Genomic DNA, 56262 nt, shown 5'->3' with positions numbered 1-56262 from the left:
CATGATGTCGGTGCAGTCGAGCCTGGTGATGTATCCGATCTATGCCTATGGCTCGGAGGAGCAGCGCCGGAAATACCTGCCGAAGCTCGCCTCAGGCGAATGGATCGGCTGTTTCGGGCTGACCGAACCCGATGCGGGCTCCGATCCGGCCGGGATGAAGACCGTCGCGAAGAAAACCGCCGATGGCTATGTGCTGAGCGGCTCGAAGATGTGGATCTCCAACGCGCCGATCGCCGATGTCTTCGTGGTCTGGGCGAAATCCGAGGCCCATGGCGGCAAGATCCGCGGCTTCGTGCTGGAAAAGGGCATGAAGGGGCTCAGCGCGCCGAAGATCGGCGGCAAGCTTTCGCTGCGCGCCTCCATCACCGGCGAGATCGTGATGCAGGACGTGGCCGTGGGCGAAGACGCGCTGCTACCGAATGTGGAGGGGCTGAAGGGGCCGTTCGGCTGCCTCAACCGGGCGCGCTACGGCATTGCCTGGGGGGTGATGGGCGCGGCCGAATTCTGCCTGCATGCCGCGCGGCAATACGGGCTCGACCGCAAGCAGTTCAACAAGCCGCTGGCGCAGACGCAGCTCTATCAGCTGAAGCTCGCGAACATGCTGACGGAGATCAGCCTCGGCACCCAGGCCTGCCTGCGCGTGGGCCGGCTGATGGACGAGGCCAATGCCGCGCCGGAGATGATCTCCATCATCAAGCGCAACAACTGCGGCAAGGCGCTGGATGCGGCGCGGCTCGCGCGCGACATGCATGGCGGCAACGGCATCTCCGAGGAATTCCAGGTGATCCGCCACATGGTGAACCTGGAGACGGTGAACACCTATGAAGGCACCCATGACGTGCACGCCCTGATCCTCGGGCGGGCAATCACCGGGCTTCAGGCGTTCTCCTGAGCCTTGCGGGTCGCGTTGAGCTCGGCGTTCAGCGCGGCCCCCAGCAGCACGGACACCGCGCTGACATAGAGCCACATCATCAGCGCGATCACCGCGCCGATGGAGCCGTAGACCTTGTTGTAATTGCCGAAATTCGCCAGGTAGAAGGTCAGCCCGAGCGAGGCCGCGCCCCAGACCGCCGCCGCCAGCACCGAGCCCCAGCTGAACAGCGGGTCGCGCTCGTCGGGCGTATTGGGCCCGTAGCGGTACAGGATGCCGAGCGCGGTCAGCATCATCAGCAGCATGCCGATCCAGGGCAGCCCCGTGGCCAGCCAGCCGGTGAGGCGGTGAAACGGCAGGAAATTCATCGCGACCGGCACGATCACCACCGTCGCCAGCGCGACCAGCATCACCCCCACCAGTGCCACCGTCACCACATAGCCGAACAGGTAGCCAAAGAGCGTGCTGCGGTGCTCGGTGCCATGGATCAGGTTCAGCCCGTCGATCAGGGCGCCCACGCCCGCGCGCGCGGACCACAGCGTGATCAGGATCGACAGGATCGCGGGCCAGCCGATGCTGTCGCGCGGGCCCTGCAGCAGCGCGCTGATCTGGCCGCTGAGCAGCTCGAAGGCCGCGGGCGGGATGAAGGCATCGGCCACCTGCATGTAGGACTGGATCACCATCGGATCGGCGAATGTGCTCCAGATCGCGATGGTCGCCGACAGGCCCGGGAACACCGCCAGCATCGCATAGAAGGCGACACCCGCGCCGATCAGCATGATCTGGGTCTCGATCAGCCGCGTGATCAGCCGCCCTAGGAAGGATCCGATGGCCTGCACGTCCACTCCTCTTTTGGGGGAGCATGTTTCACCCGGCGCCGAAGCGCAACCGCCCTTCGTCCCTCTTTTCGCCGCTGGCGGAAAGGATTAGCGATAGGGGCAGGAATTCTCGCCAAGGGGTCGCCATGAACAAGATCATCGCCTTCGTCGACGGCTCGCTCTATTCGGCCAGTGTCTGCGGGCTCGCGGCCTGGGCCGCGCAGCGGCTGGAGGCGGGCGTGGACATCATCCACGTCATCGGCCGGCGCGAGGCGCAGCCGGGCGGGCCGCTGGGCGCGCGCTCCGGCCTGCAGGCAGAGCTGGCGGCGCTCGATACGCAGCGTGCACGGCTGGTGGAGATGCGCGGCACGGCGATCCTGGAGGATGCCGGGCAGCTGGTGCGCGATGGCGGCATCAGCGCCGTCACGACCGAGGTCGTGCATGGCGATCTGCTGGCGACGCTCGCGCAGCGGGAGCAGGAGGCGGCGCTGGTGCTGATCGGCAAGCGCGGCGAGGCCGCGGATTACGCCATCGGCCATCTCGGCTCGAACCTCGAGCGTATCGTGCGCACCGCGACGAAGCCGGTGCTGGTGGCGGCGCGGGCGTACCGGCCGGTGCAGAAGCTGCTGATCGCGCATGACGGCGGCGCGGCCTCGCTGCGGGTGATCGACCATATCGCGCAATCGCCGCTGTTTGCGGGGCTGACGGCGCTGGTGGTGCATGTGGGCCCTTCCATGCCCGAAATCACCCGGCGCCTGGCCGAAGCGGAGAAGCAGCTGCGCGCGGCCGGGCTGAAGGCCAGCACCCGCATCGTGCAGGGCCAGGCGGATGCGGCGCTCGGGCGGCTCGTCGACGAGGAGGGCTTCGACCTGCTCGCGATGGGCGCCTTCAACCATTCGCGGATCCGCTCGCTGCTGATCGGCTCGACCACGGCCGCGGTGATCCATTCGTGCCGGGTGCCGGTCCTGATGCTGCGCTAGCGCTCGAAGGGCTCGCCCAGCGAGGCGATGGCGTTCAGCTTCATCCGGCGCCGGTTCGACGAGATCGCACCCAGGATCAGCACCGTGGCCAGGTAGGGCAGGCTCGCCAGGAGCTGCGAGGGAAGCTGCACGCCCGCCGCCTGCGCCGTCAGCTCCGCGAGCGACAGCGCCCCGAACAGACAGGCGCCGAGGAACACCCGCCCGGTCATCCAGGTGCCGAAGACTACCAGCGCGAGCGCGATCCAGCCGCGCCCAGCGATCATGCCATCGGCCCAGAGCGGCGTATAGACGGTGCTGGCATAGGCGCCGGCGAAGCCGCTCATGGCGCCGCCGAAGACAATGGCCGCCGCCCGGCAGCGGATCACCGGGGTGCCGATCGCATGGGCTGCATGCGGATTTTCCCCCACCGCGCGGATCCGCAGGCCAAGCCGCGTCGCGCGGAACATCCACCAGATCGCACCCGTGGCCAGCAGGCCGAGCCACACCACGATATCCTGCTCGAAGAGCCCGCCCACCACCGGCAGCGCCGAGAGGCCCGGGAGCGCGAGCTTCGGCAGGCCCTGCACGGTGAGGCTCTCATAGGGCTTGCCCAGCAGGGCCGAGAGGCCGAGACCGAGGATGCCGATCGCGAGCCCCGCCGCCACCTGATTGGCGCGGAAGCCGAGGACGAGCGCCGCGAACACCCCCGCCAGCGCCGCCCCCACCAGCCCCGCGGCCGCGAAGGCCAGAGGATGGCCGCCGCCCAGATAGACGGTGATGAACGCCACCGCCGCCGACAGCGCCATCATCCCCTCGAGCCCGAGGTTCAGCACGCCCGAACGCTCCACCACCAGCTCGCCGAGCGCCGCAAGAAGGAACGGCGTGGCCGCCGCCAGCATGCCCGAGAGGATGAATTCCACCGCGCTCATCGCACCCCCCGCACCAGCCGGTAGCGGATGAAGGTCAACCCGCCGAGATAGAACACCAGAAGCAGCCCCTGCACCGTGCGCACCGCCGCCGCCGGCAGGCCCGCGCTGACCATCGCGCTGTCGCCGCCGATATAGAGAACCGCCATCAGGAAGGAGGAGGCGAGGATGCCGAGCGGATGCAGCCCGCCGAGATAGGCCACGATGATCGCCGCATAGCCATAGCCGGTGGAGACCGAGCGCTGCAGCTGCCCGAGCGGGCCTGCGACCTCTGCCGCCCCCGCAAGCCCCGCCGCGGCGCCTCCGATCAGCAGCGCGATCCAGACCGCGCGGCTCTCGGCGAAGCCCGCATAGGCGGCCGCACGCGGCGCGAGCCCGCCCACCAGCAGCCGGTAGCCCGCGAAGCTGCGCTGCATCACCAGCCAGGCCAGCGCCGTAGCCGCCAGCGCAAACAGCAGCGCCACGCTTACCCGCGTGCCCTCGAACAGCACCGGCAGCATCGCATCCCAGGGAAACATCACCGATTGCGGGAAGTTGAACCCGGCCGGGTCCTTCCAGGGGCCGAGGAGCAGATAGTTCAGCAACTGCGCCGCGACCAGGCTGAGCATCAGCGTCACCAGGATTTCATTGGCGTTCAGCCGCGCCCGCCAGAACGCCGCGATCCCCGCCCAGGCCATGCCGCCGAGCATCCCCAGAGCCATCATCGCGGGCCAGACCCACCAGCCCTCCGCCACCGGGTTCCAGACCGGGATCGCGGAGGCGAAGATCGCGCCGAGGATCAGCTGCCCCTCGGCACCGATGTTGAATACCTTGGCCCGGAAGCCGATGGCCAGCCCCTGCGCAATCAGGAGCAGCGGCGTCATCTTCAGCAGCACCTCGGACAGGCTCGCCCAGCTGGCGAAGGGCTCGAGCAGCAGCGCCCGCAGCGCGGCACCGGGCGGCGCGCCGAGCGCCCAGAACAGCGCCGCACTGGTGGCCAGCGCCAGAAGCAGCGCCACCACCGGCGCCAGCACCGCAGCCCGCAGCGAGGCGCGCTCGCGCCGGATCAGCCTAGGCCGCATGGCCCACCCCCCGCGCGCCGATCATCCATTCGCCCACAACTTCCGCCGATGTCTCCGGCAGCGGCAGCGCGGGCGAGAGGCGGCCCTGATGCAGCACATGCAGCCGGTCGCAGATCTCGAACAATTCCTCCAGCTCCTCGGAAATCACCAGAATCGCGCGCCCGGCATTGCGCATCGCCACCAGCCGGTGGCGGATGGCGGCGGCGGCGCCAATGTCCACGCCCCAGGTGGGCTGGGCCACGAACAGCACCTGCGGCTCCAGCAGCATCTCGCGGCCGATGATGAATTTCTGCAGATTGCCCCCCGAAAGCGCCCCGGCCTCCGCCTCCGGCCCCGGGGTGCGCACGTCAAAATCGGCGATGCAGCGGCGGGTGAGCGCGGCCTCCGCGCGCCGGTCGATGAGCCCATGGCGGACAAGGCCGCGGCCATGGGCGGTGAGCAGCGTATTGTCCGAAAGCGACATCTCCGGCACCGCACCGCGGCCGAGCCGCTCTTCGGGGACGAAGGCGAAGCCCATCGCGCGGCGCCGGGCCGCGCCCAGATGGCCGACGCCCTGACCGAGCATCCGCACCATGTCGCGCGCGGCTTCGGGCAGGCGGGTTTCGCCCGAAAGCGCCGCGGCCAGCTCCTGCTGGCCATTGCCGGAAATCCCCGCGATGCCCACAATTTCGCCCGCCCGCACGGACAGGCTTATGCCACGGAGCGACACCCCGAACGCAGCTTCGGACGGCAGATCGAGGCCCACCGCCTCCAGCAGCGCCGGGCCTGGGGCACGGGGCTCCGCGGGCAGCGGCGCAGGCATCGCCCGGCCGATCATCAGCGCGGCCAGATCCGCCGCCGCATGGGCGCGCGGATCGAGCTCGCCAGTGACGCGGCCCGCGCGCAGGATCGTCGCGCGGTCGCAGAGCGCGCGGATTTCCTCGAGCTTATGAGAAATGAACAGGATCGACACCCCGCCATCGCGCAGCCGCCGCAGGGTCTCGAACAGCAGCGCCACGCTTTGCGGCGCGAGCACCGAGGTCGGCTCATCCAGAATGAGAAGCTTCGGCTCGAGCATCAGGCAGCGCAGGATTTCTACCCGCTGCCGCTCGCCCACCGAAAGCGCATGCACCTGCGCTTCTGGGTCCACCTCGAGCCCATAGGCCCGGCCCAGCTCCCGGATCCGCGCGGCCAGCGCCGCCTTCGCCCCGGGCACGATCAGGGCGATGTTCTCGGTGACGGTCAGGGTCTCGAACAGCGAAAAATGCTGAAACACCATGCCGATGCCAATCGCGCGCGCCTCGGCCGGGGAACCGGGGCGCACCGCGCGCCCCTGCCATTCCATCGTGCCTTCATCCGGGGTCTCGACGCCATAGATCAGCTTCATCAGCGTCGATTTGCCCGCGCCGTTCTCGCCCAGGATCGCATGGATCGACTTCGGCGCCACGCTCAGGTCGATGGCCGTATTCGCGGCCACCGCCCCATAGCGCTTGGACACCCCCTGAAGGCGCAGGAGGCTCATTTCGGAAGCGGCGTCACGACACCCTCGACATGCCAGTCCATGCCCAGGATCTGGTCGTCGGGGAGCGCGGAGCCGGCCGCCACCACTTCGGTGCCATCGGCCTTGCGGATCGGCCCGGCGAAGGGATTGAAGCTGCCCACGGCGATCTCGGCCTCGGTCTTGTCGATCCGGGCCTTCATCTCGGCCGGAATATCGGGGTTCCAGTCCGTCACATAGACGACCTTGTCCGCCATCCCGAGCCAGTGCGAGGCGCCCTTGAAGGTGCCTGCCAGATGCGCCTCCACCTCGGCGATGAAATAGGGCGACCAGTCCGTGCCGACCACGCCCAGATATTTTTTCGGCGCGTAGCTCTTCATCGAGGAGTTCAGGTTGAACACATAGACTCCCGCTTCCTCGCAGGCCGAGACCACCGAGGGCGTATCCTGCGCATTGGAGAAGATCACATCCACACCCTGCGCGATCAGCGCCTTGGCGGCGGCCTGCTCCTTGGCCGGGTCGAACCAGCTGTTCACCCAAACGACCGAAACCTCGATCTCCGGATCTACGGCGCGCGCGCCGAGCGCGAAGGCATTGACCGAAGTGATCAGCTCCGGGATGGCGAAGGCCGAGACCGAGCCGATTCTCTTCGTCTTGCTTAGCGACGCCGCTGCCATGCCCATCAGATAGGTGCCCTGGAAGTAGCGCGCGGCGAAATTCGCGAAATTCGGCGCCACCTGGTAGCCCGAGGCATGGAGCACCGACACATCCTTGAACCGCCGCGCCAGCTGCAGCGCGCCGTTCATATAGCCGAAGGAGCCCGCGACGATGACCTTGTTGCCGTCGGTCACGGCCTTTTGCATGATCCGGTCGGCATCGGGGCCTTCGGGGATATTCTCGAGCCAGGTCAGCTTAACCTTGTCGCCGAGCTTGGCCTGCACGCCTTCGAGGCCGAGGCGCAGCGTATGCGACCAGCCCACATCGCCGAAGGGCGAGGGCGTGATCAGCGCGACGCCGAGCGGATCGGCGGCGCGCGCCACCCCGGGCAGGCCCAGAGCGGCAGTCGCGGCGGCGGAGGTGGCGAGGAACTGGCGGCGGGTTGTCATGGTCTCTCCTTCAGGTGAGCGTGGCATTCAGGACGGCTTCGGCCTCGGCGGCCATCTGCGCTTCGTCGAGGCCGGGGAATTCCCCCTTGGCCCAGACGACGCGGCCGTTGATCATGGTCAGGTCCACGGCCATGCCGACGCCGACCTTGGGGATCAGGCTTTGCGGATCGTGCCGGGTGCCGACGTAATCCATGCGGCGGGTATCTATGGCAAACAGGTCGGCCGCCATGCCGGGCGCGAGCCGCCCGATATCGGCCCGCCCGAGGCACGATGCCCCGCCCTCGGTCGCCATGCGCAGGAATTCGGCCGGCACCGGCACCGGATGGGCGCGGCTTTTCGCGGCGAGGCATTGCAGCATGTAGGCCGAATGGACGCAGTGCATCAGGCTGCCGTTGTCGTTGGAGGCGGTACCATCCACGCCAAGGCTCACCCGCACGCCCTCGGCCACCATCGCCGGAATATCGGTGATTTCCGCGCCCACGAGGTACACGGGCTCCGGGCAATGCGCGACGCCGGTGCCCGAGGCCGCCAGCGCGCGGATTTCGCCGGGCGTCAGCTCCCAGCAATGGGCATAGAAGGTATCAGGGCCGGCAAAGCCGATCTCTTCCAGGTAATCCACCGTGCGCAGGCCGTGGCGCGCCGCCATCACCGGGCTTTCGCCTTCGCCCACATGGGTGTGCAGGAACACGCCTTTGTCGCGCGCCAGCCGCACGGATTCGATGAAGGTCTCGCGGTAGCTGTTCACCGGCTGGCAGGGTGCCACCACCACCTGGCGCATGCTGAAGCGGGAGGTGTCGTGGTAGCTGTCGATCAGGCGCGCGCAATCGGCGATGAATTCATCCGTGCTTTCGCGCATCTCATCGGGAATGGTCGAGCCTTCGGATTTGGGCAGGGTATTGCCGCCGCGCCCGGCATGGAAGCGCAGGCCCAGCTTCGCAGCCGCCTCGAACTGCCGGTCCACGATCCGCGTTCCGGCATGACGCGGGAAATTGTACTGGTGATCGAAGGCGGTGGTGCAGCCGTGCTTGATCAGCTCCGCCATGGCGGTGAGCGATGAGTGGTAGAAGCACTCCTCCGTCAGCCGGGCGAAGATCGGATAGATCGTATCGAGCCACTGGATCACCGAAAGCCGGGTCCAGTCCAGATCCACGCGGTTGCGCACGAAGGTCTGGAAGAAGTGGTGATGCGTGTTCACGAGCCCTGGGTAGAGAAACCATCCCGTGGCATCGATCACCTCGGCGCCCGGCGTCTCCAGCCCGGGGCCGATGGCGCGGATTTCCGGCCCCTCGACCAGCAGGTCGGCATCGCGCAGCACCGCGCCGGTGGCGGAGGTGACGATGGCGGCAGCATTGCGGAACAGGATCATGCCGCATCTCCTCCGAATTCGGGGCCGGGTTCGGGTTTCAGGTCGTGCAGCCGGTGGATCCCGGGCATTTCGATGAAGCCGGGGAGCGCGCGGAGGGCGCGCATCCACAGCCGGATCCGCGGATAGGGATCGAGGCTCACGCCGCCATCGGGCGCGAGCGCCACATGCGGGAATACGGCGATATCGGCCACCGTCACCCGGTCTCCGGCGAGGAAGGGCGCCTCGAACAGCGCGGCCTCCAGAATCCGCAGCCAGAGCACGCCATCGCGGCGCAGCGCGTCGATGTCTCCCGGCTGGCACAGCATGTCATGGGCCCGCGCGGCGCCCAGGGTCGCGGCGAAATGGCGGCTGCGCGCGAGCCATTCGGCCTCCAGCGCATTGCCCCGCCACGCCCTGGCCAGATGCAGCAGGATCGCCACCGGTTCGGTGAGCGTCAGCCCCCCGTCCACCAGCACCGGGATCGTCCCGGCCGGGTTGATCTCGCGGAAGGCGAGGCCCTGCTCCTCATGGCCCGGATAGGCATCCACCGGCACGATGTCCAGCCGCTGCCCGGTCAGGGCCGCCATCAGCCGCACCGCATAGCAATCGGGCGACAATACATAGTCATAGAGGATCATGCCGCCACCAGCTGCGCGCCATAGGTGAAGCCGCGCCGCTTCAGCCAGCGGCGATAGGCGATGGAGGTCAGGTCGGCCCGGGTGGGCGTTTCCATCCCCGGGTCCAGAGGCAGGCGCCGCGGGATCTGGTTCTCCAGGATCGAGCGGTCCTGCAGGAAGATCATCTGCTGGAACTGGATCAGCCCGGCCATCGGCGTGTCGTCGTCAAACAGCGCCATCCAGGGCCACACATCGCACAGCTCCTCGGTCAGCGGCTGCACGAAGATGGCGATCACATCCCATTCGCCGGGCATCGGCGGGCTGGTCTTGTACAGCACCGAGCAGGTCGGATGCGGTACCCGGTACATGTATTCGGTCTCGATCCCGCCCTCGGCGGATTTCGCGGCCTGCGGCTGATAGAAGCGCACCTTGGTGGCCCAGACCTCATCGATCTCATCGCGGATCTGCACGTCGTATTTATAGACCTCGGTATGCGGCTCCGCGCCGAGGATATCGGTATGCACGAAGGGGAAATGCGCGATATCGAGGAAATTCTCCACCGCGCGCAGGGGCGAGCATTTCACCCGCACCACGCCCACGTCGACCAGCCTGCGCCCCGGCTGCGCGGCCTCCGGGATCGGGAACAGCGCGCCCGGCGCACCGAGCGAGACCCAGACATGGCCATAGGCGATCTGCACCGGCAGAGCGCGCCCCTCGGCTTCGGCGGCAATCTCGGTCCCGCGGCGGAACACCCGCAGCGGCTGGCCGAGCAGCATCGTCTCGCGCTCCGGCTGCGTGGCCATGGCCACCGGGAACCATTCGTTGCGTGGGTCGCTCATGCCTCCGCCTCCGCCGGGGTTTCGATCCGGCGCCGCAGCGCCTCCAATGCGCGCGAGGCGGCCGCGCGGGCGGTGCCGGGCTGCGTCAGCGCGAACAGCCGGGTGCTGCCAGTCATGCCCAGGAAAGCGAGCGTCACCGGCGCATCGAGGCCCGGCAGCCGGGTCTCCCCCAGAGCGCCCGCGATGCCGGTCGCGGCACGCAGGGCAGCCTCGGGCGCGGCCACATCAAGCGAGCGCAGCGGCTCCAGCCCTTCGGCCGCGGGCGGCGGGGCGGCAATGGCGGCCTCCGCAATCCAGACCAGCCCGTCGCGCTCCGCGCAGGGATAATCCGTAACGCGGATCGCCGCCGGCGGCTCCAGATCCGGGTGCGCCGGGATCTTGCGGCACTGGCCCGCGCCATCGAAGCGCCAGCCGTGATAGATGCACGACAGAAGCTCGCCGCGCACGAAGCCATGCGAGAGCCGCATGCCGCGGTGCGGGCAGCGGTCTGGCCAGCAGGCGAGGCGCCCAGAGGCCGCGCGCCACAGCACCAGATCGCCCCAGGGCGCGGCCACGGGGATTGCCACCCCGGGCGGCAGCTCGGGGGTCAGGGCAACGGGTATCCAGCTGGAAGGCATCGGTCTCTCAAGAGGTTCGGGGTGAGATTAGCGGGTGATGCGGCGGGGTCTGCACTGCCGCCGGGGCGCCTGCGGCGCGATCGGCCCCATGCGCTAGTTTGCTCATGGTTTCATCGGCTTCGGTGAAATTTGCGGCACTCAGGGAACATTTCGCGCGCCTTCCGGCCCGATTGATTCGCGGTCCACCGTCTCCACCCATACCCCGATCGGGCCCAGCGAACAGCCGAGCTCCATCGCATCGACCAGATCCGGCGGCCCGCCGACGGTCAGCTCCAGCCGGCCCGCGGAGCGCGGCCCCATCCGCGCCTGCAAGCCCAACCGGGCCGCATGGCGCGCGATCCAGGCCGGGAATTCCGGCGCGCCGACATCGCCCGACAGGACGAAACGTTCGTGGATGATGGCGGCCATGGTTCCCTCGCGGACAGCGCCCGGATCCTAGATCCGCCATCCGCGAGGGGCAATCTCAGATCACGTTATGGGCCGGGCCGTAGGGGTAGCCGGTGATGTCCTCGGCGCCATCGGCGGTGATGAACAAGATGTCGTGCTCGCGGTAGCCGCCCGCGCCGGGCTGACCCTCGGGGATGGTCAGCATCGGCTCCATGCTGATCACCATGCCGGGCTCCAGAACGGTGTCGATATCCTCGCGCAGCTCCAGCCCGGCCTCCCGGCCATAGTAGTGCGACAGCACGCCGAAGCTGTGGCCATAGCCGAAGGTGCGGTATTGCAGCAGGTCGCGCTCCGCCAGGAACCCGTTGATCTGGGCCGTAATTTCCGCGCAGGAGGCGCCCGGGCGCAAAAGGCTCATGCCGTATTCATGGGTTGCCACATTGGCCTCCCAGACCGCGCGCGCGGCATCGTCCACCTCGCCCACGAACAGCGTCCGCTCCAGCGCGGTATAATAGCCCGAGATCATCGGGAAGGTGTTCAGGCTGAGGATATCGCCCCGCTGCAGCACCCGCCCGGTGACGGGATTATGCGCGCCGTCGGTGTTGATGCCGGACTGGAACCAGACCCAGGTATCGCGGTATTCGGCATCCGGAAAGCGGCGCGCGATCTCCAACTCCATCGCGTCGCGCCCGGCCATGGCGATGTCGATCTCGCGCAGGCCCGGGCGGATGGTTTCGCGGATCGCGAAGCCGCCCACATCCGCCACCGCCGCCCCCGCGCGGATAAGATCCAGCTCTGCCTGCGATTTGCGCATCCGCTGCCGCATCGTCGCGGGTGCGATATCCACCAGCCCCGCCGGCTGCAGGAAGGCGCGCAGCTTTTCCGCCTGCAGCAGGCTCAGGTGATCGGCCTCATGGCCCAGCACGCAGCCCGGTCCGGTAACCGACAGGATCGCGCGCCAGTAATTGTCGCGCGCCCAGTCGGTATAGGTGATGTTGTCGCCATGGCAGCGCCGCCAGGGCTGCGCGGCGTCGATCCCGGCGCTGATCGTCACGCAGTCCTGCGCCGTCACCACCAGCGCATAGGGGCGCCCGAAAGCGCAATACAGGAAGCCGGAGTAATAGGCGATGTTGTGCATGGAGGTGAGCACGCAGGCCCCGACCCCGGCCTCAGCCATGCTGGCGCGCAGGCCCGCAAGCCGCGCCTCGTATTCGGCGGGCGCGAAGGGCAGCACCCGGTCGCCCTGGTGGAAGCGGTACATCTGTGGCCGTTCGGCCATGATCTTGGTGTGGTTCGTCATGTCAGACCCTCGGAAATGGGGCCCGGCTTTGCCTGCGAGACCCCGAAAGGTCCCGGCGTTCAGGACAACTGCAGCATCGCTGCGAGCGGCGGGGTTCCCCCCTGCGACGACGCCATCGTCACGGCTCATGGCCACAGTAGCCCAGCCCCTGCCCGCCGCGCAAGGATTTCGCGCGCCTCAGAACGGCAGCAGCCCGTCGCGCTTCACCTCGCGGATGACGAAGAAGGTGCGGATCTGACGTACACCCGGCAGGGCGATCAGCTGCTCCGCATGCAGGCGGTTGAAATCCTTCATGTCGCCCACGCGGACCTTCAGCAGATAGTCGAAATCCCCGGCCACCAGGCTGCATTCCAGCACCACCTTCATCCGCGTGACGGCCGCCTCGAAGGCCGCGAAGCTGTCCGGCGTGGAGCGGTCGAGCACCACGCCCACCATCACCAGTGCGCCGAGGCCCACATGCTCGGGCGTCACCAGCGCGCGCACGCCGCCGATCACCCCGGCCTCCTGCAGCCGCTGCGTGCGCCGGTGGCAGGTCGCAGCGCTCAGGTTTACCTTCTGCGCCAGATCGGCATTGGTGATCCGCCCATCCGCCTGCAAGGCGCGCAGGATGGCGAGATCGATTCGGTCCAGATCCGGAATGATGGCTTCTTCCATTTTTAATCCTGTATTCGGATCATTCATTCATTTTGTACCTCATCTAATTAACTTCATGAAATCCTGAGACTCAACTTCCGAAGCACCTTTCAGCGCAGCCCCGCTACTCTCCGGCCAAACGACCAACAGGAGAGCCCGATGTCGCTTCTTGATAAATTCGAACGCTACCCGCTGACCTTCGGACCGACGCCGATCGAGCATCTGCCGCGCCTGAGCGCGGAGCTCGGCGGCAAGGTGGAGATCTACGCCAAGCGCGACGACTGCAACTCCGGCCTGGCGATGGGCGGCAACAAGCTGCGCAAGCTCGAATACATCATCCCCGATGCCATCGCCGAGGGCGCGGATACGCTCGTCTCCATCGGCGGCGTGCAATCGAACCATACCCGCATGGTCGCGGCGGCCGCCGCCAAGATCGGCATGAAATGCGTGGTGGTGCAGGAGAAATGGGTGCCCCATTACGACGCGGTCTATGACCGGGTGGGCAACATCCTGATGACCCGGCTGATGGGCGCGGATTCGCGTCTGGTAGAGGACGGCTTCGATATCGGCATCCGCAAGAGCTGGGAAAACGCCATCGATTCCGTGCGCCAGCAGGGCGGCAAGCCCTATGCGATCCCGGCCGGCGCCTCGGTGCACAAATATGGCGCGCTCGGCTACATCGGCTTCGCCGAGGAAGTGGCGCAGCAGGAGGCGGAGCTGGGCTTCACCTTCGATTACATCGTCGTCTGCGTGGTGACGGGCTCGACCCAGGCCGGGATGATCGTGGGCTTCGCCGCCCAGGACCGGGCCGAGCGCGTGATCGGCATCGACGCCTCCGGCACCCCCGCGCAGACCCGCGCCCAGGTGCGGCAGATCGTCGACAATGCCGCGGATCTGTTGGAGCTCGGCCGCGCCGTGCGCGAGGACGAGATCGTCATCCTGAACGACTACGCCTACCCCGCCTATGGCGTCCCCTCCGAGGAGACCAACGACGCGATCCGCCTCGCCGCGCGCACCGAGGCAATGATCACCGACCCGGTCTATGAGGGCAAATCCATGCAGGGCCTGATCGACCTGACCCGGAAGGGCTACTTCCCCGAAGGCTCGAAGGTGCTCTATGCCCATCTCGGCGGCGCCCCGGCGATCAACGGCTACAGCTACTACTACCGCGAGGGCTGATCCCCGCGCGGCACTGGCATGGCGGGCCGAAATCCGCCATGACTGCCGCAGCATATCGGGGAGGGGCGCATGGCATCCGGATTGATCCTGTTATCGGTGATCGCCGCCGCGGGGGCGGTCGCCGGGGTGGTCTCGGGGCTTCTGGGCATCGGCGGCGGCATCATCCTGGTGCCGGCGCTGCTCTATGTGTTCGGCGCCATGGGGTATCATTTCGACCAGATCATGCAGGTCTGCGTCGCCACGTCCACCGGCACGATCATCTTCAATTCGCTGCGCGCGATCCATGGCCACAGCAAGCGCGGCGCGGTGGATTTCGGGCTGATGCGCAGCTGGGGCCCGTTCATCGCCATCGGCTCCGTGCTGGGCGTACTGGTGGCCACGGCGCTGCATTCGCGCGAATTGCAGCTGGTCTTCGGCTGCATCGGCTTTGCGCTCGGGTTCTACATGGCCTTCGGGCGGCGCGACTGGCGGATTTCGGATGTGCTGCCGGGGCCTTGGTTGCGCAGTGTCTATGCATCGCTGATCGGGTTCTTCTCGGCGATCATGGGCATCGGCGGCGGCTCCTTCACCGTGCCACTGCTCAGCGCCTACAACGTGCCGCCGCATCGCGCCGTGGCCACCTCTTCGGGCTTCGGCCTGCTGATTTCCATTCCGGCCTTCGTGGCCTTCCTCGCCTCGGGCTGGCGGCTGGAGGGGCGCCCGCCCTACACGCTCGGCTATGTGAACCTGCCTGCGGTGGCGCTGATCACGCTGGCCTCCACGCTCACCGTGCCGCTGGGCGTGAAGCTCGCGCACCGGCTCAGCCCCGCGCAGCTGCGTGTGGTGTTTGCCTGCACGATCCTGGTTCTGGCGGGCAATATGCTGCGCAAGGCGCTCATCGGCTGAGCGCCTTGGCGTTAGTCAGAGCAGGCCTGCGTGCAGGAGCGCCGCGTCGATCTTCGCCGCGGTCTCCGGCGTGACGTCGGTGAGCGGCAGCCGCACCTCGGCCGCGCAGAGCCCGAGCCGCGACATCGCATATTTCGCCCCCGCCACCCCCGGCTCCAGGAAGATCGCCACATGCAGCGGCATCAGCAGGTCCTGGTATTCGAGCGCACGGGCATAATCCCCGGCCAGCGTCGCCGCCTGCATTTCCGCGCAAAGCTTCGGCGCCACGTTCGCGGTGACGGAGATGCAGCCCACACCGCCCATGGCGTTGAAGCCGACCGCCGTCGCATCCTCGCCCGAGAGCTGCACGAATTCCGCGCCGCAGGTCATGCGCTGCTTCGCCACCCGCGCGAGGTCGCCCGTCGCATCCTTCACCCCGACGATGCGCGGCAGCTTCGCCAGCTCGCCCATGGTCTCCGGCGTCATGTCCACGACGGAGCGGCCCGGGATGTTGTAGATCACGATCGGCAGGCTGGAGGCATCATGCATCGCGGTGAAATGCGCCACCATGCCGCGCTGCGTCGGCTTGTTGTAATAGGGCGTCACCACCAGCGCCGCATCCGCGCCCGCCTTTTCCGCATGGCGGATCAGCTCGACGCCCTCGGCGGTGGCATTGGAGCCCGCGCCCGCGATCACCGGAATCCGGCCGGCGGCGGCCTTCACCACCTCTTCGATGACCAGCCCGTGCTCCTCGTGGCTGAGCGTCGGGCTCTCCCCGGTGGTGCCCACCGGCACGAGCCCGTTCGAGCCCTGCGCGATATGCCATTCGACCAGTTTTTTCAGCGTGTCCAGATCCAGCGCGCCGTTCTTGAACGGCGTGATGAGTGCGGGGAAAGACCCTTTGAACATGACACGCTCCTGGAATTCGGGCGGATTCGCCCGGTTGAAATCGCGCGGACCATAGGCGAGGCGCCGCGCCTTGCCAACTTGTGAATTGCATCGACACATCTATCCGGGCAACAAGGAGAAAACAGAGCAGCACCATGATCCGAACTCCTGCCCGAGCCACCCTGATGGCGGCCCTGATGGCCGCAGGCTGCGCCTTTGCAGCCCTGCCCGCCTCTGCGCAGGAGGCGCCCGCAGCGCTGCCGCAGCCCGATGCCGGCGCGGCCCCGCCCGATGCCGCCCCGCCTGAAGCCACCCCGGCCCAGCCCGACCCGGCCGGGCTCGCCCGGCTGGCCTTCCGCCGGGCGCTGGCACTGGCAGATCGCAACGACTGGACCTTCGCGCGGGCGGAGGCGCAGGCCGCGGGCCCGGTGCAGGCCGATGTGATCGAATGGATGCGGCTGCGCAGCGGCGATGGCCAGTTTGCCGATTTCGCGGCCTTCGATGCACGCAATGCGGATTGGCCGGGCATGGAGCTTCTGCGCCGCAAGGCCGAGGAAAAGCTGACCGAGGCCGCCCCGGCCACGGTGGTGGCCTGGTTCGCCCATACCCAGCCGCAAACGGGCCAGGGGGCGATGTCGCTGATGGCGGCGCTGCAGGCGCAGGGCCGCGACGATGCCGCCCGCGCCGTGGCCGAGGCCAGCTGGCGCAGCCTGCGCCTGACCGAGGCCGAGGAGACGGCCTTCCTCGCCCGCTACGGCGATATCCTCGCGCCCTGGCATGGCGGCCGGATGCAGGCGATGCTCGATCGCGGCGAGACCGCCCAGGCGCAGCGCCTGCTGCCGCTGGTGACGCCCGGCACCCGCGCCGTGGCCGAGGCGCGCATCGCGCTGCAGCGCAAGGCCAACGGGGTCGATACCCTGCTGAATGCCATTCCCGAGCATATGGAAGAAACCCCCGGCCTGGCGCGCGACCGGGCCACCTGGCGCTGGCGCAACAGCCTGGAGCCCGGCGCGGCCGATATCGTGCTGGAGCGTTCGGACAGCGCCGAGAGCCTCGGCGACCCGGCCGCCTGGGCGAAGCTGCGCGCGCAGCTGGCGCGGTTCTTCCTGCGGCAGGGGGATGCGCGGCTGGCCTACAAGCTCGCCGCGCGGCACCGGATGGAGCCGAAGGGCGGCGACTGGGCCGATCTGGAATGGCTGTCGGGCTATGCGGCGCTGAAGCTCGGCGATGCGCCGGTGGCGCTGCGGCACTTCGACCGGCTGGCCGAGAGCGTCGGCAGCCCGATCAGCGCCGCGCGCGCGGCCTATTGGCGCGGCCGCGCGCTGGAAATCCTCGGCCGGCTTGACGATGCCCAGGCCGCGTTCCGCACCGGCGCACAGTGGCAGACGGCCTATTATGGGCTTTTGTGCGCGGAGCGCGTGGGTGCGCCGCTGGACCCGGGCTTTGCCGCGCCCGCGCCCCTGCCCGCCTGGCATGGCGGCAGCTATACTGCATCAGGCGTGTTCCAGGCGGCGCAGCTCCTGCACGAGGCCGGGGCCGAAGAGCTCGCCGCGCGCTTCATCCTGCATCTGGAGGAGAGCCTGCCCGCCGAGCAGATCCCGCCGCTCGCGGCTCTGGCCGAAGACTGGGGCGATGCCTATCTGGCGCTGTCGCTCGCCAAGCGCGCGGCCGAGGGCGGCGCGGTGCTGGTGCAGGCCTATTACCCGCTGCCCACGCTCACCACAGATGCGCTCGGCGTGCCCGAGGAGCTGGCGCTGGCCATCGCCCGGCGCGAGAGCGAATTCGACCCGGCCGTGATCAGCCATGCCGGGGCGCGCGGGCTGATGCAGCTGATGCCCGGCACGGCCAAGCTGATGGCCACGGCGGTTGGCCTGCCTTACGATCAGGGCCGCCTGACCACCGACCCGACCTACAACCTGCAGCTCGGCAGCGCCTATCTGGCAAAGCTGCGCAGCGAATTCGGCAGCTCGCCGGTGCTGGTGGCCGCGGGTTACAACGCCGGGCCCGGGCGGCCGCGCCGCTGGATCGAGGATCAGGGCGACCCGCGCCTGCCCACTGTCGACGTGGTCGACTGGGTAGAGATGATCCCCTTCACCGAGACCCGGAACTATGTGATGCGCGTGGCCGAAAGCCTGCCCGTATATCGCGCGCGCCTCGGCCTGAACGACACCGGGCCCGTGCGCTTCACCGAGGAGCTGCGCGGCACGCCGCCCTTGCCGCAGGACGTGGCCCCGCCCGATCAGCCCTGACGCGCGGCCCGCGCCTTCTGCCGCTCGCGCCAGATGGTGAACAGCCCTGCCCCCACCGTGAGCGTAGCGCCGAGCACCACGTTGCTGCGCAGCACATCGCCGAAGACCAGCATCCCCATCGCAGCCCCCCAGACCAGCTGCAGATAGGCGATCGGCTGCAGAGTGGAGGCTTCGGCGATCTCATAGGCCTTGATCATCAGCCAGTGCCCCGCCACCCCCATCACGCACAAAAGCGCCATCCAGGCCCAGTCGCCCGCGCTCATCGGCTGCCAGAACCACAGGCCCACCGCGCTCGAGGCCACCACACCCGCGATCCCCGTCCAGAAGAACGACACCGCGCCACTGTCATCGCGCGCGACATAGCGCGTGGCCAGCGCATAGACGGCGAACATCCCCGCCGCCAGCAGCGGGATCAGCGCATCGGTGGAGAACACGCCCCCCGTCGGGCTCAGGATGATCAGCACGCCCACCAGCCCGACGCCGATCGCCGTCCAGCGCCGCCAGCCGACCTTTTCGCCCAGGACCGGCCCCGACAGCGCCGCCACGATCAGCGGATAGCAGATGAACACCGAATGCGCATTGATCAGCCCGATCCGCACGAAGGCGATGATCATCACATAGATTTCCGCCACCAGCAGCAGCCCGCGCATCGCCTGCAGCCAGGGATGCGCCGTGCGCGCCGCCGTCCGCACGCCACCGGGCGCCCGCGCCGCCAGCGCCAGCACGAACAGCGCGAAGAACCAGTAGCGCACCATCACCACCAGATAGACGTTGTACGTGCCGGCGAGGTGGCGCGAAATCCCGTCCTGCAGGGCGAAGATGACCGTGGTGGCGACCATCATCATCACGCCCTTGCGGGTATCTTGCATGATCATGCCATCACTCCGCGGCTCATGTGGCGTTTGCCCGCGAAGCCCGGGGCGCGACTGACCGCGAAGCCCGCGGCGGCAAGGCCGCGGCGCACGAAGCCCGCGGCGGTATAGGTGGCGAAGGTACCGCCCGGCGCGGTATGGCGCCCGACCTCGGCCATCAGCGCCTCGCCCCACATCTCGGGGTTCTTCGCCGGAGAGAAGCCATCGAGGAACCAGGCATCCGCCTGCCCCTCCCAGGCGGCCAGCGTCACGCGCGCATCGCCCGCGATGATCTCGGCCGAGACCTGGCCCAGCGTGAAGCGCCGCTCCCCGCGCCCCCAGGCCGCGATCATTGGTGCTGCGAAGCCATGGGCCTCGGGGAAGGCCTGCAGCGCGCGCTCCATCTCCGCGCCAGACATCGGGAAGGCCTCGAGGGACGTGAAGCGCACCGGCACCTCGGCCATCAGCGCGAGGGCGATCAGGTTCAGCCCGGTGCCGAAGCCCAGCTCCGCCACCCGGAACCCCGGCCGCAGCCGCTCTGGCAGGCCGTTGCCGGACAGGAACACATGGCGGGTCTCGTTCAGGCCGCCGGCGAGGCTGAAATACGGATCGTCGAACCGCGTCGAGACGGGCGTGACCCCGTCGCGCCAATCGAGCGCCGCAGGGCTCTGGTCAGGGGAAGGCATCAGGGGTAGTCCGTGGGGATGGCGGGGCGCGGGTGCCCCTGCGGCCAGATAGGAGCAAAGGTCAGCCGATGGCAAGGGCAGAACGGGTCACGGTGCGGGGCGGCGGCATCTTCGGCCTGGCCTGTGCCTGGGAATGCGCCCGCCGGGGCGCGCGGGTCACGCTGGTGGAGCCGCGCCGGGTGGGGGCCGGGTCTTCGGGCGGCACGGTCGGCGCGCTGGCGCCGCATGTGCCCGAGCAGTGGAACCCGAAGAAGCAGTTCCAGCTGGAGAGCCTGCTGATGGCAGCCGAGTTCTGGGCCGGGGTGGCGCGGCTGGGCGGCGACCCGGGCTATGCGAGGACTGGCCGGATCCAGCCGCTGGCCGATGCCGAGGCCGTGGCCCGCGCCGAGGCCCGCGCCGCGGGCGCACGGGCGCATTGGGGCGATGCGGCCGTCTGGCGGGTGGCGGAGGCGGCCGAATTCGGCTTCGCGCCGGAGGCGCCGAGCGGCTTCGTGGTGCATGATACGCTCACCGCACGCGCGGCCCCGCGCGCGGCCTGTGCGGCCCTCGCGCGGGCGCTGCGGGCAGTGGGCGGCGAGATTTTGGCGGAGGCGCCGGATGCGGGCGCGGTGATCCATGCGACCGGATGGGAGGGGCTGCGGGAGCTCTCGGACGCGCTCGGGCGGCCGGTGGGCAACGGGGTGAAGGGGCAATCGGCGCTCCTGCGCCATGCCGCGCCCGATGCGCCCCAGATCTATGCCGAGAGCGTCCATATCGTGCCGCATGCCGATGGCACCGTGGCGATCGGCTCTACCTCGGAGCGCGATTTCGACGCCCCGGGCAGCACCGATGCCGCGCTGGAGGCCCTGATCGCCAGGGCGCGCGCGCTCTGCCCCGCGCTGCAGGCGGCCCCGGTGATCGACCGCTGGGCCGGGGTTCGGCCGCGGGCGCGCAGCCGGGCGCCGATGCTGGGCCCCTGGCCGGGCCGGCCGGGGCATTTCATCGCCAATGGCGGCTTCAAGATCGGCTTCGGCATGGCGCCGAAGGTGGCGCAGGTGATGGCCGATCTGGTGCTGGAGGGCCGCGACGGCATCCCCGAAGGGTTCCGCGTTTCGGATAATCTCTGATCCACCACAGCTGAAGCCTGGCTTCGGCGCGGCTTTCGCAGAGGGCTTTACCGGCACCGAAACCCGGGGAAGAGGCCCGGTTCGTCCATCCGGGCCTGCAGGCAGGCTCCCGGCCCGAGGACCGCTTCGCGAGACCCGACGGGGTGCCCCGGCGGCTGGCAGGCGCGCGGCTGCCTTTGTATTTTGACCCGGCTCCGGCCGCCCGATGCGGCGCGGGGTCGTCTGATCCGGGCGGCGCCGGGGTAGAGTTCCTTAGAGCGCCAGATCCGGGTCCCCGCTCCGCTTCAGCCCGCGCGACCACCGCAGCCGGTGCCGCGAACCCGTTCTCCGGGCGGGGCGATGGATGGCTGGTACGGGCCCATCAAACTGCGCAAGGCGATTGCGGCGCGGCATGGAGCTGTTGAAGGCCACTTTTCCGGTGATGGCGCCCCGGTGAACATGCCAGCTTCCGTTCGCCCCGAGAAGCGTGCATTCGCACACAATCTCCGGGCCGCGGAGAGATACGATGCTTCACTGCGCATGCGCGCTCGGCCCTATGCCGGGCATCCCCACCCGGCGCCCTTCTCCCGGATCGGAGTGGCGCCGGGCACGAAGGTCGGCGCTGTCGGGCGCGGGCGGCCGATTCCACGACACGCCGCCCGGCGCGCGCACCCGAGACATGCGACGGGCACATGGAGCCGCTCGCGATTAAGCAGCAAAGGCCGGGCCGAGACTGCGCGGGCGGCGCTGGCTGCTGAGAGAGGCGGCAGCCCGCTTCGTCATGGCAATGGCCGCGAACGCCGCACCCCCCAGCCTGGCAGTCAGGGCGGGGGCACCGGGAGCCGGGCCGGGCCCCAAGGCCGGGTCCCCGCCGCCGCCAGCCTTCAGGCCACCACCCGGCCATCCACCGTCATCGGCACCCCGTCGAGCGAGAGCGAGCAGCCGCGCAGCGGGATATCCAGGTGGCAGGGCGTATCGCGGCTGCCGCCGGCTTCGGTATTGGGCCCGGTGGAGAACAGGAAGTTGCCCGCAAAGCAGCGGCTGTCCATGCTCAGCGCCGCCTCCCGGTCATAGAGCCCGAGCGTGGTCCAGCTGGCGCGCTGCTCCAGCCCCCAGCCGACATGGGCCATGGCATAGGCATCGGGGTCGTCGAAACTGTCCATGAAGGCCTTCATGTATTCGGCCGTCACCCCGCCCCGGATTTCGGTGACGAAGCCCTTCTCCACCGTCAGGGAGACCCGGTCGCGGGCGTAATGCTTGAACGGCAGCAGGATATCGCCCTCGTCGATGACGATCACACCCTCCGCGCTGCCCTCGTCGGGCCAGCGCGCGATCATGCAGCTCGGCCAGTGGTCCCAGCGGCCGGGCTCGTCCGCGAGGCCATATTGCATCAGCACCGGATATTGCCCGAGCCCGCAGCGGAAATCCGTCCCGGCCTTCGAGGTCACCGTCATCTGCCGCGCGGGCTCCATGTAGCGGTTCGCCGCGATCACCTTCGCTTTCGCTTCGGGGGTGGGGATCATGCGCAGCATGGTCTCGGGCGGCTCCACCGCCAGCAGCATCCGCGTCCCGGTCTTCAGGATCTGCTCCTGCTCCTTGGAGAACAGAAGCTGCATCGTGTCGATCACCATGTCGGCGGCCTTAAGCCCTGCAAGCGCCGCGGTGTTGAAGGCGAGCGGCGTCTTCCCCACATAGCCCGACTTGTCGCGGCTGAGCGCCACGTCGCCATTGATCGGCGGCAGGTGGATCAGCGTCAGCACGCCCCCCAGAAGCCCCACCGCGATCCGTGCGGAATTGACGATCTGCATGTTGCTGTCGTCGCTCATCAGGATGGCGACCTGCTCTCCCGCGCGCAGGTTGCACTGCTCCAGCACGTTCTTCCAGGCAATCACCATGTCGGCGTCGCTGATGGCCATATGCGTTCTCCTGTGCGTCGCGATTGTCAGACGGCGACCGAGCGCAGCGCCCGGTCGTAATGCAGCAGCGGCCGGGCGGAGGGGGTGAGCAGCACCTCCTCCACCGTGCCGAAAAAGATCGTGTGGGTGCCCATCTCCACCTGAGAGGAGACCACACAGGCGATGGAGGCGAGCGCGCCCTGAAGCGCGAGCCCCGCGCCATGGCAGGGCCGCCATTCGAAGGGCGAGAACTGCTCCGCCCCGCGCAGCCCGCCCTGGCCTGCGAAGGTCATGCAGGCGGCCTCCTGCCCCTCGGCCAGCACGTTCACGCAGAACCGCCCGGCCGCGCGCATCATCGCATTGGTGCCGCCCTCGCGGTTGATGCACACGAGGATCGTCGGAGGGTCCATCGTCACCGAGGTGAAGGCGGTGGCGGTGACGCCGCGCCGCTCCGCCCCCGCGCCGGTGGTGACCACGGTGACCCCGGCCGCATAATGGCGCATCGCCGCCTTCAGGCCTTCGGCCGGGTCGTCCATGCGCAGCGTTCCGCAATCCATCGTCATTGTCGGCTCCCTTCGGGATGAATCTCCGCGGCCGGGGCCACCCGGCGCCAGGAAATGCGTTGCAGCAGCAGATGCAGGATCGAGGGCCCGCAGAGCACCACGGTGAGGAGGCGCACCGTCTGGAAGGCGAGCACGATCGAGACATTGGCGTGGCTCGCCACGGCAAGCAGGCTCATCGTCTCGATGCTGCCGGGCGCGGTGGAGAGGAAGGCCGTGGCCGGATCGAGCCCGAGCGCCACCGCGAGGCCCGCCGCCAGCACGCCGCCGCAAGCCAGCATCACCACATTCGCCAGCAGCACCACCGGCATCAGCCGGATCACATGGCCGAGCATCTGCCGGGTGAACAGCAGGCCCACCTCCATGCCGATGATGATGAAGGTCAGGTCCAGCAGCCGCGGCGGCACCCAGAGCCGGGCGAGGCCGAAGCCCTCGATCAGCGCGCCGAGCACCATCGGCACCAGCATCCCCCCCGCAGGCAGCCATTTCAGCCGCGCCGAGGCGAGCGAGAGCAGGATCAGCCCGAGGCTCAGCGCCAGCGCCTGCGGCTCCGAGGAGACCGGGATCACCGGCGCCGCAGTCGGCCCTTCGGGCAGCAGCCGCGACACGAAGGTGACCGCGATGATCACGAAGGCCAGCCGGCAATATTGCATCAGCGCGACGATCCGGCTGTCGATGCCGCGCTCATGCGCGATGATCACCATCGCCCCCGACATGCCCGGCAGGCTGCCGAACACGGCGGCATCGGCCGCGATCCCGGCCCAGCGGTTCAGCGCCCAGCCGGTGGCGAAGGAAATCGCCAGCGTCATCGCCGTGACCAGCGCCACCAGCGGCAGATGCGCCGCCATATCCGTATAGATCCCGGGCTTCAGCGAGGTGGCGATGAACACCCCCGCCGCCCCCTGCGCCAGCACATAGACCGGGCGCGGGTTGCGCAGGCTGACGCCCCCTGCCGTGGCCGCGATCATGCCGCCCGCCATGCCGCCCAGGAGCGGCGCCGCCGGAAAGCCCAGCAGCACGAACAGCCCCCAGAGCAGGCAGACGAGGAGCGTCACCCCCGCCCATTGCCGGGCGCGCGCTGGCGTGGGGAGGCGGAAACGGCTCATGCGGCGGTCCAGCCATAGCCGAGCGCCGCCTCTGCGCGCAGCGCGGCGGCAAGGGTCAGCGCATCGGCGCCGCGCCGCCCGACCAGCTGCACCCCCACCGGCAGGCCGCCATGACGCAGCGCGGGCAGCGTGACCGCGGGCATCTGGAACAGGGTCCAGGGCGTATTGAAGGCCGGGTCGCCGGTGCTTTCGAGCCCCTCGGGCGCCACATCGGCCGCCGCAGGCACCAGCAGCACATCCACATCCGCCATCAGCGCCGCCATGGCCTGCGCCCGGGCATCGCGCCAGGCGAGGGCAGCATCATACTCCGCCGCGGTGACGGCCGCTTTCGCGGCCAGGAAATCGCGGGTGACGCCGGTGAGGGAGACCAGCTCCGAGGTCCGCTCATAGGCCAGCGCGGCGGCGACCTCGAAGCCCATGACCCGGTGATGCGCCTCGTGCACTTCGGCGAACCACTCCGGGGTCTCGAGCGCAACCACGCGCACCCCCGCATCGCGCAGCGCCTTTTCGGCCGCGGCCAGCGCGGCCAGCGTGCCGGGGCCGGCCTTCTCGAACGGTGCCGGGCGGAACAGGCCCACCCGCAGCTGCTCGGCCGGGGCCACTTCGGCCAGCGCCGGCCTGCGCCCGAGCACCGCCGCCGCCAGCGCCGCATCGCGCACCGAGCGGGTCAGCAGGCCGAGCGTATCGAGGCTCTGCGCCAGCACCTTCACCTCGGCCGGGTTGATCAGGCCGATCGTGGGCTTGTAGCCCACCACGCCGCAATAGGAGGCCGGGCGGATCACCGAGCCCGCCGTCTGCGTGCCGAAGGCCAGCAGCGCCATCCCCGCCCCCACCGCCGCACAGGAGCCGGAGGAAGAGCCGCCCGGCGTGCGCGCGGGGTCATGCGGGTTGCGGGTCTTGCCCGGGCTCGCCATGGCGAATTCGGTCGTCACCGTCTTGCCCAGCACGAGCGCCTGCGCGCCCCGGGCAAAGGCCACGCAGGGCGCATCGCAGACGGTGCGGCTCCCGGCATAGGAGGCATTGCCATAGCCCGTGGGCATATCATGCGTGGCAATCACATCCTTCACCCCGAGCGGCACCCCTGCCAGCGGCCCGGTGGCGCCCGCCCGGTCCAGCGCATGGGCCGCGCGCAATACCTGCTCCGGATTGAGATATTCGAACGCCCGCACCTCGGCCTCGCGCGCCGCGATCCGGTCCAGATAAGCCTCGGCGATGGCGGTGGCGGTGGTCTGCCCGGCGCGCAGAGCCGCGCTCAGTGCGGTGGCATCCAGGGGCAGGATCTCGGCGGAGGACAGGGTCGGCATGGGGTCTCTCTCAGGATTGGGGCCGCGCGGGGCGGAACTGGGCCCAGGGGGCGGCGCGCTCGATCTGGCCTGCCAGAGCGAACAGGGTCTCGTCTTGCCCGAAGCCCGCGCCCAGATGCACGCCGACGGGCAGGCCCGAGGCGAGGAAGCCGAAGGGCACCGACATCGCCGGGCAGCCGGAGGCATTGAAGGCGCAGGTGAAGGGGCTGTGCGCCCAGAACCGGTCGTAGAAGGCCTCCAACGTCTGGCCGGAGCTGGCCATTTCGCCATGCGGCGGCGCGGGCTCCGCCGCCACCGGCGAGAGCAGGATATCGTAGCGCGCGAAGAAGCGGCCGAGGTCGCGCGCGGTCTGGTGCAGCTGGTTGACCGCGGCGAGATAGTCGCGCGCGCTCAGCCGCAGCGCCCGGCGCACCCATTCGGCATTCACCGGCTCCAGCGCCGCGGGCGGATCCGCAAGCCCGAGCGCCGCGCCGCGCGCCATCACCGCCGAGGCGACTCCGGTGCCCGGGATCACCTGCCAGGCGGTCTTGAGCGCATGGCCATCGTAGCCCGCGCCCGCGACCTCCTCCACCTCATGCCCGAGGCTTTCGAGCAGATCCGCCGCAGCCCGCACCCGGGCCACGATCTCCGGATCGACCGGGGTTCCCACCGGCGAGGCCAGCGTCATGCCGATGCGCAGCCGCCCCGGATCGCGCGCGGCGGCGGCGCGGAAGCTGCCCTGCTGCGGCGGCTGGCCATAGGGATCGCCCTGATCCGGCCCTGCCGTGAGATCAAGGAGCGCCGCACTGTCGCGCACCGAGCGGGTCAGCGCATGCGGCGTGGACATCCCCGCGATCGCCTCCACCGCCACCGGGCCCAGCGGATTGCGCATCCGGCTCGGCTTGAAGCCGAACAGGTTCGTATGCGCGGCGGGCAGCCGGGTGGAGCCCGCCCCGTCCGAAGAATTCGCGAAGGGCAGCAGCCCCGCCGCCACCGCCGCCGCCGACCCGCCCGAGGAGCCGCCCGGCGAATGGCCGCGCTTCCAGGGGTTGTGCGTCGGGCCGAAGGCCGCGGGCTCGGTCGCGAAACTGAGCGCGAATTCGGGGGTATTGGTCTTGCCGAGGATCACGAGCCCGGCCGCGCGGTAGCGCGCCACCAGCGTGCAATCCGCCGCGGACATACAGCCCCGGAACAGCGCCGATCCGGTCGAGAGCTCCATCCCGGCCACATCGAGCCCGGTGTTCTTGATCGCGAAGGGCACGCCGCGGAACGGACCATCGGCCAGCCCCTGCGCCAGCTGCGCACGCGCCAGATCGAAATGCGGATGCACGATGGAATGGAGCGCCGGGTCCTCGGCCTCGATCGCGGCGATAGCGGTCTCCAGCACTTCGGCCGCAGACACAGCGCCCGTGCGGATCAGCGCGGCCAGCGCCGTCGCGTCCAGGTCCCGGTATTCGTCGAAGGTCATGGCGGCCTACCGGATCTGGGCAAGGAAGGCGTCCTTGTCCCAAAAATCCGCCGTGGCGGCGATCTGGCCATCGGCCAGGGTGAAGTGATGCACCCCCGGCAGGCTGACATGGCGCGGGCTGCGGTCAGTCACATCGGCGCGCGGCATATAGGTGCCGGTCATCACATAGCGCACCAGCACATGCGCGCCGGAGCGGATCCGCTCGACCTCGGTCCAGCGCACATCGGGCAGCATTCCGGCAAAGCCGCGCAGCCCCGCCTCCAGCGCCGCATGGCCGCTGCGGCTCTTGTCCATCGCGGCCTCGAAATGGCCTGCCTCCGGCGCATAGAGCGCCACCGCGGCGGCCCAGTCGTGGCGGTTGTAGGCGTCGTAGAAGGCGCCGATCAGGGCCTGCGCTTCGGGCATGTCCGTCTCCGTCCTCGCGGATGCGCGCCCCCGGCGAAGGGGGCGCGCGGGCCGCTTACCAGTCCATCCCGGCGAGCGTCTTGACCTGATCGACGAAGGCGGCGCGGTCCACCTCGTCATGAAGGCGCGCGCGCAGCCGCGGCGCCGGGCTCGAGTTCACGTTTTCGAACAGCGCGACCCGGCCCGCCAGCGCACCGCTGGTCATGTCCCAGATGAAGTTCATCAGATGCTCTTTCTGCATCGCCGAAACCCCGTGCCCGGGCAGCAGGTCGTTCAGGTAATGCCCGATCTCGGGGTTCTTGAACGCCGCCTCGCCGAAGCGCATTACCAGGCCCTGACCGCACAGCTCCTGCAGGATATGGATGATCCGGGGGTAATGCTCGATCGAATAGAGCCGCCCGGCGGTGAGCATGCCCACATCCGGGGTCAGCACACCCGCCTCGGTGTACACCGCCTTGGCCTCGGCCGCATGGACGAAGGCGCGCAGCGTCTGCTGATACTGCACGAGCTCGCCCAGCATCTGCTGCACCGCCGGGATCTTGCCGGTGCCCAGCACATCGAGCACCATCTGCCCCGCGCCGACGAACAGCTCCGATTTCACCGCGAGCCGGGTGAGCACGTGCCAGTGGGCAAAAACGCAGACCGGCCCGTACCAGGACATGCCATCGGGATCGCCCAGATTGAAGATCCGGTCCTTCGGCACGAAGACATTGTCGAAGATGATGAACTGGTCCGCTTCCTCGCCCAGCGACGAGACCGGATGGTCGAACTTGCTCGATCCGGGCTGCGAGACCATCTCGCGCGAGATCATGCGGATGCCGTCGGTCGCGATCGGCACCGCGCCCCAGACGCAGGCTTCGGGCGGGGTGGTGGTCAGGCCGCCGAGGTTGGTGAAGAAGATGTCATTGGCCTGCGCAGCGATGGAGCCCACCGTCTTCGCGCCCGAGACATAGATCCCGTCCTTCGTGGCCCGGGTGACGCGCAGGAAGGCGGCCTCGGCGGCCTTCGGGTTGGAGCGGTCCGTCTGCGGGCCGGCGAGGCTCTCGGAGGCGGTCAGGTTGTTCTGCCGGCCGAACTCCATATAGGCTTCGATATTGGCGCCGAAATCCGGGTCGCAGCCCTCGATCAGGGATTTCTTCTTGGCGAAGGTCGGCGCATGCGCGACGAGGCCCGCCACGATCGCGGGCGACAGGTCCGCCGGGCGGCCGAAGGTGCCGCCGGTCTTGAGCGAGGTGTATTCGATCATCTTGCGCCGCGCGGCCAGCTCCTCGGGAGAGCGCGGCACCTGCCAGGCGCGGCTGGAGAGCTCGCCGCTCTCGGGGTGGATGAAGGTGGTGGCCTCGGCGAATTCGGGCTTGAACTGGTCGTCGAAGGTCTCCGCCATCAGCTCGGCGCCGCGCGCGAGGCCCGGCTCGTCGAACACGGTGTCGAGCTTGCGCCCGCCGACCCAGATCTGCCGGCCGTCCTTGAGCGAGTCGAGGAACTCCGCCCCGGTCTTCAGGCGGCTTTCCGTGGCACTCACCTTTGCCGTCGCTTCATGCGCTGTCATGTCTGTCTCCTGGGTTCCCTGTTGGCCGGCGGTTTCCGGCTGGGCATGCCCGGCCGTCCGCCATCATTGGAATCACCAAAACACCACAACCAAACAATCGCAACCAAAAATAATGGTTGCGCAAAAATTCTCCGGGCCGCGCGTATAATTTGGGCGACAGGCGGCGCGGATTCGGGCGGCATTCCTCCCGAAAACGTCTCAAATTCGGGCTATTGATACCCATATAGCGCAAAAATCACGCAAAGCACCGCACGGCAAACAGGCAGCGGATCGGGCAGGGCTTTTCAACCATTATTTCGGTTGCATTCTGTTGACGACCAAAGGTTGACGGATATGGTTGAGCCGTCAACGTGACCCCCCGCCCCCTCGCCGCGCCGCGAGACCTGCCCCGGAGGCCGGAATGCCTGCATGCCCCCTCTGCATTTCCTCCCGGGCCCCGGCGTCAGCGGGGCGCGCAATGCACCTTGTCCACGGATCCGGCGCAGGACAGCTCCGCCCCCACGGCAGCCGCGCCCGCGCGGCGCGGCAGGTCGATCTCATGCCGGCTCGCCCAGGAATCGCCCGCGCCGCCGCACCAGAGCCGCTCCACCGGCATCCGGTCTCCGGCCGCGTTCATCAGATAGACGGCGCCATTCTCCCGGTCCGACCACAGCGCGAAAGCCCCGCTGGCGCCCGGCGCGATCGTGGTCAGATGATCGGAATACCAATGCGCGAGCTTGACATCGCACGAAAGCGGGACCTCACCTGCATTCACCACGCGATAATCCAGCCGCGTCAGCCCCTCGGTGCCCTTGCGGTGGTCGCTCTCCGCATGGGCGGCCTGTGCCAGGAGAAGAATTGCGGTTGCGATAGCAGGAGCCCTCATCGTGACCCGTCCCCATTCGGTTGATCTGGCGCGAAGACCGCAACCGATGCCCGCAAATGTCAACAACCAAACAGGGAACAAGGATATGAGAACCGCATCACCGAACGCGATCGCACGCCTTCTGGGCAGTGCCGCCCTGGCCGCTAGCCTGGCCTTCGCGGCCCAGGCGGAGGACATCAAGAGCATCGCCATCCTGACCCCGGAGCAGGGCACGGATTACGGCTGGAACCAGCAGGGCGTGGAGGGCGCCAAGGCCGCCGCCGCGGCGACCGGCATCGAGGTGATCCTCGCCGAGAACCTGGGCTACGGCGATGTGCGCCCGACGCTGCAGGAGCTGGCCGAGGATGGCGCGGGCCTGATCATCGCCCATGCCAGCGGCTACAACACCGCCGCCCCCGAGGTCGGCGCGCAATACAAGGTCAAGGTCGCGGTGACCGACACGCCGCAATCCATGAAGGCAGGTGCCGTCGCGGATTACACCTCCTCCGGGCATCAGGGGGCCTATCTCGCGGGCGTTCTGGCGGCGAAAATGTCGCGCACGGGCACGGTGGGCATCGTGGTTTCGGGCGAGCCGCCCTCGTGGAACGTGCAGTCGGCCGCCTTCGCCGAGGGCGTGAAGGCGACGAAGCCCGGCATGGTGATCCGCTATGCGGTGATTGGCCCCGCGGCCTATTCCGACGCGGCCGGCGGCAAGCGCGTGACCGAATCGCTGATCGCGGCCGGCGCCGATATCATCTTCGGCCAGGGCAACGGCTCGTCCTTCGGCATGCTGCAGGCGGTGGAGACGACCAAGGCCACCGATGGCGGCAAGGTGTTGTTCATCGACGTGATCGGCGACAAGACCCCGATCGACAAGGGCTATCTGCTGTCCTCGGTGCTGTGGAATCTGGAGCCCGTGTTCGCCGCGATGATCAACGACATCAAGGCCGACAAATACGGCACCCACAACTACGACATCAACCTGAAGGACGGCTCGGTCGACCTGCTGCATACAAAAAACGTGCCGGATGATGTCTGGGCCGAGGTGATGAAGGTGAAACAGGATATCATCGACGGAAAGCTGACCCTGACGCCGAAATACGATGCGGATGCGGTCCATGCGCTGGTGACGGCGAACTGACGGCAATGCCCGGAGGCCCCCGCGGCCTCCGGGACGGACGTGGAAGGAGAGACAGATGGCCGATCCGGCTTTGGCCGATCCGGCGCCGCTGATCGCGCTCAGGGGAGTGACCAAGCGCTATCCCGGCATCGTGGCGAACGACAGCATCGACATGGCGTTCTGGCCCGGCGAAGTGCATGTGCTGCTGGGCGAGAATGGCGCGGGGAAATCCACGCTGGTGAGCATGCTGGCGGGCCTGCAGCAGCCCGACGAGGGCGAGATCGCGCTGGATGGGCAGAAGGTGGCGCTCGGCTCGCCGGAGCGGGCGCTGGAGCTGGGGATCAGCACGGTGTTCCAGCATTCGATGCTGGTGCCCACGCTGACGCTGGCGGAAAATGCGGCCCTCGGCGGGCGCTGGTGGCAAAGGCCCGATCGCGCCGGTTGCGCGGCGCAGATGCGCGAGACTGCGGCGCGGATCGGCGTGGCGCTGCACCCGGAGGCCCTGACGGAGACGCTTTCGCTCGGGGAGCGCCAGCAGGCGGAGATCGTGCGCGCGCTGATGCGGGGCGCGCGGTTCCTGATCCTCGATGAAGCGACGGCGATGCTCACGCCCAATGACGCGGCCCGCCTCGGCCAGCTGATGCGGCGGCTGGCGGCCGATGGGGTCGCGGTGGTGTTCATCACCCACAAGCTGAACGAGGCCATCGACTATGGCGACCGGATCAGCGTGCTGCGGCTCGGGCGCAAGGTCGGCGGGCTCGCGCCCGGGGAGCTGCGCGCGATGGACGCCGCCACCGCCACGCAGCGCATCATCGACCTGATGTTCGGCGCGAACAAGGCCGCGGCCACCGCCGTCCGGCCAGAGCCGGTGGCGCCCGATGCGCCGGTGGTGCTCGAATGCATGGGGCTGCATGTGGAGCAGGCCACGGTGCCGGTGAGCGCGGTCAATCTGCGCGTTTCTGCCGGAGAGATCCTCGGCATCGCCGGGATCGACGGCAACGGCCAGAAGGAATTCGCCGAGGCCCTGGCCGGGCAGCGGCCGCACTCCAGCGGGCGGATCGCGCTCGATGGCGCCTTCATCGACGGGCTGGATGCGGGCGGGCGCCGCCGCGCCGGGCTGCGCTATGTGACCGACGACCGCCTGGGCGAGGGCACCGTTGGCGCCTTCCCCGTCTCTATCAACCTGCTCCTGAAGCAGATCGGCCTGCCGCCGTTCTGGGAGAAGGGCATCGTCCGCCCCGGCCGGATAGACGAGAACGCCCGCAAGATGGTGCGCGATTTCGACATCCGCACCCCTTCCATAGATACGCCGGTGGGCAAGCTGTCGGGCGGCAATATCCAGAAGGTGCTGCTCGCGCGCGAGCTGACCGACCGCGCCCGCGCGGTGATCTTCGCCAAGCCGACCTATGGGCTCGATCTGCACAACATCGCCGCCACCCGCCGCCGGATCCGCGAAGCGGCCGACCGGGGCTGCGCCGCGATCGTGATTTCCACCGAGCTCGACGAGCTTCTGGACCTGTCGAACCGCATCGCGGTGATGTCTCAGGGCCGGATCGTGGGCATCGTCGACAATACCGCCGGGGCGCGTCAGCGGATCGGCGAACTCATGAGCGGGGTGGCCGCATGAGCCGCCTCCCCCGCCCGCAACAAGGACCTTCCGCATGACTTCGGAAACCACGAATGCCGCCCCGGCCGGGCTGCCGCCCCGGGTGCGGGCCGCGCTCTCCACGGTGGCGCTCTCGGTCGGGCCGGTGATCGGCGCCTTCGTGCTCTCGGGCCTGGTGCTGCTGATCATGAAGGTGAACCCGCTCGATTATTACGGCTATGTGTTCCAGCGCGGGCTGCTCTCGCCCTCGGGTGTGCAGGCCACGCTGACCCGGATGGGCCCGCTCCTGCTGATCGCGGCGAGCCTGATCGTCGCCTTTCGCGCGGGCCTGTGGAACCTGGGCGGGGATGCGCAATTCCTGATCGGGGCGGTCTTCGTCGCGGCGCTGGCGCCACTGATGGTGCAGGTGCTGCCGGTCTGGCTGGTGCTGGTGCTGTCGATGCTGATCTCGATGGTGTTCGGCGCGCTCTGGGGGCTCCTGCCCGCGATCCTGCGCGCCTATCAGGGCATCAACGAGATCATCACCACGCTGATGATGAACTTCCTCGGCATTTCGCTCGCAAGCGCGCTGGTGAAGCTCGCCTTCGCCGATCCGGCCACCACCGTGCCGCAGACCCGCACCCTCGCGGTGGAGGACCGGCTGCCCATGCTGTTCGGCACCAATATCTCCTCGGGGCTTCTGGTGGGCATCGTGGTGATCCTCGCCGTGCACTGGATGATGACGCGCACGGCCTTCGGCCTGCGGCTGCGGGTGGTGGGGGCGAATGCCGCCGCCGCAACCCATGCCGGGCTCTCGGTGCCGCGGCTGACCATCGCGGTGTTTGCGATTTCGGCGGGCCTTGGCGGGCTCGCGGGGGCGGTGGCGATCCTCGGCCAATACGGCAATGTGCGGGCGGACTGGAACCCGGCCTATGCCGATACGATCGTGCCGCTGGTGTTCCTCGCGCGGTTCAACGGCTATGCCGCGATCGGCTATGTATTCCTGTTCTCGGCGCTCGGGATCGGCTCGGAAAGCGCGGCGCGCAGGCTCGATGTGCCGAACTATTTCACGCTGATCACCGTGGCGCTGCTGCTGGTGCTGCTCGCCGTCACCGAATTGTGGAGCGCGCGGCGCCGCGCGCGGGAGGGGGGGGGTGTTTCAGGGTGTGTTGACTGATTGCCTCCTGTTCGCGCGGCTTGGGGGCGTGGCGGGGGGGGGCGCGCGCCCCCCCCGCTGGGGGGCGCGCGGGGCGCCGCGCGCGGAAGGGGGTCTGAGATGCAGGGTCTGTTCACGGATGCCTTCCTGATCGCGCTGATTGCGGGCGTGGTGGCGGCGACGGTGCCGCTCCTGCTCGCGGGGCTGGGCGAGCAGATCTCCGAAAAGGCCGGGGTGCTGAACATCGGCATCGAGGGGATGATGATCGCCGGGGCCTATTCCGGGTTCTATTTCGCCTGGGCGAGCGACAACCTCTGGCTCGGCTTCCTCGGCGGGGCCTTCGGCGGCATGGTGGTCAGCGCGCTGATGGCGCTGTTCTGCGTGCGGATGGGGCTGAACCAGATCGTCGTCGGCATTGCGCTCACGCTCGGCGCGCAGGGCGCGACCTCGCTTCTGCATTACGAGCAGTTCTCGAAGCTCTATCCGCGGCTCTCGGTGATGGAGCCGCTGCCGGTCCCGGGCCTTTCGGCGATCCCGGTGATTGGCCCCGCACTCTTCGCGCGCGAGCCGGTGGTCTATCTCGCCTTCCTGATGGTGCCGCTGTTCGTCTGGCTGTTCCGGCGCACGCAGCTCGGGCTGATGCTGCAGGCCGCGGGCGACAAACCCGCCGCGCTCGATACCGCCGGGGTCAGTGTGCTGAAGATCCGCACCATCGCGGTGATGGCCACGGGGGCGCTGGTGGGCCTCGGCGGCGCCTTCATGGCGATTGTCGCGGCGGGGGTGTTCGTGCCGTTCATGACCCATGGCAATGGCTATATCGGCATCGTTCTGGCCATGCTGGCGCGGGGGCGGCCCACCTGGGTGCTGGGCGGGGCGCTGGTGTTCGGGGCCTGCCTCTCGGCCACCACCGCGTTGCAGGTGGCCGGGGTATCGGTGCCGACGGATATCATCCAGATGCTGCCCTTCGCGGCGGTGATGGCGGTGCTGCTCCTCGCCGGGCGCAAGGCCCGGCTGCCGGCGGCGCTCGGCCTCGCCTATACCCGCGGCGAGCGCTGAGCACCTCTTCCCCTTCGCATAGGGGGCGAGGAACACCCGCGGCATCGGCCCTGCCATGCTCTCCGTGCACAGCCGGATCCCTGCGTGGATCTGGCCGCCATGAATGGCGAGCCTCTCCCGGATGCGGGGGGTGCCTGAGGGCACAGGAGAAGCCCTTGCCCTGCAGGGCAGGCTGCATTTGCGATGCGGCCATTACGGTGGAAACCCGCAGCCCCTCGCCAGCGCCCAAAGTTTCGTAACGTCGAATTTCCCACAAGGGCCAAACGAGCTTGCGCGGACCGGCGCCGGTCGGCTATGCCGCCGCCATTGGACGGAGCATAATATGACACCCCATACTCGCAATCACGCATGGGAAACTCGACGCATTTACATCAGCGGGGCCGGAACCACGCATTTTCACAAAGGCACGATTGCAGAGGAATGCACCTCCTACAGCGCCGATAGCTCGTTTCGGGCCCGCCGCATTGGCGCTTTCAGCTATTTCGGCAAGCGCTGCGAGATCGCCAACACCGACAAGATCGGGCGCTACTGCTCCTTCGGGCAGGATATCCTCGTCGGCGCCGGCCCGCACCCGACGGACTGGCTGTCCTCCTCGAACATGTTCTTCCGCGCGAACCGCGTCGCGGACCATCCATCGGTGAGCGCGTTCTTCGATGGGCGTGAAATCCCGCCGTTCCGGCACGGAAAGGCTATGTGCACGATCGGGCATGACGTCTGGTGCGGCAGCAAGGCCATGGTCATGATGGGCGTCACGGTGGGCCATGGCGCTGTGATTGCCGGCGGGGCCGTGGTGACGAAGGACGTGCCGCCCTATGCGATCGTCGGGGGGAACCCCGCCCGCATCATCCGCATGCGATTTGACGAGCACATCGTCGACCGCATGCTCGCCAGCGCGTGGTGGGACATCAAGCCGAACCTGCTCAAGGACGTGGACGTTACAGATCCGGTGCGCGCCCTTGATCAGATTGGCGAAATCAAGGCCGCGCACAACGATTGGGCCTATGAGCCAGCCGTCATGGCCCTGGCCTAGGTGCCTGTCACAGGCTGCCATGCCAAGCCAGGTACCGCGTGCATGGGAGCACCCAAGATCGATCCTGTAGTGCGCCTTCCTGCTCCGCAGATTTTCGGCGCGGTGAAGGTTGCCACTGACCGCGCGGAGAAGCTCCGTGGCCGAAGCCTCAGCCACGCGGGAAGCCACCGGCAGGCCGCCCTCCGGCAGGCCGAGACAGGCCCGGCCTGACGGAAAGTGCAGGTATCGCACTCCGCTCCCCCGCGCACGGGGGAGCGGATTTCATCCCGGCTGTTACTGCGCCGCCATCGCCGCCTCGATCGCCGCGCCGAGGCTCAGCGGCAGATCCGTCAGCCGCGACAGCGCCCCATGCAGGGCCGTCAGCGCGATCACCGCATACATCGGATAGGCCGTCGGCCCCATGTGGCCCACGCGCACCAGCCGGTTGAAGGTCTCGGCCCGGCCAGATGAGATCACCACGCCGAAATCGTTCTGCATCGCGCTGCGCAGCGCGGTCTCGTCCACCCCCTCGGGCAGGCGGATCGCCGTGGCCGTGGGCGAGGCGAAGGCCTCCTCCGCCGCCCAGAGCCGCAGCCCCATCGCCTGCACCCCGGCCCGCATCGCCGCCGCTGTCTGCGCATGGCGCGCCCAGACCGCCTCCGGCCCCTCGGCCATATAGCGATCGAGCGCAGCATCGAGCCCGTTCAGCTCGGCGACCGAGGGGGTGAACGGAAACGGCTGCCCGGCCTTCCAGGCATCTTCCCAATCCAGCACCGACAGGATCGAGCCCCGCGGTGCCCGCGGATTGGCCTTCATGTGATCCCAGGCGCGCGCGCTGATCGCCAGGATCGAGAGCGCGGGCGGGCAGCCGAGGCATTTGTTCGGCCCCGTCACCAGCACGTCGATCCCCTCCAGATCCACGCCCACCCCGCCATAGGCCGAGACCGAATCCACCAGGAACAGCGCCCCATGCGCCTGCACCACCGCCGCCAGCTCCGCCAGCGGGTTGATCGTGCCCGAGGGCGTATCGTGATGGCACATCGCCACGATCGTGGCCTCGGGATGGGCGGCCAGCGCCTCGCGCAGGAGATCGGGGGTGATGACCCGGTCGTACTCGACCCTGAGCTCGGTCATGGTTGCGGCATGCGGGCTCAACCAGAACCCATAGGCCGCGCCATAGACCCCGGAGACGAGATTCAGCACATGATCCTGCGGCCCGACCAGCGAAGCCGCCACCGCCTCCAGCCCCAGCACCGGTTCGCCCTGCAAGATCACCGGCACCTGCGGCGCCCCCATGATCCGCTGCAGCTTCAGCGAAAGTTTCTCGTAGAACTCCTGAAAAACAGGGTCGTAGTCATAAAGAACCGGACGGCCGAGCGCGCTCAGCACCTCCGGATAGCAGTTCACCGGCCCGGTGGTCAGGGTGAATTGTGCAGGCTTTATCGGGGTGGGGGGTGTCATGGGCCGGGGCCTCCTGTCGGTTGCGCCCGCGCGGGCGGGCATCTGCGGCAGACTGTCGCCCGACCAACCGATTTTGCAACCATTATGTGGATTATCCAAAAGTTTTGGTTGCAATGGTTGATGGTCGCTGAAATATTCGCCATCAGGCGGGTGCGGGTTTTCAACGGTGCCTTTGTTACGGGGCGCCGGCGCTCCGGGCTTGCCTCCGGCAGCGGCGCAATGCCTCTATGGCGGGGTGCGGTGGCCGGAGGACCGGGCGGGAACCGCATCGCAAGAGGAGCGCGGCAGGCGATCATGGCGGATACGGCGACGGAACCTACGGAAGCGCGGCTCGATCAGCTGGTCGGGCTGCTGCGCGGGCAGATCACCGGCGCGGGCGAGCTGCCGCCCGAACGCGTGCTCTGCGACCAGCTGCAGGTGACGCGGCACATGCTGCGCAAGGCGCTGAAGGCACTGCGCGACGGCGGCGAGATCAAGGCCACCAAAAGCGGGCGCCGCGCGGCGCCGGGCGGGGCGGGGCCCAGCCCCTCGGCGCTGAGCCAGCGGCGGATCGTGCAGACCACGAACCCGTTCGAAGTGATGGAAATGCGGCTGATGATCGAGCCCGCCCTGGCGCGGCTCGCGGCACTGCGGGCTTCGCCCGACGAGATCGCGCGGATCCTGGAGGCGGCCCAATCCGCCCCGAGCCTGACCCCCAGCGAAGCCGACCAGGCCTTTCACCGGGCGATTGCGGCGGGGGCGCGCAACAGCCTCGCGAGCGAGCTGAACTTCCTGCTCCATTGCGTGCAGACCGACTCGCGCCTGCGCTTCACCGACAGCGACACCGATGCCCGCACCACCCAGGCCCGCGTGCGCGACCGCGACGCCGCGCACCGCACCATTGCCGAGGCGATCGCCGCGCGCGATGCCGATGGCGCCGCCGAGGCGATGCGCGCGCACCTCGCGGCAACACAGATGAAACTGATGGGACGCCTCGGCCTGACCGGCTTCGAATCCGGCTGACCCCTCCCCGATCCGCCCTCCCCCGCCGCGGCCGGAGCCTTCCGGCCGCCTGCTCCGTCATGCCCGAAAGGTCCGCGAGATGCCCGCCCCCATCGACACGCTCATCCTCGGCGCCGGCTCGGCCGGCTGCATCCTCGCGAACCGCCTGAGCCGCGACCCCGCCCACCGGGTGACGCTGGTGGAGGCGGGCGGCTTCCCGACCGACCCCGATGTGTTCGCCCCCGCCATGTGGCCGCTGATCCAGGGCCGCAGCTACGACTGGGACTATGAGACCGTACCGCAGCCGGGCACGGCGGGGCGGGTGCACCGCTGGGCGCGCGGGCGGATGATCGGCGGATCGAGCGGGCTGCATGCCATGTTCCACCTGCGCGGCCACCCGGCGGATTTCGATGCCTGGGTGGCGGCCACGGGCGATGCGGGCTGGTCTTATGAGGCGCTGCTGCCGCATTTCCGCGCGACCGAATCCTACGCCGAGGAAACCGCGCTGCATGGCACCGGCGGCGAGATGCCGGTGATGATCCCGGAGGCGGAGACCCACCCGGCCGTACGGAGCTTCATCCGTGGGTGGCAGGAGCTCGGCCTGCCGCGGCTCCCCGATCACAATGGCCGCGAGGTGATCGGCACCGCGCCGAATTCGCTCACCATCCGCGACGGGCGCCGGGTCACCACCGGGACGGCCTTCCTGGCGCCGGTGCTGGGCCGGCCGAACCTGAGGGTGATCACCGGGGCGGAGGTGCACCGGCTGCGCTTCGCCGGCCGGCGCGTGCGCGGGGTGGAGATCCGGACCACGGCGGGAGACAGCGTCCTCGAGGCGGGGGAGGTGATCCTCGCCCTCGGCGCCATCGCCGATCCGCTGCTGCTGATGCGCTCAGGCGTGGGCGATCCGGCGGTGCTGGCGGCGGCGGGCGTGCCCTGCCGCGTGGCGCGGCCCGAGCTCGGGCAGAACCTGCACGACCATATGCTGGCCGCGGGCGTCGTCTACCGCGCGCGCCAGAACATCGCGCCCTCGCGGCTGCAGCATTCGGAATCGCTCGCCTATCAGTCCGCGCGCGGGCTGGATGTGCATACCGGCGCGCCGGATCTGGTGGTGGGCTGCGTGGTGGCGCCCTCGGTCTCGGAGGCCTTCGCGATGCCCGCGCCCGGCGAAACCTATACCCTGCTGTTCGGCGTGACCCACCCGACCTCGCGCGGCGCGCTGGCGATCACCGGGCCGGAGCTGCGCGACGCGCCCCGGATCGACCCGCGCTACCTGCATACGGAGCACGATCGCAGGATGTTCCGCCTGGCGCTGGAGCGTGCCCGCGCCGTAGGGGAAAGCGCCGCGATGCGCGCCTGGAACGGCGGCGAGCTCTTGCCCGGCGCGGATGTCTCCTCGCCCGCAGCACTCGATGCCTTCATCGCGCGGGCCGCGATCACGCATCACCACCCGGTCGCGACCTGCGCGATGGGCGCAGCCGATACCAGCGTGGTGGCGCCCGACCTGCGCGCGCGGGATTTCGACAATCTGGCGATCGTCGATGCCTCGGTGATCCCGGCCATCCCCTGCGGCCCGATCCATGCGGCGGTGATGGCGATCGCCGAGAAATACGCAGCCCAGCTGTAAGCATGGCCCTGCGCGCCGAAGGCGGCAGGGCTGGCGCATTGGGCCGCACCGGCCCCCGCAGCGGGGCCGCCCTCTGCGCGGGCCCTGCCTGATAGCCTGAAGCGGCAGGGCATCCGCCCCCTATTCCAGCGTGGCAATCACCGCCCCCATCACCAGGGCCGCCCCTTCCGATACCTGATGCCGCAGGACACCCCCCGCCGGGGCCTCGATGCGGGTCTCCATCTTCATCGCATCCATCACCGCCACCGCTTCGCCCGCGCGCACGCTCCCGCCATCCGGCACGAGCCAGCTCTGCAGCGTGCCGGGGATCGGCGCCGTGATGCCGCCGGGCGTGGCGGGAGGGGCGGCCGCAGGGGCCTGCGCCCCCACCATACCCGCGGGCAGGCCGAACCGGTGCCGCCGCCCGTCGATCTCCAGATAGCCCATGACCAGCGCGGGCTCGCTCGGATCCACCCGCGGCGCGGGCGCAAGCGCAGGCCCTTCGGTTTCCACCCAGGTCGTGTACACGTCGAGCCCGGTTTCGGATACGAAGGCCGGATCCTCCAGCACCGCGCGGTGGAACGGCAGCACGGTGGCCACGCCCGTGATCTCGAATTCCGCGAACGCCCGGCGCGCCCGCGCCAGCGCCACGGCCCGGTCCGGCCCATGCACGATCAGCTTCGCCAGCAGGGAATCATACAGGCCCGGCACGTCGGAGCCCGCCTCCACCCCGCTGTCGAGCCGCACCCCCGGCCCCGCAGGCGGGCGGAACTGCCCGATCCGCCCCGGCCCCGGCAGGTAGCCGCGCCCCGGATCTTCGGCGTTGATACGAAATTCCAGCGCATGGCCCCGCGGCATGGGCGTCTCGCGGACCGAGAGCGGCAGCCCCTCGGCGATGCGCAGCTGCTCCACCGCGATATCGATGCCCGTGGTCTCCTCCGTCACCGGATGCTCCACCTGCAGCCGGGTATTGACCTCCAGAAACGAAATCACCCCGTCGCGCGACAGCAGGAACTCCACCGTACCGGCGCTGGTATAGCCCGCCGCGCGGCAGATATCGGCGGCGGCGGTATGGATCCGGGCGCGCTGATCGTCGCTCAGGAAGGGCGCCGGGGCCTCCTCCACCAGCTTCTGGCTACGCCGCTGCAACGAGCAGTCGCGCGTGCCCAGCACCACCACATGGCCATGCGCGTCGGCCAGCACCTGCGCCTCGATGTGGCGCGGCTTGTCGAGGAACTGCTCGGCGTAGCATTCCTCGCGGCCGAAAGCCTCGCGCGCCTCGCGCACCGCAGAGGCAAATAGCTCCGCCACCTCCTCGATCCGGCGCGCGACCTTCATGCCGCGCCCGCCGCCGCCATGCGCGGCCTTGATCGCGATCGGCAGGCCATGGGCGCGGGCAAAGGCTTCAGCCTCCGCACCCGAGGCCAGCGGCCCGTCCGAGCCTTTCACCAGCGGCGCGCCCACCGATTGCGCGATCCGCCTTGCGGCCACCTTGTCGCCCAGCGCGGCAATCACTTCGGGGCGCGGCCCGACCCAGGTCAGCCCGGCATCAATCACCGCCTGCGCGAAATCCGCCCGCTCCGAGAGGAAGCCATAGCCCGGATGCACCGCATCCGCCCCCGCCCGCCGCGCGACCTCCAGCAGCTTCGGAATATCCAAATAGGTCTCGGCCGGGCGGCCCGGCCCCAGGCCCCAGGCCTCATCGGCATGCCGCACATGCAGCGCCCCGGCATCCGCATCGGCATAGACGGCGACGCTCGCCACGCCATGGTCGCGCGCGGCGCGGATCAGGCGCAGGGCAATCTCGCCACGGTTCGCAATCAGCAGCTTCTTCATGGCAGCAGTTTCTTCATGACGGGGCCCCCGACGGAAGGAGGATAACCTCCTCGGCGAATGTACCGAGGCGGGTGAAGCGGATGCGCGCGCCCGGCGGGATCTGGCCTGCGCGGGCAATATGGTGCGGCGCAAGCACGCCGATGACGGGATAGCCGCCGGTGATCGGATGATCGGCGAGGAACAGCACCGGCTGGCCCGCATGCGGCACCTGGATCGCGCCCAGCACCGTGGCCTCGGAGGCGAGCTCGGCGCTCTCGGAGCGGGTGAGCGGGCGCGCGCCCTGCAGGCGGATGCCGACGCGGTCGAGGCTCGCGCCCACGTCCCAGTCCTGCGCGAAGAGAAGCTCCTGCGCCTCTGGCGTGAACCAGTCCGTCCGCGGGCCGGGCAGCACATCGAGGCGCACCAGATCGCCCGCGCGCGCCAGTGCGGGCGGCGCAGGCAGATACAGGCCGACGGCGGCGGCGCGGGCATGGGCCGGGCGCAGCACATCGCCCGCGCGAATGGGCGCCGGGCCGATACGGGCGAGCGTATCCGTCGCGGCCGAGCCCAGCACAGGCGCCACCGCATAGCCCCCCCGCAGCGCCAGATAGCTGCGCAGGCCGCAGGGCGGCGGCGCGAGGCTCAGCCGGTCTCCGGGATCGAGCGCGAAGGCCCGCCCCGCGGGCACCGGCAGCGCCCGGCCCTGCGGCGGAGTGAGCGTCATCGCGCAGGGCGCCCCGGCCAGCGCCAGCGTCAGCGCTTCCACGGCGCAAAGCTCTAGCCCACCCATCAGCACCTCCACCACCGCGGCTGCCTCAGGGTTGCCCACGGCGCGGTTGGCCGCCGCCATCGCGCCCCGGTCCATCGCGCCGGAGCGGCCCACGCCCTGATCGAACAGGCCCGGCCGGCCCGCGTCCTGAAACAGCGCCGGGCGGTCCGCGCGGATCACCTGCAGGCCGCCCGGCGCGGGCGCGGGCGGGCAGGCTGGCGCGGGCCCGGGCGCCGCATAGGCTACGGCCTCCACGAAGCGCACCCTGTCTCCGGGCGCGAGCCGCGCGGGCGGGCGCCGCGCCAGATCCCACATCGCCGCATCGGTGGTGCCGATCAGCTGCCACCCTCCCGGCCCCTCGGCCGGATATATGCCGCAAAACTGCCCCGCCAGCGCGACCGACCCGGCCGGGACCTTCGTCCGCGGGCTCGGGCGGCGGGGCAGGTCGAAGGCGGGATCGTCGCAGACCATGTAGGAAAAGCCGGGGGCGAAGCCATTGAAGGCAACGGTGAAGGTGGCCGCACGGTGGCGCGCGACCACCTCCGCCACGCTGAGACCGAGAAGGGCCGCCACATCGGCCAGATCGGCGCCATCGTAGCGCAGCGGGATCTCCACTAGCCGCCCCGGCGCCGCCGCCCCGCCGGAAAGATCGAGCCCGGCCACCGCCTGCGCCAGCGCCTGGCGCGTGGTGCGGCGCGGATCGAAACCGATCCAGAGCGTGCGTGCCGCGGGGATGATCTCGCCCATGCCGGGCAGCGGGTGCGCCCGAAGATGCTCCACCAGCCGCAGCACGGGCCCAAGGCCCGGCAGCTCCACCAGCATCCCGTCCGCGCCGGCCGGCAGGAAGCGCAGCGCCTCAGGCATCCGCGCCCCCCGGGGCGAAGGCGCGCAGCCCGACCCCGCGCGCGGCGAGCCCCGCGCGCAAAGCCCGCGCGAGGGCGACAGAGCCCGGCGTATCGCCATGCACGCAGATCGACTGCGCCTCGGGGGTGATGTCGCGCCCATCGGTGGCCGCGATCCGGCCTTCGCCCACCAGCCGCAGCATCCGCGCCAGCACCTCCTCCGGATCATGCAGCACCGCACCCGGCGTGCCGCGCGGCGCCAGGCTGCCATCGGGCAGATATGCCCGGTCGGCAAACACCTCGCACAGAACGGTGAGCCCCGCTTCACGCGCCCAGCCCACCACCGGCGCCCCCGAAAGCGCAAGGAGCGGCAGCCCCGGGTCCACCGCCCGAATGGCCACGATCACCGCCTGCGCCTGGCGCGCATCCTGCGCGATGGTGTTGTAAAGCGCGCCATGCGGCTTCACATAGCGCACGCTGGTGCCTGCCGCGCGCGCCAGCCCCTGCAGCGCCCCGATCTGGTAGATCACATCCGCGGTCAGCTCGGCGCTCGCGGGCTCCATCGCCCGGCGCCCGAAGCCCACCAGATCCGGATAGCCCACATGCGCGCCCACCGCGACCCCGGCCCGCGCCGCCGCCCGCAGCGTCTCGAGGATGCCCTTCGGATCCCCGGCATGAAACCCGCAGGCGATATTCGCGCTGCTGACGATCTCCAGCATCGCGGCATCGTCGCCCATGCGCCAGGCGCCGAAGCTCTCGCCGAGGTCGCTGTTGAGGTCGATCATGCGCATCGGATGCCCTCCGGTTCCGGCCCTGCGGCCGCGCCGCCCCGGGGCGGACACTATGCGCGCGGGCGCCACGCGATCAACAGCGATCTCCGGCGGGAGCGGCGTGAAAAATCCCGCGCGCAAGGGGAACCGGGCGCGCACCCGCACGTTTTGGCAATTGAACATCGGGGACAGGGGGGCTTGGATGCATCCGTCCTGCGCGCAGACCCCCGGGCGCGGGACGCTCCTGCCGGCTCTCAATCCGGCATCGACACATGCGACACCGAGACCGGCCAAGACAGATGATTCCACTGCCCTTCCCCGCCTTCCCCCGCGCCGCGCCGCATGGAGCGCTGCGATGACCGAGCCGCAGCTCCCGGTCGGGGTGGACCTGACCAATTGCGACCGCGAGCCGATCCATGTACCCGGCAGCATCCAGCCGCAGGGATGCCTGCTCGCGCTCGATGCGGCGGCGCGCGTGGTGCAGCGGCATTCGGCCAATGCGCCCGCGATGCTGGGGCTGGCGGCGGATCCGAACGGCCTGGCCCTGACAGAGGCGCTCGGCACGGAGGCGGCGCACAGCCTGCGCAACCTGCTCGCGGCCACATCGGAGGGCCAGCGCCCGGCCCTGCTGTTCGGGCTGGAGCTGAACGGGCGGCAATTCGATGTCACCGCGCACCGGCACATGGGCCATTGCCTGCTGGAATTCGAGCCGCCCAGCGGAGCGCTCGGCCCGCTTCTGGGCACGGCGCGTACCATCGTCGGGCGGATGCGCGCCATTGATACATCGGCGCGGCTGGTGCAGCGCGCGGCCACGCTGCTGCAGGCGCAGCTCGGCTATGACCGGGTGATGATCTACGAGCTCGGCGCCGATGGCGCGGGAAAGGTGGTGGCCGAAGCCCGGCAGCCCACGCTGGAGAGCTTTCGCGGCCAGTATTTCCCCGCCGGAGACATCCCCCGCCAGGCCCGCGCCCTCTATCTGAAGAACCCGATCCGCCTGATCGGGGATGCGGGCTATATGCCGGTGCCGCTGGAGCCGGTGCGCGATGCCTCCGGCGAGCCGCTGGATCTCTCCTATGCGCATCTGCGTGCGGTATCGCCGGTGCATTGCGAATATCTGCGCAACATGGGCGTCGCGGCCTCGATGTCGATCTCCATCATCGTCGAAGGCGCGCTCTGGGGGCTGATCGCGTGCCACCACTACAGCCCGCGCGTGCTCAATATGGCGGAGCGCGCGACGGCGGAAATGGTGGGCGAGTTCTTCTCGCTGCACCTCGATGCCCTGCGCCGGCGCGAGGCGCTGGCGGCCGCGCGGCTGGCGCAGCAGCGGCTGGACGGGCTCTTGATGGACACGAGCCGCAGCGCCGATTTCACCGAGGCGCTGCGCGCGCGCCTGCCGGAGCTCGGCGAGCTGATCGGCTGCGACGGGATCGGCATCTGGCTCGATGGCGCCTGGAGCACGACCGGCGCCGCGCCCGCGCTGGAGGCGGTGCAGCCGCTGATCCGCTTTGCACAGGCCGGGATCGACGGGCGGATCTGGGCCAGCCATCAGCTGAGCGCGGTGCTGCCCGATGCGGCGGCGCTGAATGAGGCTGCCGCCGGGGCGCTGGTGATCCCGCTGTCGCAGCGGCCGCGGGATTACCTCATCTGCTTCCGCCGCGAGGCGGTGCATACGCTCGATTGGGCGGGCGACCCGAACAAGACCTACAGCCACGGCCCGCTGGGAGACCGGCTGACCCCGCGCAAGAGCTTCGCGCTCTGGAAGGAAACCGTGCGCGGCAAATCGCACCCCTGGTCCGAGGAGAACCGGCAGTTCGCCGAGGCGATCCGCCAGGCGGTGGTGGAGATCGTGCTGCACAACAGCGAGCTTCTGGCCGATGAGCGCGCCAAGGCCGCGGTGCGGCAGCGCATGCTGAACGAAGAGCTGAACCACCGGGTGAAGAACATTCTCGCGGTGATCCGCGCGCTGGTCTCGGGCGAGCCGCAGGAGGGCACGACGCTCGCCGCCTATGTGGAATCGCTGCGCGGGCGGATCCAGTCGCTGGCGCTGGCGCATGACCAGGTGGTGCGCGGCGATGGCGGCGGGCGGCTCGCCGATCTCTTGCGGGCGGAACTCGGGCCCTATGACGGCGCCTCCTGCGATGGCCCGCCGGTCTGGCTCGATGCGCGGGCCTTCTCGGTAATGGCGCTGGTGTTTCACGAGCTCGCCACCAATGCCGCGAAATACGGGGCGCTCTCGCGCGGGGGCGGCACGCTTTCGGTGCGCTGGTCGCTGGAGGCGGACGGCAGCTGCCGGATCCTGTGGCAGGAGGAGGGCGGCCCGCCGGTCGCGCCGCCCGCGCGCAGCGGCTTCGGCTCGGTGCTGATCGAGCGCTCGATCCCGTTCGATCTCGGCGGCTGCAGCCGGCTCGATTTCGCGCCGGCGGGGCTGCGCGCGGAGTTCGGCCTGCCCGGCCGCTTCGTGCGCGCAGATCAGGCCGCGCCCGCGAGCCCCGCCCCGGCGGCAGCCCCGCCGGAGCTGCCCGCGCATCCGCATGCCGGCGCCAGCGTGCTGATCGTGGAGGACCAGATGCTGATCGCGCTCGGGCTCGAAACCGGCCTGCGCGAGGCGGGCCTGCGGATCGCGGGCGTCGCACCAAACAGCCGCATGGCGTTGGAGCTGATCGGCCGCGCACGCCCCGACCTTGCCGTGCTGGACGTGAATCTGGGCGCGGAGACTTCGGTGCCCGTCGCGCGGGCGCTGCGCGCAAGTGGCGTGCCCTTCGTTTTCGCCACCGGCTACGGCAGCGATTTTTCCCTTCCCGAGGACCTTCCCGGGGTCCCCGTCGTCAACAAGCCATATGACATCGCAGAGATCCTGCGCAAACTGCCGAGGGTGACATGACCGAGACCAACCCTGCCCGCGCCGCATCCTGGCCCATCGGCGGCGGCATCACCGGCGCGCTGATCCGCGGCATGGACTGGTCCGCCAATCCGCTCGGGCCGATTGCGCAGTGGTCGCAGACGCTGCGCATCAAGGTCAATTCGCTGGTCAATTCGCCGATCCCCCAGGTGCTTATGTGGGGGCCCGAGCATGTGATGCTGTATAACGACGGCTATATCGACATCGCCGGCAGCAACCACCCGCGCGCGCTCGGCGGCACCGTGCCCGCGATCTGGCCCGAGATCTGGGACTGGAACCGCAAGATCCTGGAGGAGGGCTTCACGGGCAAGGTGCAGGCTTTCCGCGAACAGACGCTGACGCTGCACCGCAATGGCCGCCCCGAAGACGTGATCTTCGATCTGTTCTACACCCCTATCTACAGCGACGACGGGCTGCGGGTGGAGGGCGTGCTCTGTACCGTGCTCGACATTACCGAAGCCGTCCTCGCGCGGCGCGCGCTGGCGCAGAGCCGGGCGGAGCTGCACAGCCTGACCGATGCGCTGCCGATTCTGGTGGGCTTCCTCGACCGCGGCCTGATCTACCGCATGGCGAACGCCCGCTACGCGGACATTTTCGGCAAGCCGCCCGCGGAGGTGATCGGCCGCCATGCCTCGGAGATCATCGGCGAGGGCTATTTCGCCAGCCGCGAGGAGGCGCTGCAGCGCGCGCTGGCGGGCGAGGCGATCGTCTCCGACGCCGCGATCCGGCTGCCCGACGGGCGGATGCGCACCTTCGAGGTCCGCTACAACCCGCGGCGCAATGCGCAGGGCGCGGTCGAGGGCATCTATGTGCTGATGATCGACATCGAGGAGCGCAAGCAAGCCGAGACCGGCCTGCGCCACAGCAACGAGCGCTTCCGCGCCGCGGTGGAGGCGATCCACGGCGTGCTCTGGACCAACGGCCCCGAGGGCGAGATGACGGGCGCGCAGCCCGGCTGGGCCGCGCTGACCGGGCAGAGCCCGGAAGAATACCTGGGCTATGGCTGGGCCGAGGCCGTGCATCCGGAGGACCGCGCGGGCTCGGTCGAGAGCTGGCGCGCGGCGGTGGCCGCGAAGCGGACCTATACCTGGGAGCACCGGGTGCGCCGCCACGATGGCGCCTGGCGCAATTTCGCGATCCGCGCGGTGCCCACGCTGGATGCCAGTGGCGCGATCCGCGAATGGGTGGGCGTGCACAGCGACATCACCGAGCAGCGCGCGGCGGAGGCGCAGCTGGTGGAGCGGGCGCAGGACCTGGAGCGGCAGGTGCGCCACCGGCAGCGCGCGGAGGAGCAGCTGCGGCTGCTCAACGAGGACCTGGAGGCGCGCGTGGAGGCCGAGGTCGCGGAGCGGCGCAAGGCCGAGCGCGCGCTGCAGCAGGCGCAGAAGATGGAGGCCATCGGCCAGCTGACCGGCGGCGTCGCGCATGATTTCAACAACCTGCTGCAGGTGGTGACGGGGAACCTGCAGCTGCTCTCGCGCGATATTTCGGGCAATGAGCGGGCCGCGCGCCGGGTGGCCAATGCGCTGGCCGGGGTGCAGCGCGGCGCGAAGCTCGCGAGCCAGCTGCTGGCCTTCGGGCGGCGGCAGGCGCTGGAGCCGCGGGTGCTGCATATCGGGCGGCTGGTCTCGGGGATGGACGACCTGCTGCGCCGCTCTCTCGGCGAGGCGGTGGAGGTGGAGCTGGTCACCTCCGGCGGGCTGTGGAACACCTGCGCCGATCCGGGCCAGGTGGAGAACGTGCTGCTGAACCTTGCGATCAATGCCCGCGATGCGATGGAGGGGCGCGGCAAGCTCACAATCGAGCTTGGCAACGCGCATCTGGACCAGGCCTATGCCGATGCGAATACCGAGGTGGCGCCGGGCCAGTATGTGATGCTGGCGGTGAGCGATACCGGCAGCGGCATCCCGCCGGAGCTGCTGGAGAAGGTGTTCGACCCGTTCTTCTCCACCAAGCCCGAGGGCAAGGGCACCGGGCTCGGGCTGTCGATGGTCTATGGCTTCGTGAAGCAGTCGGGCGGGCATGTGGCGATCTACAGCGAGATGGGCCATGGCACGACGGTGAAGGTCTATCTGCCGCGCTCCATGGCGGAGGAGGGCCGCGAGGTCGCGATCACCGCCGGGCCGGTGGTGGGCGGCACCGAGACCGTGCTGGTGGTCGAGGATGACGAGGAGGTGCGGGCCACGGCCGTCGATCTGCTGCAGGACCTCGGCTACCGCGTGCTCACCGCGCGCGACCCGCAGGCCGGGCTGAGCGTGATCGAGAGCGGTCTCGCCATCGATGTGCTGTTCACCGATGTGGTGATGCCGGGCCCCGTCACCAGCCGCGAAATGGCGCGGCGCGCGCAGGAGCGCCTGCCGGGGATCGCGGTGCTGTTCACCTCGGGTTACACCGAGAATTCCATCGTGCATGGCGGGCGGCTGGACCCGGGGGTGGAGCTGCTGTCGAAGCCCTATACCCACGAGGCGCTCGCGCGGCGGCTGCGCCATGTGATCGCCAACCGCAGGCAGGTGACGCAGCCGCTGGCCACGCTGCCGCTGCCGGCCAATGATATGGCGGCGCGGATCCTGCTGGTGGAGGACGACCCGCTGATCCGGCTCGACACTGCGATGATGCTGGAGGATCTGGGCCATACGGTGGAGCAGGCCGGGCTCGCCGGGCAGGCGATGGGGCTGCTGGAGCAGGGCCGGTTCGATATCCTGCTCAGCGATCTCGGCCTGCCCGACCTGAACGGCCAGGAGCTCGCGCAGCGGGCGCTGGCGCAGCAGCCGGGCCTTGCCGTCGTGTTCGCCACCGGCGAGAACCGCCTGCCCGAGGGCAGCCCTCCCGGCGCGGTGCTGCTGATGAAGCCCTATGGGGAGACCGAAATCGCGCAGGCGCTGCACGAGGCACTGCGCCGGCGCGCCACCGGGCCGCAGCCGCGCGTGGCGGTCTGAGCGCTCAGGCCGCCTGCGCCTGCGCGGCGCGCTGCGCGATCACGGCGCAGACGAGAAGCTGGCCGAGGTGGAACAGCATCACCGGCAGCACCACCGCGCCGAGCACCGCGGGCGGGAACAGCGCCGTGGCGATCGGCAGGCCGCTGGCGAGGCTCTTGGTGGAGCCGCAGAAGAACAGCGCCCGGCGATCGGGCATCGGCAGCCCCGCCGCCGCCCCGCCCGCAGCCATCGCCGCCATCACCAGCGCCATGAACCCGGCAACAGTGAGGCCCAGCGCCAGCAGCGTGAACGGCGGGATCGCGGTCCAGATCCCCGCCACTGTCCCGGCGCTGAAGGCCGCATAGACGATCATCAGGATCGAGCCGCGGTCCACCACCAGGGTCAGCAGCCGCTGGCGCCTTATCGCTGCCCCGATCCAGGGCCGCAGCATCTGCCCGAGCACGAAGGGCAGCAGGATCTGCACCGCGATCCGGCCCACGGCATCGGTGCTGATGCCGCCGCTGCGCTCCATAAGCAGCGCCATCAGCGCGGGCGTGAGCCCGACTGCGAGCAGGTTCGAGATAGATGCCGCGCAGATCGCCGCGGCGACATTGCCGCCCGCGATGCCGGTGAAGGCGATGGCGCTCTGCACCGTCGAAGGCAGCACCGAGAGGAACAGCAGCCCCGTCGCGAGCTCCGGGCCGAGCACCGGGCGCAGGAGCACCGAGAGCGCGAGCCCGAGTGCCGGGAACAGCGCATAGGTGGTGGCGAGGCAGGCCGCCTGCAGGCGCAGGTTCATCAGCCCGGCGCGGATCGAGGCGAGGTCGAGCTTCGCGCCATAGAGCAGGAACAGCAGCGCCACCGCCCAGAATGTCAGATGGTGCAGCCCCGCCGCCACCTGGCCGCGCGCGGGCAGAAGGCCGCCCGCACAGACCATTGCGACGAGCAGGAGCATGTAGGTGTCTATGCCGATCCGGCGCAGGAACTGCATTCGGAAATCCTCCCTTGGCCCGTCGCGGCCACGCCGCGACAGGACCGGTATTTTGCCGGAAAGGGAGATCAGAACCCCAGCGCCATGCCGTCCTTGCGGCTGTCGGAGCCGCCCTCGAGGAGGCCATCGGCGCGGATCCGGATCGCCTGGCTGCCGCCGATCGGGCTTTTGGCCACGGCCAGCTTGTGGCCGCGCGCGGCCAGATCTGCCTGCGCTTCGGCAGAGACGGTCGGCTCGACCTCCAGCACCCCGCCGAAGCCAAAGCTGCGAGGCGCATCCATCGCCGCCTGCAGATCCAGCCCACGGTCGATCACGCCGGAGAGGAACGCCGCATGGCCCGCCGCCTGGTAATGGCCGCCCATCACGCCGAAGGGCATCACCACGCGGCCGTTCTGCGTGACCATGCCGGGGATGATCGTATGCATCGGGCGCTTGCGCGGGCCGATGGCGTTGGGATGGCCCTCGATCAGCCGGAACGAAGCGCCGCGGCTGTGGAACAGAACGCCCGTCGCAGGGTCCAGATGGCCGGAGCCGAAGCCGTGGAAGATCGAGTTGATGAAGGAGATCGCATTGCCCTCGGCATCCACCACGCAGAGGTAGATCGTGTCCTTGTGCTCGGGCTCGTCCCAGAGCGCGGGGGCGGCGGCGCGGGTCATGTCTATGCGCGCGCGCAGGGTCTCGATCACCGGCTCCGAGAGCAGGGTTTCGGCCACGCCCCGGCAATGATCGGCATCGCCGATCAGCGCATCGCGGTGGTGATAGGCGATCTTCGTGGCCTCGGCATGCAGGTGGATCCGGTCCGCCTCCGACAGCGCCGCCATGTCGAAGCCCTCGAGGATCTTCAGGATCAGGAGCGCCGCGGTGCCCTGGCCGTTGGGCGGGCATTCATGGATATCATAGCCGCGGTAATTGGCACTGACCGGGGCGACCCATTCCGCGCCCTCATTGCCGGCCGCGAAATCCTCCAGCGTATGCAGCCCGCCGAGGCCCTGCAGGTATCCGACCATCTGCGCCGCAGCCGGCCCTTCGTAGAAGGCCGCCGCACCCTCGGCCGCAATCGCGCGCAGGGTGCGCGCGAGGAGCGGCTGGGCCAGGATGTCGCCCGCCTCCGGCACTTTGCCGCCCGGCAGGAACACCGCCGCCGCCCCGGCATCGCCTGCCACCGTCTCGCGGTTCGCGGCCCAGTCCTGCGCCACGCGCGGGGTGATGCGGAAGCCGTTCTCGGCATAATCGATCGCGCGGGCGAAGATCTGCGGCAGCGGCAGCGAACCATGGTCGGCGATGAGCCGCATCCAGGCCGAGATCGCGCCCGGCACGGTGATCGCATGGGGCGAGGTCTGCGGGATCTCCGTCTCCAGCCCCGCGGCCTTCAGCGCGGCCACAGTGGCCGCAGCAGGCGCCCGGCCGGAGCCATTGAGCGCCTTCACCGCGCCGCGCGCCGGGGCATAGAGCGCGAAGCAATCGCCGCCGATTCCGGTCATCAGCGGATCCACCACCGCCTGTACCGCCACCGCGCCGATCGCCGCATCGACGGCATTGCCGCCCTGCGACAGGATCTCCAGCCCCGCCGCGGTGGACAGCGGATGCGAGGTGGCGATCATCGCCTTGCCGGTCAGGGTGGAGGGCCTGCGGGCCGAGAAAAAGTTGAACATGGGATCCTCCCTCAGTCGTTCGTTCGGGTCAGCGGGTGCAGGCAGGCCACGGCCCGCCCTGCGCCGGATGGGTATTTGAGGCGCATCAGCGCCGGATCGGTGCCGCGGCAATCCTGCGCCGCCTGCGTGCAGCGCCCGGCGAAGCGGCAGCCCCTGGGCAGGTCGAGCGGGCTCGGGATCTCGCCCGGCAGCGGATCGGAGATCGGGGCGAAGAACTCGGGCGCGGCCCGGCGCAGCGCGCGCGCATAGGGATGGGCCGGATCGGTCAGGACGGCATTCGTCGGCCCGGTTTCGACGATCCGCCCGAGATACATGATCGCGATCTCGTCGCACAGATAGCTCGCGACGCCGAGATCATGGGTGATGAACACGAGCGTGAGCCCCATCTCGGCGCGCAGCCGGCGCAACAGGTTCAGCAGCTGCGCCTGGGTCGAAACATCCAGCCCCGAGACCGCCTCGTCCGCGACCAGCACGCTGGGGTTCGAGGCGAGCGCCCGGGCGATGGCCACCCGCCGCACCTGCCCGCCCGAAAGCGCGGCCGGATAGCGCTCCGCGGCCTCCGCCGGCAGCCCCACGCGGGAGAGAAGCGCGGCGATGCGGGCGGGCTCTTCGGCCGGGGAGCAGATGCCGAAATGGCGCAGCGCCTCGGAGATCAGGGCGCCCACCGTCATCCGCGGATCGAGCGAGCCGCGCGCATCCTGATAGACCATCGCCACCTCGCGGGCGAAGCCCGTGCCTTCGGCGCGGATCTCGGTCACCGGGCGGCCCTTGTAGAAGGCCTGGCCCTGCGAGGGCGGGGTGAGGCCCAGCAGCACCCGCAGCAGCGTGGATTTGCCCGAACCCGATTCGCCCACGATGGCGACGCTCGCGCCCGCACGGATCGTCAGCCGCACGCCATCGAGCGCATGCAGCGCGCGCTTCTCGCGCCGCAGGAGGCCACCGGGGCGGCTCACCTGATAGACCTTCTCCACCTCGCGCAGCTCGAAGACAGGGGCGTTCATGCGGCATCCTCCGGGTTCCAGCAGGCCACGGAGCGGCCCGCGATCTCCTGCAGGGCCGGGCGTTCGTCGCGGCAGCGCGCCAGCGCCCGCGGGCAGCGCGCGGCGAAGCGGCAGCCTGCGGGCATCGCGTCATAGCCCGGAACGCCACCTTCGGGCGGATCGAGCGCCTCGGTGCCGATTTCGACCACGCAGGATTTCAGCAGCCGGGTATAGGGATGCACCGGGGCCGAGAGCACCACATCGCAGCGCCCCGCCTCCATCACCTGCCCGGCATAGAGCACCACGATCCGGTCGCAGGCCTGCGAGGCGAGCGCCAGATCGTGCAGCACGAAGATGCAGCTCGCGCCGCGGGCACGGGTCTGATCGAGGATCAGCCGCACGATCTGCGCCTGGATCGTCACATCGAGCGCGGAGGTGGGTTCGTCGGCAAAAAGCAGGTCCGGGTTGCAGGCCAGCGCGATCGCCACCATCACCCGCTGCTGCATCCCCCCCGAAAGCTGATGCGGATAGGCCGTCATCCGCGCCTGCGCATCGTTGATGCCGACGCTTTCCAGCAGCGCCACCGCGCGCGCCTGCGCCTCCTTGCGCGGCAGGCCGAGGTTTCGGCGCAGCACCGTCGCGAGCTGGCTGCCCACGGTATAGCAGGGATTGAGCGCCGCGCCCGCATCCTGAAACACCATCGACAGCCGCCGCCCGCGCAGCCCCGCCCAGCCCGTTTCGCTGAGCGCGAGCAGATCCGGCACATCGTCGAACCGCGCGGTGCCCGCGACCTGCGCGCCATCGGCGAGCCCCATCAGCGCGGCGGAAATGGTGGATTTGCCGGCGCCGCTCTCGCCCACCAGGGCCAGGGTCTCGCCCGGAGCGAGATCGAGCGACACGGCATCGAGGATCTTGCGGCTGCCGCGATGCAAAGTGAGGTCGCGGACCTCCAGCAGGGGCGCGCTCATGCGTCTTTCCTCAGCTTGGGATCGAATTCCTCGCGCAGCCCGTCGCCGACGATGGACAGCGCGATCAGAAGAAGCGCCAGCGCCAGCCCCGGCATCCCCGACATCCAGGGCGCGAAGCTGACGAAGCCGCGCCCTTCGGAGATCATCAGCCCCCAATCGGGCGTCGGCGGCGTGACCCCGATGCCCAGGAACGAGAGCGAGGCCGAGACCAGGATCGCCTCCGAGACCCGGATCGTCATCTGCACCAGCAGCGGGAAGATGACGTTGGGCAGGATGTGGCGGCGGATGATCTGCAGGCGCGGGATGCTCATCAGCGCGGCCGCCTCCACGAACAGTTGCACCTTCACCTGCAGCACATCCGCCCGCACGATCCAGGCGAAGGGCCCGACCATGGAGAGGGCGACGGCGATGATCACCTTGTCCACCCCCTGCCCCAGAATGGCGATGAAGGCCACCGCGAGGATCAGCGAGGGCAGCGTGAGGATCGCGTCGATGATGCGCATCAGCACCCATTCGAGCCAGCCGGTGGCGAGCCCGGCCGCGATGCCGAGCACCAGCCCCCCCGCCGCCCCGATCCCGACCGAGCACAGCCCGATCAGCAGCGCATAGCGCGCCCCGAAGATGATGCGGCTGAGAATGTCCTGGCCGTAGCTGTCGGTGCCCAGAAGATGCGCGCCGCCGGGGGGCGCCATCATCGCCTCGATCGACTGCTGCACCGGGTCGAAGGGCGCGATCCAGGGCGCGAACAGCGCGCAGGCGAGGTAGCCCGCCGCAACCAGCAGCGCCAGCGTGAAGAACGGCCGCCGCAGGAAGATGCTGCGCCGGGCGCGCGGCGCCGGGAGGGGGGCGGAGGTGGTATCGGTCATGGGTATCTCCCTCGCCTCAACGCGGCTTCAGGCGCGGATCGAGCAGCGGATAGGACAGATCGACCAGCAGGTTGATCACCAGAAACAGCACCGCGGTGAGCATCACGCCCGCCTGCACCACGCCATATTCGCGCCCGAGCACCGCGCCGGTGAGCGCCTGACCCAGCCCCGGGAGAGAGAACACGGTTTCCGTCAGCACCGCGCCCTGCAGGATATTGCCGAGCTGCAGGCCGATCAGCGTGACGAGCGGCATGGCGATGTTGCGCATCGCATGGACCCAGATCACCCGCCAGCGCGGCTCGCCCCGGGCGCGGGCGGCGGCGATATAGGGCTGCGCCAGCACCTCGATCAGCGAGGCCCGCGTGACCCGCACGATCATGCCGATGAAATAGGTGGAAAGCGTCAGCGCCGGCAGCACCATGTGATACATCCCGGTCGCGAAATCCTGCCAGGGCGGCACGAAGCCCATCACTGGGAACAGGCCGAATTTCACGGCGAGGAACCAGATCAGCAGGATACCGAGGAAGAACGAGGGAAATGCCGTGGCGGTGAGCGACAGCGCCGCCGCCGCGGCATCGAAGATACTGTCCTTGCGCACGGCGGAAAGCACGCCGAGCGGCACGCCCACCGCGATGGCCAGAAGGATCGAGCAGGCGGTGAGGGTGAGCGTGACCGGCAGCGCCTCGCGCACGATATAGGTGAAGATGTCGGTGCGGGCGACATAGGAGGTGCCCCAGTCGCCCGCCACGAAACTGCCGAGCCAATGCAGATACTGGGCCGCCACCGGCCGGTCGAGGCCGAGCGCGGTCTTCAGCTCGTCGTAGCTCTCCTGCGAGAATTCCGAGCCGAGCATGAGCATGACCGGGTCCCCCGGCGCGGGGGGGGGGGGGCGGGGGCCCGCCCCCCCCCCCCCGACCCGCCCCCCCCCGGGGGGGTCTCTCGGGGGGGGGGGGCCC

The 56262-nt window shown here is 69.6% G+C and carries 48 protein-coding genes (1 of these 48 running past the window's edge); 15 read left to right on the top strand and 33 right to left on the bottom strand.

Going from position 1 to position 56262, the window contains the following annotated elements; genetic code table 11:
- A protein-coding gene (locus ACOMG5_RS03985; protein WP_420342488.1) for an acyl-CoA dehydrogenase crosses the window boundary here: on the top strand, window positions 1-892 show its 3' portion. It extends 317 nt beyond the left edge of the window; only the last 892 of its 1209 coding nucleotides appear in the window; its start codon lies off the left edge, out of view; the stop codon is at window positions 890-892.
- Here the strand turns inward: ACOMG5_RS03985 and ACOMG5_RS03980 are convergent.
- The gene (locus tag ACOMG5_RS03980) at window positions 877-1710 is read right to left on the bottom strand and encodes a YihY/virulence factor BrkB family protein (RefSeq protein WP_420342487.1); all 834 of its coding nucleotides are present in this window, start codon (window positions 1708-1710) and stop codon (window positions 877-879) included. The two genes, ACOMG5_RS03985 and ACOMG5_RS03980, sit on opposite strands and share 16 nt — an antisense overlap.
- A gap of 125 nt (window positions 1711-1835) precedes the next feature.
- Here ACOMG5_RS03980 and ACOMG5_RS03975 point away from each other — a divergent pair, with 125 nt between their 5' ends.
- Window positions 1836-2669, top strand: coding sequence for a universal stress protein (locus ACOMG5_RS03975; protein ID WP_420342486.1), 834 nt, complete (start codon window positions 1836-1838; stop codon window positions 2667-2669).
- Here the strand turns inward: ACOMG5_RS03975 and ACOMG5_RS03970 are convergent.
- From ACOMG5_RS03970 to ACOMG5_RS03920, 11 genes are all read right to left on the bottom strand, one after another.
- A complete protein-coding gene (locus ACOMG5_RS03970; protein WP_420342485.1) occupies window positions 2666-3577 on the bottom strand; it encodes an ABC transporter permease in 912 nt (303 codons plus the stop codon). The two genes, ACOMG5_RS03975 and ACOMG5_RS03970, sit on opposite strands and share 4 nt — an antisense overlap.
- Window positions 3574-4635, bottom strand: a complete 1062-nt coding sequence (locus ACOMG5_RS03965; RefSeq protein ID WP_420342484.1) for an ABC transporter permease — start codon at window positions 4633-4635, stop codon at window positions 3574-3576. Before ACOMG5_RS03965 ends, ACOMG5_RS03970 begins: the two co-directional genes overlap by 4 nt.
- Window positions 4625-6136 carry an ABC transporter ATP-binding protein gene (locus ACOMG5_RS03960; protein ID WP_420342483.1) on the bottom strand — a complete coding sequence of 504 codons (1512 nt, stop codon included), beginning with the start codon at window positions 6134-6136 and terminating at the stop codon, window positions 4625-4627. Before ACOMG5_RS03960 ends, ACOMG5_RS03965 begins: the two co-directional genes overlap by 11 nt.
- On the bottom strand, window positions 6133-7218 hold the full coding sequence (locus ACOMG5_RS03955) for a BMP family ABC transporter substrate-binding protein (protein WP_420342482.1): 1086 nt from the start codon (window positions 7216-7218) through the stop codon (window positions 6133-6135). Before ACOMG5_RS03955 ends, ACOMG5_RS03960 begins: the two co-directional genes overlap by 4 nt.
- 10 nt (window positions 7219-7228) lie before the next feature.
- Window positions 7229-8584 carry an amidohydrolase gene (locus tag ACOMG5_RS03950; protein WP_420342481.1) on the bottom strand — a complete coding sequence of 452 codons (1356 nt, stop codon included), beginning with the start codon at window positions 8582-8584 and terminating at the stop codon, window positions 7229-7231.
- On the bottom strand, window positions 8581-9201 hold the full coding sequence (locus ACOMG5_RS03945; protein ID WP_420342480.1) for a glutathione S-transferase family protein: 621 nt from the start codon (window positions 9199-9201) through the stop codon (window positions 8581-8583). Before ACOMG5_RS03945 ends, ACOMG5_RS03950 begins: the two co-directional genes overlap by 4 nt.
- Window positions 9198-10019, bottom strand: a complete 822-nt coding sequence (locus ACOMG5_RS03940; protein ID WP_420342479.1) for an aromatic ring-hydroxylating dioxygenase subunit alpha — start codon at window positions 10017-10019, stop codon at window positions 9198-9200. The genes ACOMG5_RS03945 and ACOMG5_RS03940 overlap by 4 nt, the downstream gene beginning before the upstream one ends.
- A complete protein-coding gene (locus tag ACOMG5_RS03935; RefSeq protein WP_420342478.1) occupies window positions 10016-10636 on the bottom strand; it encodes a Rieske 2Fe-2S domain-containing protein in 621 nt (206 codons plus the stop codon). Before ACOMG5_RS03935 ends, ACOMG5_RS03940 begins: the two co-directional genes overlap by 4 nt.
- 138 nt (window positions 10637-10774) lie before the next feature.
- Window positions 10775-11044, bottom strand: coding sequence for an acylphosphatase (locus tag ACOMG5_RS03930; RefSeq protein WP_420342477.1), 270 nt, complete (start codon window positions 11042-11044; stop codon window positions 10775-10777).
- Window positions 11045-11099: 55 nt separating this feature from the next.
- A complete protein-coding gene (locus ACOMG5_RS03925) occupies window positions 11100-12302 on the bottom strand; it encodes an aminopeptidase P family protein (RefSeq protein WP_420342522.1) in 1203 nt (400 codons plus the stop codon).
- Window positions 12303-12500: 198 nt separating this feature from the next.
- Window positions 12501-12977 (bottom strand): Lrp/AsnC family transcriptional regulator, encoded by a 477-nt coding sequence (locus ACOMG5_RS03920; RefSeq protein WP_420342476.1) that lies wholly within the window; start codon window positions 12975-12977, stop codon window positions 12501-12503.
- A 138-nt stretch (window positions 12978-13115) separates the two neighbouring features.
- Here ACOMG5_RS03920 and ACOMG5_RS03915 point away from each other — a divergent pair, with 138 nt between their 5' ends.
- On the top strand, window positions 13116-14135 hold the full coding sequence (locus ACOMG5_RS03915; protein ID WP_420342475.1) for a 1-aminocyclopropane-1-carboxylate deaminase: 1020 nt from the start codon (window positions 13116-13118) through the stop codon (window positions 14133-14135).
- A 69-nt stretch (window positions 14136-14204) separates the two neighbouring features.
- Window positions 14205-15020, top strand: coding sequence for a sulfite exporter TauE/SafE family protein (locus tag ACOMG5_RS03910; protein WP_420342474.1), 816 nt, complete (start codon window positions 14205-14207; stop codon window positions 15018-15020).
- 15 nt (window positions 15021-15035) lie between these two features.
- Here ACOMG5_RS03910 and dapA read toward each other — a convergent pair whose 3' ends face one another.
- The gene (gene dapA / locus ACOMG5_RS03905; protein ID WP_420342473.1) at window positions 15036-15908 is read right to left on the bottom strand and encodes a 4-hydroxy-tetrahydrodipicolinate synthase; all 873 of its coding nucleotides are present in this window, start codon (window positions 15906-15908) and stop codon (window positions 15036-15038) included.
- A gap of 164 nt (window positions 15909-16072) precedes the next feature.
- Between dapA and ACOMG5_RS03900 the strand changes: the two genes are divergently transcribed.
- Window positions 16073-18136 carry a transglycosylase SLT domain-containing protein gene (locus ACOMG5_RS03900; protein WP_420342472.1) on the top strand — a complete coding sequence of 688 codons (2064 nt, stop codon included), beginning with the start codon at window positions 16073-16075 and terminating at the stop codon, window positions 18134-18136.
- Here the strand turns inward: ACOMG5_RS03900 and ACOMG5_RS03895 are convergent.
- A complete protein-coding gene (locus ACOMG5_RS03895) occupies window positions 18127-19011 on the bottom strand; it encodes a DMT family transporter (protein WP_420342471.1) in 885 nt (294 codons plus the stop codon). The two genes, ACOMG5_RS03900 and ACOMG5_RS03895, sit on opposite strands and share 10 nt — an antisense overlap.
- Window positions 19008-19673, bottom strand: a complete 666-nt coding sequence (mnmD, locus tag ACOMG5_RS03890) for a tRNA (5-methylaminomethyl-2-thiouridine)(34)-methyltransferase MnmD (RefSeq protein WP_420342470.1) — start codon at window positions 19671-19673, stop codon at window positions 19008-19010. Before mnmD ends, ACOMG5_RS03895 begins: the two co-directional genes overlap by 4 nt.
- Window positions 19674-19741: 68 nt before the next feature.
- Here mnmD and ACOMG5_RS03885 point away from each other — a divergent pair, with 68 nt between their 5' ends.
- On the top strand, window positions 19742-20779 hold the full coding sequence (locus ACOMG5_RS03885) for an NAD(P)/FAD-dependent oxidoreductase (protein WP_420342469.1): 1038 nt from the start codon (window positions 19742-19744) through the stop codon (window positions 20777-20779).
- An 863-nt stretch (window positions 20780-21642) separates the two neighbouring features.
- On the opposite strand, the gene ACOMG5_RS03880 is transcribed toward ACOMG5_RS03885, so the two are convergent.
- The 8 genes from ACOMG5_RS03880 to ACOMG5_RS03845 form a co-directional block, all read right to left on the bottom strand.
- Window positions 21643-22674, bottom strand: a complete 1032-nt coding sequence (locus ACOMG5_RS03880) for a 2,5-dihydroxypyridine 5,6-dioxygenase (RefSeq protein ID WP_420342468.1) — start codon at window positions 22672-22674, stop codon at window positions 21643-21645.
- Window positions 22675-22700: 26 nt separating this feature from the next.
- Window positions 22701-23216, bottom strand: coding sequence for a flavin reductase family protein (locus ACOMG5_RS03875; RefSeq protein ID WP_420342467.1), 516 nt, complete (start codon window positions 23214-23216; stop codon window positions 22701-22703).
- Window positions 23213-24319, bottom strand: coding sequence for an AbrB family transcriptional regulator (locus ACOMG5_RS03870; RefSeq protein ID WP_420342466.1), 1107 nt, complete (start codon window positions 24317-24319; stop codon window positions 23213-23215). Before ACOMG5_RS03870 ends, ACOMG5_RS03875 begins: the two co-directional genes overlap by 4 nt.
- Window positions 24316-25623, bottom strand: coding sequence for an amidase (locus tag ACOMG5_RS03865; protein ID WP_420342465.1), 1308 nt, complete (start codon window positions 25621-25623; stop codon window positions 24316-24318). Before ACOMG5_RS03865 ends, ACOMG5_RS03870 begins: the two co-directional genes overlap by 4 nt.
- 10 nt (window positions 25624-25633) lie before the next feature.
- Entirely contained in the window at window positions 25634-27070 is a 1437-nt protein-coding gene (locus ACOMG5_RS03860; RefSeq protein WP_420342464.1) for an amidase, read from the bottom strand.
- Between the two features lie 6 nt (window positions 27071-27076).
- Window positions 27077-27475, bottom strand: coding sequence for a nuclear transport factor 2 family protein (locus ACOMG5_RS03855; protein ID WP_420342463.1), 399 nt, complete (start codon window positions 27473-27475; stop codon window positions 27077-27079).
- Window positions 27476-27530: 55 nt separating this feature from the next.
- Window positions 27531-29024 carry a 4-hydroxyphenylacetate 3-hydroxylase N-terminal domain-containing protein gene (locus ACOMG5_RS03850; protein WP_420342462.1) on the bottom strand — a complete coding sequence of 498 codons (1494 nt, stop codon included), beginning with the start codon at window positions 29022-29024 and terminating at the stop codon, window positions 27531-27533.
- A gap of 442 nt (window positions 29025-29466) precedes the next feature.
- Entirely contained in the window at window positions 29467-29889 is a 423-nt protein-coding gene (locus ACOMG5_RS03845) for a hypothetical protein (RefSeq protein ID WP_420342461.1), read from the bottom strand.
- An 85-nt stretch (window positions 29890-29974) separates the two neighbouring features.
- On the opposite strand from ACOMG5_RS03845, the gene ACOMG5_RS03840 reads away from it, so the two are divergent.
- From ACOMG5_RS03840 to ACOMG5_RS03820, 5 genes are all read left to right on the top strand, one after another.
- Window positions 29975-31009: a putative B6 ABC transporter substrate-binding protein gene (locus tag ACOMG5_RS03840; protein ID WP_420342460.1), complete on the top strand. Its 1035-nt coding sequence runs from the start codon at window positions 29975-29977 to the stop codon at window positions 31007-31009.
- A 55-nt stretch (window positions 31010-31064) separates the two neighbouring features.
- Window positions 31065-32615, top strand: a complete 1551-nt coding sequence (locus tag ACOMG5_RS03835) for a putative B6 ABC transporter ATP-binding protein (protein ID WP_420342459.1) — start codon at window positions 31065-31067, stop codon at window positions 32613-32615.
- Between the two features lie 34 nt (window positions 32616-32649).
- Window positions 32650-33750, top strand: a complete 1101-nt coding sequence (locus ACOMG5_RS03830; protein WP_420342458.1) for a putative B6 ABC transporter permease subunit 2 — start codon at window positions 32650-32652, stop codon at window positions 33748-33750.
- Between the two features lie 99 nt (window positions 33751-33849).
- A complete protein-coding gene (locus ACOMG5_RS03825; protein WP_420342457.1) occupies window positions 33850-34785 on the top strand; it encodes a putative B6 ABC transporter permease subunit 1 in 936 nt (311 codons plus the stop codon).
- 322 nt (window positions 34786-35107) lie between these two features.
- On the top strand, window positions 35108-35815 hold the full coding sequence (locus ACOMG5_RS03820; RefSeq protein ID WP_420342456.1) for a CatB-related O-acetyltransferase: 708 nt from the start codon (window positions 35108-35110) through the stop codon (window positions 35813-35815).
- 273 nt (window positions 35816-36088) lie between these two features.
- Here the strand turns inward: ACOMG5_RS03820 and ppaT are convergent, their stop codons facing one another.
- Window positions 36089-37255 (bottom strand): pyridoxamine--pyruvate transaminase, encoded by a 1167-nt coding sequence (ppaT, locus tag ACOMG5_RS03815; protein WP_420342455.1) that lies wholly within the window; start codon window positions 37253-37255, stop codon window positions 36089-36091.
- Window positions 37256-37549: 294 nt separating this feature from the next.
- On the opposite strand from ppaT, the gene ACOMG5_RS03810 reads away from it, so the two are divergent.
- On the top strand, window positions 37550-38257 hold the full coding sequence (locus ACOMG5_RS03810) for a FadR/GntR family transcriptional regulator (protein ID WP_420342454.1): 708 nt from the start codon (window positions 37550-37552) through the stop codon (window positions 38255-38257).
- Window positions 38258-38336: 79 nt separating this feature from the next.
- A complete protein-coding gene (locus tag ACOMG5_RS03805) occupies window positions 38337-39860 on the top strand; it encodes a GMC family oxidoreductase (protein WP_420342453.1) in 1524 nt (507 codons plus the stop codon).
- A 120-nt stretch (window positions 39861-39980) separates the two neighbouring features.
- On the opposite strand, the gene ACOMG5_RS03800 is transcribed toward ACOMG5_RS03805, so the two are convergent.
- From ACOMG5_RS03800 to ACOMG5_RS03790, 3 genes are read right to left on the bottom strand one after another with little or no spacing between them, the layout of a single operon-like run.
- A complete protein-coding gene (locus ACOMG5_RS03800; RefSeq protein WP_420342452.1) occupies window positions 39981-41675 on the bottom strand; it encodes an acetyl/propionyl/methylcrotonyl-CoA carboxylase subunit alpha in 1695 nt (564 codons plus the stop codon).
- A 13-nt stretch (window positions 41676-41688) separates the two neighbouring features.
- On the bottom strand, window positions 41689-43287 hold the full coding sequence (locus ACOMG5_RS03795) for a carboxyltransferase domain-containing protein (protein WP_420342451.1): 1599 nt from the start codon (window positions 43285-43287) through the stop codon (window positions 41689-41691).
- Window positions 43280-44056: a 5-oxoprolinase subunit PxpA gene (locus ACOMG5_RS03790; protein ID WP_420342450.1), complete on the bottom strand. Its 777-nt coding sequence runs from the start codon at window positions 44054-44056 to the stop codon at window positions 43280-43282. The genes ACOMG5_RS03795 and ACOMG5_RS03790 overlap by 8 nt, the downstream gene beginning before the upstream one ends.
- 334 nt (window positions 44057-44390) lie before the next feature.
- On the opposite strand from ACOMG5_RS03790, the gene ACOMG5_RS03785 reads away from it, so the two are divergent.
- Window positions 44391-46916: a GAF domain-containing protein gene (locus ACOMG5_RS03785; RefSeq protein WP_420342449.1), complete on the top strand. Its 2526-nt coding sequence runs from the start codon at window positions 44391-44393 to the stop codon at window positions 46914-46916.
- Window positions 46913-49870 (top strand): PAS domain-containing protein, encoded by a 2958-nt coding sequence (locus ACOMG5_RS03780; protein WP_420342448.1) that lies wholly within the window; start codon window positions 46913-46915, stop codon window positions 49868-49870. The genes ACOMG5_RS03785 and ACOMG5_RS03780 overlap by 4 nt, the downstream gene beginning before the upstream one ends.
- Window positions 49871-49874: 4 nt before the next feature.
- On the opposite strand, the gene ACOMG5_RS03775 is transcribed toward ACOMG5_RS03780, so the two are convergent.
- The 6 genes from ACOMG5_RS03775 to ACOMG5_RS03750 form a co-directional block, all read right to left on the bottom strand.
- Entirely contained in the window at window positions 49875-50840 is a 966-nt protein-coding gene (locus ACOMG5_RS03775) for a bile acid:sodium symporter family protein (protein WP_420342447.1), read from the bottom strand.
- A 68-nt stretch (window positions 50841-50908) separates the two neighbouring features.
- Entirely contained in the window at window positions 50909-52492 is a 1584-nt protein-coding gene (locus ACOMG5_RS03770) for a gamma-glutamyltransferase family protein (protein WP_420342446.1), read from the bottom strand.
- A gap of 11 nt (window positions 52493-52503) precedes the next feature.
- On the bottom strand, window positions 52504-53493 hold the full coding sequence (locus ACOMG5_RS03765; protein WP_420342445.1) for an oligopeptide/dipeptide ABC transporter ATP-binding protein: 990 nt from the start codon (window positions 53491-53493) through the stop codon (window positions 52504-52506).
- A complete protein-coding gene (locus ACOMG5_RS03760; protein WP_420342444.1) occupies window positions 53490-54440 on the bottom strand; it encodes an ABC transporter ATP-binding protein in 951 nt (316 codons plus the stop codon). Before ACOMG5_RS03760 ends, ACOMG5_RS03765 begins: the two co-directional genes overlap by 4 nt.
- Window positions 54437-55306: an ABC transporter permease gene (locus tag ACOMG5_RS03755; protein ID WP_420342443.1), complete on the bottom strand. Its 870-nt coding sequence runs from the start codon at window positions 55304-55306 to the stop codon at window positions 54437-54439. Before ACOMG5_RS03755 ends, ACOMG5_RS03760 begins: the two co-directional genes overlap by 4 nt.
- Window positions 55307-55322: 16 nt before the next feature.
- A partial coding sequence (locus ACOMG5_RS03750) for an ABC transporter permease (protein ID WP_420342442.1) occupies window positions 55323-56262 on the bottom strand: 940 nt, incomplete at its 5' end.

The sequence above is a fragment of the Paenirhodobacter sp. genome, from assembly GCF_041916475.1.
GTDB lineage: Bacteria > Pseudomonadota > Alphaproteobacteria > Rhodobacterales > Rhodobacteraceae > Rhodobacter.
The sequence above is the reverse complement of the archived record's forward strand: the minus strand, read 5'-3'. Positions and strand labels throughout refer to the sequence as shown.

Coding starts and splice junctions, on each gene's coding strand:
- ACOMG5_RS03925 (WP_420342522.1), bottom strand. CDS start 12,302: ATGGCCGAACGGCCACAGATGTACCGCTTCCACCAGGGCGACCGGGTG.
- ACOMG5_RS03930 (WP_420342477.1), bottom strand. CDS start 11,044: ATGGCCGCCATCATCCACGAACGTTTCGTCCTGTCGGGCGATGTCGGC.
- ACOMG5_RS03945 (WP_420342480.1), bottom strand. CDS start 9,201: ATGATCCTCTATGACTATGTATTGTCGCCCGATTGCTATGCGGTGCGG.
- ACOMG5_RS03875 (WP_420342467.1), bottom strand. CDS start 23,216: ATGACGATGGATTGCGGAACGCTGCGCATGGACGACCCGGCCGAAGGC.
- ACOMG5_RS03915 (WP_420342475.1), top strand. CDS start 13,116: ATGTCGCTTCTTGATAAATTCGAACGCTACCCGCTGACCTTCGGACCG.
- ACOMG5_RS03825 (WP_420342457.1), top strand. CDS start 33,850: ATGCAGGGTCTGTTCACGGATGCCTTCCTGATCGCGCTGATTGCGGGC.
- ACOMG5_RS03955 (WP_420342482.1), bottom strand. CDS start 7,218: ATGACAACCCGCCGCCAGTTCCTCGCCACCTCCGCCGCCGCGACTGCC.
- ACOMG5_RS03810 (WP_420342454.1), top strand. CDS start 37,550: ATGGCGGATACGGCGACGGAACCTACGGAAGCGCGGCTCGATCAGCTG.
- ACOMG5_RS03835 (WP_420342459.1), top strand. CDS start 31,065: ATGGCCGATCCGGCTTTGGCCGATCCGGCGCCGCTGATCGCGCTCAGG.
- ACOMG5_RS03775 (WP_420342447.1), bottom strand. CDS start 50,840: ATGCAGTTCCTGCGCCGGATCGGCATAGACACCTACATGCTCCTGCTC.
- ACOMG5_RS03760 (WP_420342444.1), bottom strand. CDS start 54,440: ATGAGCGCGCCCCTGCTGGAGGTCCGCGACCTCACTTTGCATCGCGGC.
- ACOMG5_RS03755 (WP_420342443.1), bottom strand. CDS start 55,306: ATGACCGATACCACCTCCGCCCCCCTCCCGGCGCCGCGCGCCCGGCGC.
- ACOMG5_RS03785 (WP_420342449.1), top strand. CDS start 44,391: ATGACCGAGCCGCAGCTCCCGGTCGGGGTGGACCTGACCAATTGCGAC.
- ACOMG5_RS03845 (WP_420342461.1), bottom strand. CDS start 29,889: ATGAGGGCTCCTGCTATCGCAACCGCAATTCTTCTCCTGGCACAGGCC.
- ACOMG5_RS03865 (WP_420342465.1), bottom strand. CDS start 25,623: ATGCCGACCCTGTCCTCCGCCGAGATCCTGCCCCTGGATGCCACCGCA.
- ACOMG5_RS03805 (WP_420342453.1), top strand. CDS start 38,337: ATGCCCGCCCCCATCGACACGCTCATCCTCGGCGCCGGCTCGGCCGGC.
- mnmD (WP_420342470.1), bottom strand. CDS start 19,673: ATGCCTTCCCCTGACCAGAGCCCTGCGGCGCTCGATTGGCGCGACGGG.
- ACOMG5_RS03860 (WP_420342464.1), bottom strand. CDS start 27,070: ATGACCTTCGACGAATACCGGGACCTGGACGCGACGGCGCTGGCCGCG.
- ACOMG5_RS03840 (WP_420342460.1), top strand. CDS start 29,975: ATGAGAACCGCATCACCGAACGCGATCGCACGCCTTCTGGGCAGTGCC.
- ACOMG5_RS03870 (WP_420342466.1), bottom strand. CDS start 24,319: ATGAGCCGTTTCCGCCTCCCCACGCCAGCGCGCGCCCGGCAATGGGCG.
- ACOMG5_RS03975 (WP_420342486.1), top strand. CDS start 1,836: ATGAACAAGATCATCGCCTTCGTCGACGGCTCGCTCTATTCGGCCAGT.
- ACOMG5_RS03855 (WP_420342463.1), bottom strand. CDS start 27,475: ATGCCCGAAGCGCAGGCCCTGATCGGCGCCTTCTACGACGCCTACAAC.
- ACOMG5_RS03800 (WP_420342452.1), bottom strand. CDS start 41,675: ATGAAGAAGCTGCTGATTGCGAACCGTGGCGAGATTGCCCTGCGCCTG.
- dapA (WP_420342473.1), bottom strand. CDS start 15,908: ATGTTCAAAGGGTCTTTCCCCGCACTCATCACGCCGTTCAAGAACGGC.
- ACOMG5_RS03895 (WP_420342471.1), bottom strand. CDS start 19,011: ATGATCATGCAAGATACCCGCAAGGGCGTGATGATGATGGTCGCCACC.
- ACOMG5_RS03830 (WP_420342458.1), top strand. CDS start 32,650: ATGACTTCGGAAACCACGAATGCCGCCCCGGCCGGGCTGCCGCCCCGG.
- ACOMG5_RS03880 (WP_420342468.1), bottom strand. CDS start 22,674: ATGGCCATCAGCGACGCCGACATGGTGATTGCCTGGAAGAACGTGCTG.
- ACOMG5_RS03920 (WP_420342476.1), bottom strand. CDS start 12,977: ATGGAAGAAGCCATCATTCCGGATCTGGACCGAATCGATCTCGCCATC.
- ACOMG5_RS03795 (WP_420342451.1), bottom strand. CDS start 43,287: ATGCCTGAGGCGCTGCGCTTCCTGCCGGCCGGCGCGGACGGGATGCTG.
- ACOMG5_RS03885 (WP_420342469.1), top strand. CDS start 19,742: ATGGCAAGGGCAGAACGGGTCACGGTGCGGGGCGGCGGCATCTTCGGC.
- ACOMG5_RS03900 (WP_420342472.1), top strand. CDS start 16,073: ATGGCGGCCCTGATGGCCGCAGGCTGCGCCTTTGCAGCCCTGCCCGCC.
- ACOMG5_RS03910 (WP_420342474.1), top strand. CDS start 14,205: ATGGCATCCGGATTGATCCTGTTATCGGTGATCGCCGCCGCGGGGGCG.
- ACOMG5_RS03770 (WP_420342446.1), bottom strand. CDS start 52,492: ATGTTCAACTTTTTCTCGGCCCGCAGGCCCTCCACCCTGACCGGCAAG.
- ACOMG5_RS03850 (WP_420342462.1), bottom strand. CDS start 29,024: ATGACAGCGCATGAAGCGACGGCAAAGGTGAGTGCCACGGAAAGCCGC.
- ACOMG5_RS03965 (WP_420342484.1), bottom strand. CDS start 4,635: ATGCGGCCTAGGCTGATCCGGCGCGAGCGCGCCTCGCTGCGGGCTGCG.
- ACOMG5_RS03960 (WP_420342483.1), bottom strand. CDS start 6,136: ATGAGCCTCCTGCGCCTTCAGGGGGTGTCCAAGCGCTATGGGGCGGTG.
- ACOMG5_RS03780 (WP_420342448.1), top strand. CDS start 46,913: ATGACCGAGACCAACCCTGCCCGCGCCGCATCCTGGCCCATCGGCGGC.
- ACOMG5_RS03950 (WP_420342481.1), bottom strand. CDS start 8,584: ATGATCCTGTTCCGCAATGCTGCCGCCATCGTCACCTCCGCCACCGGC.
- ACOMG5_RS03940 (WP_420342479.1), bottom strand. CDS start 10,019: ATGAGCGACCCACGCAACGAATGGTTCCCGGTGGCCATGGCCACGCAG.
- ACOMG5_RS03935 (WP_420342478.1), bottom strand. CDS start 10,636: ATGCCTTCCAGCTGGATACCCGTTGCCCTGACCCCCGAGCTGCCGCCC.
- ACOMG5_RS03790 (WP_420342450.1), bottom strand. CDS start 44,056: ATGCGCATGATCGACCTCAACAGCGACCTCGGCGAGAGCTTCGGCGCC.
- ACOMG5_RS03970 (WP_420342485.1), bottom strand. CDS start 3,577: ATGAGCGCGGTGGAATTCATCCTCTCGGGCATGCTGGCGGCGGCCACG.
- ACOMG5_RS03765 (WP_420342445.1), bottom strand. CDS start 53,493: ATGAACGCCCCTGTCTTCGAGCTGCGCGAGGTGGAGAAGGTCTATCAG.
- ACOMG5_RS03820 (WP_420342456.1), top strand. CDS start 35,108: ATGACACCCCATACTCGCAATCACGCATGGGAAACTCGACGCATTTAC.
- ppaT (WP_420342455.1), bottom strand. CDS start 37,255: ATGACACCCCCCACCCCGATAAAGCCTGCACAATTCACCCTGACCACC.